Source organism: Candidatus Avelusimicrobium caledoniensis (assembly GCF_902756455.1).
Classification (GTDB): Bacteria; Elusimicrobiota; Elusimicrobia; order Elusimicrobiales; family Elusimicrobiaceae; genus Avelusimicrobium; species Avelusimicrobium caledoniense.
In genome coordinates this window covers 55,230-112,079 of the sequence record NZ_CACVRB010000004.1, presented here as the reverse complement: position 1 = coordinate 112,079, position 56,850 = coordinate 55,230, and the positions used below count along the sequence as shown (strand labels likewise).

Annotated in this window: 59 protein-coding genes and 2 tRNA genes (2 of these 61 running past the window's edge); 9 read left to right on the top strand and 52 right to left on the bottom strand. The window is 44.5% G+C overall.

The annotated features are described in order from the left end of the window. The 3 genes from ACQY2W_RS01920 to ACQY2W_RS01910 form a co-directional block, all read right to left on the bottom strand. A protein-coding gene (locus tag ACQY2W_RS01920) for a hypothetical protein (protein WP_428048893.1) crosses the window boundary here: on the bottom strand, positions 1-298 show its beginning. Its footprint begins 383 nt before the window's first position; 298 of the gene's 681 nt are visible here — the first part of the coding sequence; it begins with the start codon at positions 296-298; its stop codon lies beyond the left edge, outside the window. 28 nt (positions 299-326) lie between these two features. Then, positions 327-1,100: a hypothetical protein gene (locus tag ACQY2W_RS01915; protein ID WP_428048892.1), complete on the bottom strand. Its 774-nt coding sequence runs from the start codon at positions 1,098-1,100 to the stop codon at positions 327-329. A gap of 344 nt (positions 1,101-1,444) precedes the next feature. Next, a complete protein-coding gene (locus ACQY2W_RS01910; RefSeq protein WP_428048891.1) occupies positions 1,445-1,819 on the bottom strand; it encodes a cupin domain-containing protein in 375 nt (124 codons plus the stop codon). A 144-nt stretch (positions 1,820-1,963) separates the two neighbouring features. Here ACQY2W_RS01910 and ACQY2W_RS01905 point away from each other — a divergent pair, with 144 nt between their 5' ends. Beyond that, positions 1,964-2,272 (top strand): winged helix-turn-helix transcriptional regulator, encoded by a 309-nt coding sequence (locus ACQY2W_RS01905; protein ID WP_428048890.1) that lies wholly within the window; start codon positions 1,964-1,966, stop codon positions 2,270-2,272. A gap of 172 nt (positions 2,273-2,444) precedes the next feature. Here ACQY2W_RS01905 and ACQY2W_RS01900 read toward each other — a convergent pair whose 3' ends face one another. Further along, on the bottom strand, positions 2,445-3,353 hold the full coding sequence (locus tag ACQY2W_RS01900) for an SDH family Clp fold serine proteinase (RefSeq protein ID WP_428048889.1): 909 nt from the start codon (positions 3,351-3,353) through the stop codon (positions 2,445-2,447). Further along, complete coding sequence (locus ACQY2W_RS01895) at positions 3,340-3,501, bottom strand: hypothetical protein (RefSeq protein ID WP_428048888.1); 162 nt, start codon at positions 3,499-3,501, stop codon at positions 3,340-3,342. Before ACQY2W_RS01895 ends, ACQY2W_RS01900 begins: the two co-directional genes overlap by 14 nt. A gap of 518 nt (positions 3,502-4,019) precedes the next feature. Here ACQY2W_RS01895 and ACQY2W_RS01890 point away from each other — a divergent pair. Next, positions 4,020-4,622 (top strand): hypothetical protein, encoded by a 603-nt coding sequence (locus tag ACQY2W_RS01890; RefSeq protein WP_428048887.1) that lies wholly within the window; start codon positions 4,020-4,022, stop codon positions 4,620-4,622. 3 nt (positions 4,623-4,625) lie between these two features. Then, positions 4,626-4,964, top strand: coding sequence for a Bor/Iss family lipoprotein (locus ACQY2W_RS01885; RefSeq protein WP_428048886.1), 339 nt, complete (start codon positions 4,626-4,628; stop codon positions 4,962-4,964). 124 nt (positions 4,965-5,088) lie between these two features. On the opposite strand, the gene ACQY2W_RS01880 is transcribed toward ACQY2W_RS01885, so the two are convergent. The 20 genes from ACQY2W_RS01880 to ACQY2W_RS01785 all read right to left on the bottom strand — a co-directional run bounded on the left by ACQY2W_RS01880 (position 5,089) and on the right by ACQY2W_RS01785 (position 21,559). Further along, entirely contained in the window at positions 5,089-6,204 is a 1,116-nt protein-coding gene (locus ACQY2W_RS01880) for an ABC transporter permease (RefSeq protein ID WP_428048885.1), read from the bottom strand. Further along, complete coding sequence (locus tag ACQY2W_RS01875) at positions 6,201-7,316, bottom strand: ABC transporter permease (protein ID WP_428048884.1); 1,116 nt, start codon at positions 7,314-7,316, stop codon at positions 6,201-6,203. The genes ACQY2W_RS01880 and ACQY2W_RS01875 overlap by 4 nt, the downstream gene beginning before the upstream one ends. After that, positions 7,313-8,137, bottom strand: coding sequence for an ABC transporter ATP-binding protein (locus ACQY2W_RS01870; protein ID WP_428048883.1), 825 nt, complete (start codon positions 8,135-8,137; stop codon positions 7,313-7,315). The genes ACQY2W_RS01875 and ACQY2W_RS01870 overlap by 4 nt, the downstream gene beginning before the upstream one ends. Before the next feature lie 23 nt (positions 8,138-8,160). Next, positions 8,161-8,877 carry an ABC transporter ATP-binding protein gene (locus tag ACQY2W_RS01865; protein ID WP_428048882.1) on the bottom strand — a complete coding sequence of 239 codons (717 nt, stop codon included), beginning with the start codon at positions 8,875-8,877 and terminating at the stop codon, positions 8,161-8,163. Next, positions 8,877-9,602 carry an efflux RND transporter periplasmic adaptor subunit gene (locus ACQY2W_RS01860; protein WP_428048881.1) on the bottom strand — a complete coding sequence of 242 codons (726 nt, stop codon included), beginning with the start codon at positions 9,600-9,602 and terminating at the stop codon, positions 8,877-8,879. Before ACQY2W_RS01860 ends, ACQY2W_RS01865 begins: the two co-directional genes overlap by 1 nt. After that, positions 9,599-10,942 carry a TolC family protein gene (locus ACQY2W_RS01855; protein WP_428048880.1) on the bottom strand — a complete coding sequence of 448 codons (1,344 nt, stop codon included), beginning with the start codon at positions 10,940-10,942 and terminating at the stop codon, positions 9,599-9,601. The genes ACQY2W_RS01860 and ACQY2W_RS01855 overlap by 4 nt, the downstream gene beginning before the upstream one ends. 122 nt (positions 10,943-11,064) lie before the next feature. Continuing rightward, positions 11,065-11,472, bottom strand: a complete 408-nt coding sequence (locus ACQY2W_RS01850) for a hypothetical protein (protein ID WP_428048879.1) — start codon at positions 11,470-11,472, stop codon at positions 11,065-11,067. Between the two features lie 8 nt (positions 11,473-11,480). Continuing rightward, positions 11,481-11,996 carry a hypothetical protein gene (locus tag ACQY2W_RS01845; protein ID WP_428048878.1) on the bottom strand — a complete coding sequence of 172 codons (516 nt, stop codon included), beginning with the start codon at positions 11,994-11,996 and terminating at the stop codon, positions 11,481-11,483. A 3-nt stretch (positions 11,997-11,999) separates the two neighbouring features. Beyond that, entirely contained in the window at positions 12,000-12,407 is a 408-nt protein-coding gene (gene bamE, locus ACQY2W_RS01840; protein WP_428048877.1) for an outer membrane protein assembly factor BamE domain-containing protein, read from the bottom strand. 96 nt (positions 12,408-12,503) lie between these two features. Continuing rightward, positions 12,504-13,079 (bottom strand): NAD(P)H-dependent oxidoreductase, encoded by a 576-nt coding sequence (locus ACQY2W_RS01835; RefSeq protein ID WP_428048876.1) that lies wholly within the window; start codon positions 13,077-13,079, stop codon positions 12,504-12,506. A 15-nt stretch (positions 13,080-13,094) separates the two neighbouring features. Further along, entirely contained in the window at positions 13,095-14,552 is a 1,458-nt protein-coding gene (locus ACQY2W_RS01830) for a carbon starvation CstA family protein (RefSeq protein WP_428048875.1), read from the bottom strand. Between the two features lie 94 nt (positions 14,553-14,646). Further along, a complete protein-coding gene (locus tag ACQY2W_RS01825) occupies positions 14,647-15,783 on the bottom strand; it encodes a cation diffusion facilitator family transporter (protein ID WP_428048874.1) in 1,137 nt (378 codons plus the stop codon). Positions 15,784-15,858: 75 nt separating this feature from the next. After that, on the bottom strand, positions 15,859-16,428 hold the full coding sequence (locus ACQY2W_RS01820; RefSeq protein WP_428048873.1) for a PqiC family protein: 570 nt from the start codon (positions 16,426-16,428) through the stop codon (positions 15,859-15,861). A gap of 1 nt (position 16,429) precedes the next feature. Then, positions 16,430-17,233 (bottom strand): MlaD family protein, encoded by an 804-nt coding sequence (locus ACQY2W_RS01815; RefSeq protein WP_428048872.1) that lies wholly within the window; start codon positions 17,231-17,233, stop codon positions 16,430-16,432. Continuing rightward, a complete protein-coding gene (locus ACQY2W_RS01810; protein WP_428048871.1) occupies positions 17,214-17,987 on the bottom strand; it encodes an ABC transporter ATP-binding protein in 774 nt (257 codons plus the stop codon). The genes ACQY2W_RS01815 and ACQY2W_RS01810 overlap by 20 nt, the downstream gene beginning before the upstream one ends. Beyond that, the gene (locus ACQY2W_RS01805; RefSeq protein ID WP_428048870.1) at positions 17,984-19,069 is read right to left on the bottom strand and encodes an MlaE family ABC transporter permease; all 1,086 of its coding nucleotides are present in this window, start codon (positions 19,067-19,069) and stop codon (positions 17,984-17,986) included. Before ACQY2W_RS01805 ends, ACQY2W_RS01810 begins: the two co-directional genes overlap by 4 nt. Before the next feature lie 151 nt (positions 19,070-19,220). Continuing rightward, entirely contained in the window at positions 19,221-19,640 is a 420-nt protein-coding gene (locus tag ACQY2W_RS01800; RefSeq protein WP_428048869.1) for an acyl-CoA thioesterase, read from the bottom strand. A 6-nt stretch (positions 19,641-19,646) separates the two neighbouring features. Continuing rightward, a complete protein-coding gene (locus ACQY2W_RS01795) occupies positions 19,647-20,597 on the bottom strand; it encodes a DUF362 domain-containing protein (protein ID WP_428048868.1) in 951 nt (316 codons plus the stop codon). A gap of 23 nt (positions 20,598-20,620) precedes the next feature. Then, the gene (locus ACQY2W_RS01790) at positions 20,621-21,160 is read right to left on the bottom strand and encodes a flavodoxin family protein (protein WP_428048867.1); all 540 of its coding nucleotides are present in this window, start codon (positions 21,158-21,160) and stop codon (positions 20,621-20,623) included. Positions 21,161-21,181: 21 nt separating this feature from the next. After that, positions 21,182-21,559: a MerR family transcriptional regulator gene (locus ACQY2W_RS01785; RefSeq protein WP_428048866.1), complete on the bottom strand. Its 378-nt coding sequence runs from the start codon at positions 21,557-21,559 to the stop codon at positions 21,182-21,184. Between the two features lie 119 nt (positions 21,560-21,678). On the opposite strand from ACQY2W_RS01785, the gene ACQY2W_RS01780 reads away from it, so the two are divergent. Then, the gene (locus ACQY2W_RS01780; RefSeq protein WP_428048865.1) at positions 21,679-22,419 is read left to right on the top strand and encodes an acyl-[acyl-carrier-protein] thioesterase; all 741 of its coding nucleotides are present in this window, start codon (positions 21,679-21,681) and stop codon (positions 22,417-22,419) included. Between the two features lie 20 nt (positions 22,420-22,439). Next, positions 22,440-23,702 carry a permease gene (locus ACQY2W_RS01775; RefSeq protein WP_428048864.1) on the top strand — a complete coding sequence of 421 codons (1,263 nt, stop codon included), beginning with the start codon at positions 22,440-22,442 and terminating at the stop codon, positions 23,700-23,702. Positions 23,703-23,823: 121 nt separating this feature from the next. Here ACQY2W_RS01775 and ACQY2W_RS01770 read toward each other — a convergent pair whose 3' ends face one another. Then, positions 23,824-24,855 carry a haloacid dehalogenase-like hydrolase gene (locus ACQY2W_RS01770; RefSeq protein WP_428048863.1) on the bottom strand — a complete coding sequence of 344 codons (1,032 nt, stop codon included), beginning with the start codon at positions 24,853-24,855 and terminating at the stop codon, positions 23,824-23,826. 114 nt (positions 24,856-24,969) lie between these two features. Between ACQY2W_RS01770 and ACQY2W_RS01765 the strand changes: the two genes are divergently transcribed. Next, complete coding sequence (locus ACQY2W_RS01765; protein ID WP_428048862.1) at positions 24,970-25,647, top strand: M15 family metallopeptidase; 678 nt, start codon at positions 24,970-24,972, stop codon at positions 25,645-25,647. A 65-nt stretch (positions 25,648-25,712) separates the two neighbouring features. On the opposite strand, the gene preA is transcribed toward ACQY2W_RS01765, so the two are convergent. From preA to ACQY2W_RS01715, 10 genes are all read right to left on the bottom strand, one after another. Continuing rightward, positions 25,713-26,897, bottom strand: a complete 1,185-nt coding sequence (gene preA / locus ACQY2W_RS01760; protein WP_428048861.1) for an NAD-dependent dihydropyrimidine dehydrogenase subunit PreA — start codon at positions 26,895-26,897, stop codon at positions 25,713-25,715. Positions 26,898-26,937: 40 nt separating this feature from the next. Beyond that, a complete protein-coding gene (locus tag ACQY2W_RS01755) occupies positions 26,938-28,182 on the bottom strand; it encodes a methyltransferase RsmF C-terminal domain-like protein (protein WP_428048860.1) in 1,245 nt (414 codons plus the stop codon). A 17-nt stretch (positions 28,183-28,199) separates the two neighbouring features. Then, the gene (locus ACQY2W_RS01750) at positions 28,200-29,027 is read right to left on the bottom strand and encodes an alpha/beta hydrolase family protein (RefSeq protein WP_428048859.1); all 828 of its coding nucleotides are present in this window, start codon (positions 29,025-29,027) and stop codon (positions 28,200-28,202) included. Between the two features lie 9 nt (positions 29,028-29,036). Then, positions 29,037-30,812, bottom strand: coding sequence for a thiamine pyrophosphate-binding protein (locus ACQY2W_RS01745; protein ID WP_428048858.1), 1,776 nt, complete (start codon positions 30,810-30,812; stop codon positions 29,037-29,039). Position 30,813: 1 nt separating this feature from the next. After that, positions 30,814-31,896 carry an N-acetylneuraminate synthase family protein gene (locus ACQY2W_RS01740; RefSeq protein WP_428048857.1) on the bottom strand — a complete coding sequence of 361 codons (1,083 nt, stop codon included), beginning with the start codon at positions 31,894-31,896 and terminating at the stop codon, positions 30,814-30,816. An 11-nt stretch (positions 31,897-31,907) separates the two neighbouring features. Next, positions 31,908-32,795: an NAD-dependent epimerase/dehydratase family protein gene (locus ACQY2W_RS01735; protein WP_428048856.1), complete on the bottom strand. Its 888-nt coding sequence runs from the start codon at positions 32,793-32,795 to the stop codon at positions 31,908-31,910. Next, positions 32,788-34,146, bottom strand: coding sequence for a lipopolysaccharide biosynthesis protein RfbH (rfbH, locus tag ACQY2W_RS01730; RefSeq protein WP_428048855.1), 1,359 nt, complete (start codon positions 34,144-34,146; stop codon positions 32,788-32,790). Before rfbH ends, ACQY2W_RS01735 begins: the two co-directional genes overlap by 8 nt. After that, entirely contained in the window at positions 34,131-35,216 is a 1,086-nt protein-coding gene (gene rfbG, locus ACQY2W_RS01725) for a CDP-glucose 4,6-dehydratase (protein WP_428048895.1), read from the bottom strand. Before rfbG ends, rfbH begins: the two co-directional genes overlap by 16 nt. After that, entirely contained in the window at positions 35,204-35,977 is a 774-nt protein-coding gene (gene rfbF / locus ACQY2W_RS01720) for a glucose-1-phosphate cytidylyltransferase (RefSeq protein ID WP_428048854.1), read from the bottom strand. The genes rfbG and rfbF overlap by 13 nt, the downstream gene beginning before the upstream one ends. Positions 35,978-36,058: 81 nt before the next feature. Continuing rightward, complete coding sequence (locus tag ACQY2W_RS01715; RefSeq protein ID WP_428048853.1) at positions 36,059-36,541, bottom strand: type IV pilin protein; 483 nt, start codon at positions 36,539-36,541, stop codon at positions 36,059-36,061. 280 nt (positions 36,542-36,821) lie between these two features. On the opposite strand from ACQY2W_RS01715, the gene ACQY2W_RS01710 reads away from it, so the two are divergent. Further along, positions 36,822-38,141 carry a peptide MFS transporter gene (locus ACQY2W_RS01710; RefSeq protein WP_428048852.1) on the top strand — a complete coding sequence of 440 codons (1,320 nt, stop codon included), beginning with the start codon at positions 36,822-36,824 and terminating at the stop codon, positions 38,139-38,141. 61 nt (positions 38,142-38,202) lie between these two features. On the opposite strand, the gene ACQY2W_RS01705 is transcribed toward ACQY2W_RS01710, so the two are convergent. From ACQY2W_RS01705 to ACQY2W_RS01655, 11 genes are all read right to left on the bottom strand, one after another. Further along, on the bottom strand, positions 38,203-39,228 hold the full coding sequence (locus ACQY2W_RS01705; RefSeq protein ID WP_428048851.1) for a glycosyltransferase: 1,026 nt from the start codon (positions 39,226-39,228) through the stop codon (positions 38,203-38,205). Continuing rightward, positions 39,225-40,280 (bottom strand): hypothetical protein, encoded by a 1,056-nt coding sequence (locus ACQY2W_RS01700; protein ID WP_428048850.1) that lies wholly within the window; start codon positions 40,278-40,280, stop codon positions 39,225-39,227. The genes ACQY2W_RS01705 and ACQY2W_RS01700 overlap by 4 nt, the downstream gene beginning before the upstream one ends. Before the next feature lies 1 nt (position 40,281). Continuing rightward, positions 40,282-40,656, bottom strand: a complete 375-nt coding sequence (locus tag ACQY2W_RS01695) for a hypothetical protein (RefSeq protein WP_428048849.1) — start codon at positions 40,654-40,656, stop codon at positions 40,282-40,284. After that, on the bottom strand, positions 40,646-42,154 hold the full coding sequence (locus tag ACQY2W_RS01690) for an NTP transferase domain-containing protein (RefSeq protein ID WP_428048848.1): 1,509 nt from the start codon (positions 42,152-42,154) through the stop codon (positions 40,646-40,648). Before ACQY2W_RS01690 ends, ACQY2W_RS01695 begins: the two co-directional genes overlap by 11 nt. Then, positions 42,151-43,047: a glycosyltransferase gene (locus ACQY2W_RS01685; protein WP_428048847.1), complete on the bottom strand. Its 897-nt coding sequence runs from the start codon at positions 43,045-43,047 to the stop codon at positions 42,151-42,153. The genes ACQY2W_RS01690 and ACQY2W_RS01685 overlap by 4 nt, the downstream gene beginning before the upstream one ends. Positions 43,048-43,120: 73 nt before the next feature. Continuing rightward, on the bottom strand, positions 43,121-44,386 hold the full coding sequence (locus ACQY2W_RS01680; protein WP_428048846.1) for an ATP-grasp domain-containing protein: 1,266 nt from the start codon (positions 44,384-44,386) through the stop codon (positions 43,121-43,123). Then, complete coding sequence (locus ACQY2W_RS01675; RefSeq protein ID WP_428048845.1) at positions 44,379-45,326, bottom strand: hypothetical protein; 948 nt, start codon at positions 45,324-45,326, stop codon at positions 44,379-44,381. Before ACQY2W_RS01675 ends, ACQY2W_RS01680 begins: the two co-directional genes overlap by 8 nt. Then, the gene (locus ACQY2W_RS01670) at positions 45,313-46,011 is read right to left on the bottom strand and encodes a WbqC family protein (RefSeq protein ID WP_428048844.1); all 699 of its coding nucleotides are present in this window, start codon (positions 46,009-46,011) and stop codon (positions 45,313-45,315) included. The genes ACQY2W_RS01675 and ACQY2W_RS01670 overlap by 14 nt, the downstream gene beginning before the upstream one ends. Then, entirely contained in the window at positions 46,008-47,087 is a 1,080-nt protein-coding gene (locus ACQY2W_RS01665) for a DegT/DnrJ/EryC1/StrS family aminotransferase (protein WP_428048843.1), read from the bottom strand. Before ACQY2W_RS01665 ends, ACQY2W_RS01670 begins: the two co-directional genes overlap by 4 nt. A gap of 329 nt (positions 47,088-47,416) precedes the next feature. Further along, positions 47,417-48,991 (bottom strand): 4-alpha-glucanotransferase, encoded by a 1,575-nt coding sequence (gene malQ / locus ACQY2W_RS01660; protein ID WP_428048842.1) that lies wholly within the window; start codon positions 48,989-48,991, stop codon positions 47,417-47,419. 3 nt (positions 48,992-48,994) lie between these two features. Beyond that, a complete protein-coding gene (locus tag ACQY2W_RS01655; RefSeq protein WP_428048841.1) occupies positions 48,995-49,369 on the bottom strand; it encodes a RidA family protein in 375 nt (124 codons plus the stop codon). A gap of 248 nt (positions 49,370-49,617) precedes the next feature. Here ACQY2W_RS01655 and ACQY2W_RS01650 point away from each other — a divergent pair. Continuing rightward, a tRNA-Lys gene (locus ACQY2W_RS01650) sits at positions 49,618-49,692 on the top strand. Positions 49,693-49,698: 6 nt separating this feature from the next. Further along, positions 49,699-49,770, top strand: a tRNA-Glu gene (locus ACQY2W_RS01645). Between the two features lie 562 nt (positions 49,771-50,332). Here ACQY2W_RS01645 and ACQY2W_RS01640 read toward each other — a convergent pair. The 5 genes from ACQY2W_RS01640 to ACQY2W_RS01620 form a co-directional block, all read right to left on the bottom strand. Next, a complete protein-coding gene (locus tag ACQY2W_RS01640; protein ID WP_428048840.1) occupies positions 50,333-52,045 on the bottom strand; it encodes a type IV pilin protein in 1,713 nt (570 codons plus the stop codon). Between the two features lie 218 nt (positions 52,046-52,263). Then, positions 52,264-53,796 (bottom strand): GGDEF domain-containing protein, encoded by a 1,533-nt coding sequence (locus ACQY2W_RS01635; protein ID WP_428048839.1) that lies wholly within the window; start codon positions 53,794-53,796, stop codon positions 52,264-52,266. Between the two features lie 3 nt (positions 53,797-53,799). Beyond that, positions 53,800-54,999, bottom strand: a complete 1,200-nt coding sequence (locus ACQY2W_RS01630; protein ID WP_428048838.1) for an extracellular solute-binding protein — start codon at positions 54,997-54,999, stop codon at positions 53,800-53,802. Further along, positions 54,996-56,021, bottom strand: a complete 1,026-nt coding sequence (tsaD, locus tag ACQY2W_RS01625; protein WP_428048837.1) for a tRNA (adenosine(37)-N6)-threonylcarbamoyltransferase complex transferase subunit TsaD — start codon at positions 56,019-56,021, stop codon at positions 54,996-54,998. The genes ACQY2W_RS01630 and tsaD overlap by 4 nt, the downstream gene beginning before the upstream one ends. After that, positions 56,011-56,850, bottom strand: partial view of a S41 family peptidase gene (locus ACQY2W_RS01620; RefSeq protein ID WP_428048836.1) — the 3' portion only. 537 nt of this gene lie beyond the right edge of the window; only the last 840 of its 1,377 coding nucleotides appear in the window; its start codon lies beyond the right edge, outside the window; it ends in the stop codon at positions 56,011-56,013. Before ACQY2W_RS01620 ends, tsaD begins: the two co-directional genes overlap by 11 nt.

Sequence of the window (56,850 nt, the reverse complement as noted above, 5' to 3'; positions counted from 1 at the left end):
GTAAACTAGCCTCGGGTATTTCCACACCACTATTAGCAGAGACAGCATATCCCTCTAACAAGTTCTTTCTAGCACCTGTATCCTTTACTTTAATCTCTGTACGGAAATCTGCACGTTTAGGAGTATCTACCTTATCTAACTTTGCGGTTCCTTGTTTGGCAGGGGTGGCAGTAGGTTTAACTCCGGCAGGTAAAGTGGCTTCCGGTAATTGCACATCCGCACTAGGTTTATAACCTGCCAACTTATTCGTGGGCTTTGTTTCCGTCTTTTCTTCTTCACAAGTGGTCTTCCCAGGCAAGGGTACGCATTTGGTCTTAATCCCGTATTTAAGCGGTTCTGCAGGGATAAGTCGGCCCTGTGGGAGTAGAAACCTTTACGGAAGTACTACCTTTACCCGTTCGAGTAGGTTTGGTAGCTTTAGCAGGCTTTGGGGCTTTCTTGGCTTCTTGCTCTTTATTCCATTCCGCTTCCGTACACTTTACGGACTTCCCATTTCTATCGCAAAAGAATTCTACTTCATAATCTTTTAAATGCACCTTCTTTGGTCTAGCATATTTTCCCTCTTGAGTAGCAGGGGTTGTAGCTTTGGGCTCTTGTACGGGTGCTACTTTCTTTACCTCTTGTGGGGTTAATTTTTGCTCTTTGGGTTGCGTAGGAGTGACAACTTTTGGCTCTACGGGTTTTGGAGCGGGTTTTACGTCTTTGGTATCTTGGGTTTCCCCAATCATAGGCATCGGCTTACCTTTAGGCATAGCGACCTTCGGGGAAGAATTGTGCGGAGTAACCACTTTGGCCCCACCTTGTAATTGCACTTCCTTGGGGTTATTAGTAGGGGTTACATTGGTAGGGACTCTTTGTGCAGGGACAACGGCTTGGGTCTTGGGCTTATTTACTTTTGTGCCTTTCGTACCGCCACCCACGTCCACCGCATCGCTTGGATCCGCATCTACGGGGTCGCTTACTTTGGGGACTACAACGTCCTCTTTGTAATATCTCTCGTCTCCTGCTTGGAAGTATTGCACTTTATCTGCAGGATTATTTGCCGCCCACATACAAATAGGCAGGAGTAATAAAACGGATAGCCCTAGTATTTTACGCATATATGATTCTCCCTTTTGTTCCTACTTAAAGGTATTGTAGCACATATTGCGTATAGGCGACTAAAAAGCCGCCCCTATTGCTAAGATCGCTGTTCATGGCTTTTATTATGCCTACATACTTGTGGACACTATAATTTAAGCAACATAAGCAACATAAGCAACGTAAGCTATACAAACGCTCGGCAGAAAAATGGCAGAAAATGATTCTGCCATATTTCTGCCATATCTTTAAGACAAATAAGCAAGATTAAGCAAATAAGCTATACGGAGAATGGACAGAGTTTGGACACTAAAAAGCCCTCTGATTGGTGTAATCATCAGAGGGCCTATCCTGGATTAGAAAATTAACACAGCTCCGCATCACCCATTCCAAATTGAACTAAAGAACCTTCTTTGGCTTGGACACAAATGTACTGCATATCGGTTTTAGCTTCCATTGTGCGAACAACTGTCGGTGATACACGCACACATGATCCTTCTGTAACCGTTACCGCTTCTGTGTCTAGGGTCATTACCCCATTTCCTTTTAAGAAAATATATACTTCTTCATTTTGTTTGTGTTTGTGATTAAACGGAAGTTTTATCCCGGCAGGCATAGAACTAACAGAAATTTCACAACCTGTTAAACCCAATACATCGTGCAAAAAAGCTTTTCCATTTTCATATTTTGTTGCTACTTCCGATAAATTCCCTACTTCCGTCTTTTTATAATTCGCCATAAATAGCTCCTCTAAATTAAGATACTTTTATTAAAACACAAAATAGTTCTTTTTGTAAAGTAGGCACTATTTTGTAATATAGGTACTTATTAGAAACTATTGGACACAAAAAGATATAATAAAACTATGATAACACGCAAGAATATGTCCCCTTGTCCTGTGGGGCTTTTATTACAGGTAATTGGAAACAAATGGAAAGTGCTCATTATACGGGATTTACTGACAGGTACAAAACGTTTTGGTATGCTTAAAAAGAGTATGGGGTGCTCTCAAAAAGTGCTTACGGATAATCTGCGCATGCTAGAAGAAGACCGCCTAATTACACGCAAAGTATATGCCGAAGTACCGCCACGGGTGGAATATGCCCTAAGTAAGACAGGACAATCTCTCAAACCTGTACTAGATGCCATGGCTACTTGGGGCGAAAAGTATAGGAAAACCCTTACAAAATAAAAACCCTAGCAAGATTACTAGGGACATTTCCTTCCATATCGCCTGGATTTTGGGGATTTGATAGGGAAATAGAATTTTAATAGTGGACAAGAATCAAAAGTTTTTGAAAACGTGCAAAGTAAAAACCACGCGAGAATGCCCGTGGTAGTTTGGTTGTAAATAAATATTTTATTTATAAGTTAACCATCAAATACCTTCCTTTACCATTTTGATTCTCTAACATTTTGATGCAATTTGTCCGAGCAAAAGTAACCATTGTTGCATGAAAGAGCGACAATACCAGTTCTTGTAAGGTATTATCATCTTCTAAATTTTCTATCTTTAGACCTGCTTTGGTAGCTTCAATTGCAGAAATCGGATGTCCATGGGTTTTATGGTTTTGAAAACTTCCAAGCCATTCGGAAATTTCTTTAGCTTTTTTGGCTCCATCATTATCATTTCTAAGCATAAATGCTTGCAACCACGATTCCGCTTTCTCCTTTGACAGACGATTCGTTGCTTCACATAAAGTTAAAATTCCAAACGGCAAATTTTTTATTCTTTCCAACCAAATAGGTGCAGATTCTGGATGTATTGCAACATCTTCCTCGGCACGATTGAATTCTTTCAAAATGGCATGAGCAGGTATTCCATTAATTTGAGGATCAATTGGGCCGATAGCGGATTGTTTTCCCATAATAATTTTATCACAAGCACAACACAACAATGTGGCAGCTGACATTGCCGTTCTAGGGACAATAGCTATAATAGTTTTATATTTGGCTCTCAAGTAAGAGACTATTTGTTCGGTAGCCTCTAAAGACCCCCCATGACTGTGAATTATTAGAAATAATTTTCGAGATTCATCTTTTTGTGGATTTAACCCATTTACTCCAGTCATAAATGATGTGATATCCTCTTCATTAATTGATAACGAAGGGGTTAATTGTATCGGCAAGGGTTTATCAGTGGAAGCGGCATATAATAAAACATCGGCTTGTAGATAATTTGCGAGCTCTTTTAAATACTTTCTTCTAATAGTATCAGGAGCGCCTTTTTGAGCTTGTATAATTTCTCGCTCAATATCATTATAATTCGGCATGAAGCGTTCCCCCTTCTGAGTAGAAAACACGAAGGTTAGTAGTATCAGCCTTTTTCTTTTTGCAAGAGTTTAATATTTCTAATGTTTTAGGAGACATAGAGCTCTCCATAAGCGCTATCAAACTTTCTACTCTGGCTTCTCTTGGCATAGTTTTTCTCCTTTAAGGCTTCTTTTTGAGTTAATCTATCTACAAGCATCAACTTATAGTATAGCAATTTCAGAAATTAGTTCAAGAATTTTCTTAGATTAGATAATCATACGGAATGATTTTGTAGGTATCAGAACTTAGAAATCATCATAGAATTTGATAAATTAACTATTTTATATTGTATCAAAATTAATTATTTTTGTCAATGTTTTTCTAAATACAGACAATGTAGATTCTATCATTATAACGACCAAAAAATAATTACAATCTGTTTTTTATCAAAAAAACCTTAAATTTTAAGCATTTTCAGTAGTTTTTGTATAAGAAATATGGGATCGAATAAGGACTGGCTCGTCGTGGTATCGAGCAGAATTTGGCAGCACAGTGAACCGTAACCCCCTAAAAAGTAACCGCATTAAAATCCGCATCCGCAGTTCATAGTACATCCGGCCTTATGTTGACTCGTAGCACATATTTTATTACAATAAACCTCGTCGTGTAATCCAATAAGTTGCCCTATGCAAAATCTCTATTTAAGTATTCGTTATTTGCTTGTAGGATATATTTTCTGCGGAATTGGCTGGTTGGCGGAAGACGTAATTCAACCGATGTACCCTTACCTGTCAAATTATTTTGAGGCCTCTTATATCGCTTTTTACATATTAACAATGCATTTTGTTACGTTGGCTATTTTTTCCCTGGAAAAAAAATCAAAAACCTTGCGCTTGGCCGGATGGCTAATCGTCATAGCTATAATTTTGGCGATATGGAGCATGATGGCGCAAAAAGAAAATCAAAAAGAAATGCTTTACAACATCTCCGGACTTTTTTCATTTATGTCCGGCTATTATATCATCGTTGAATACAGCAAAATAATAGAAAAATCTCTCGTGTCAAAAGGTAAAAATTTGGCGCACATGATACGAAAAGCAGTTTCTTTTGCAGACCTCTTTTTCATTGTGTTACTGATTCCGATTGCTTTGTCGGCCTTCCCCAATTTAACAAATGCGCTGGTAAATGTAAATTTATATACCTACTACCTAATATGGATTTGTTTTATTGTTTTCTTAATATTGTGTATAATTGAAATGAAGAAAGAACTCAAACAAGAAAGGAAATAATCTATGAAAAAACAAAAATCATTTATTTTATTTGCCATTTTATGTGCCGGTATTTTGTGTGGTTGTACCAACTCACAATTTATCATAGATAAAAAAGCGAACAGCTACACAAATGTTCAGAAATACTCGGAAAGAGACCATTTTTTCTTCTGGGGTATGGGCCGGAAACACAACCACGATTTTTCCGAAATTTGCCCCAACGGAAAAATTGTTAAGATGACCACAAATAATAATTGGATTGATGAAACCCTGGTGGCCTTAACTATGGGCATTTACTATACAAGAACATTTACCGTGTATTGTGCAGTCAATCCGGGCACCAACCATAGAGTCCAACAATAACTCAACCCAACCAAACGCTATAACGTATATCCGCACGTTTCCCCAGGATCGGGGGAGCGTGCATTTTTATGTATCAACTTACTTATTTTTATCAAAGGGCACGCGCTCGGCAGAAAAAGAATTTCTAATTTAACTTGGCTTTGAAATTTTTATAAGCAGTGGCGGCCAAAACAAGTGCCATCCCCAGCAAAACACTGAAGTATTGCCAGAAGAACAAATAATCGCCGCCTTTTAAGATGATATTGCGGAAATTGGTACAGGCATACATCAGCGGATTTAAGTAACATAACCACCGGAACTCTTGCGGGATGTTTGCCACCGGGAAAAACACGCCGGACAGCAAAATAGCGGGTAGCAATATCAATACACCGCCCATCATGGCTTGTTGCTGGGTGTTGGCAATGGTGCTAATAAGCGTGGCTACGGACAGGGCGCAAGCAGCCAATGCAATACCATTAAGAAAAAATTGCCAAACAGTTCCCCGATAGGCAATACCAAATCCCAGAACTCCTATACATAGCATCAATGTCACTACCCCTATACCGATAAAAAAGTACGGTAGCACTTTGCCTAACAAAATATCTGCCGTAGAGGCCGGAGAGGAGATCAATTTTTCCATGGTTCCCATTTCTTTTTCTTTGGTAATGGCCATACTCCCTACAATCATTAAAATAATAAAACTGGTCATGACAAGAAGGGCCGGCACCATAAAAGCCGCTGTGCTCATTTGCGGGTTAAACAAAATGCGTGTATCTAATACAAGGCGCGTTTGTTCACCCAGCAAATACCCGTGGCTGGCTGCTACGCGCGCTAAAATTTGGCTAACATAAGCATTTACCTGTTGTGCACGTTGGGCGTTGGTAGCATTGATAAGTAGTTGAATAGGTTTATTTTGCCGCTCTAAGGCATATTCAAACCCTTGCTCGGGGGCCACCAATACCGCTTCTGCTTTATAAGTAGTAAGTAACGTGGCGGGATCAAATACATTGGTTCCGTCTACGTGGCGTACTTGCTTAAACCAACGGGAAGCCACCGCTCGCGCTTGAATTTCCCGCGCGATGGCAGATGGCTTGCTGACAACAACCATTTCTATATTTTTTACTTCACTGGTTAAGGCAAGCCCGAACATGGTTAATTGGACTATCGGAACAAAAAAGATAGCCACAATCATTTTGGGATCACGGAAGATTTGAACAAATTCTTTGCGAATTAGCCCTCTTACAATGCGTTTGTGTATCATGGCTCCACATCCGTTTTAAAGTTTCGTACGGCCAGCGTAATCATCCCTGTCATAAACAGGAATAATGCAATAAAAGGAATAATGAGTCCGCTTATTCCCGCTCCGCTTAAAAACAACGCACGGCTGATTTGTAAAAACCACCGTTGCGGGAATAACATAGTTACATATTGAAAGAAGGCGGGCATATTTTCAATAGGGAAAATAAATCCCGAAAACATAAAAGAAGGAAGTAACCCTATGGCAAAGCCAAACTGAATAGCAGATTGTTGTTGGCGCGTCATTACCGATATAAGCAGCCCCAGCGCCAGCGCTCCCATAATATAAAACAAACAAGCCGTTAAATAGAGTATAAAACTACCGCGGAACGGAATATGAAACACCAATAGTGCCAGTGCAAATACAAGCAGTACATCAAAGAAGGTAAGCAGAAAATACGGTAACAACTTTCCGACTACAATCTCCAGCGGACGTAGCGGCGTAGAAAGCAACAGTTCCATAGAGCCGTTTTCCCACTCCCGCGCTACGGTTAGGGCCGTTAAAATAATAGCCAGAAATCCAATGATAACGGTACTCAATGCCGGAACAATAAACCAACGGCTATTCAGTTCCGGGTTAAACAAATAACGCGTACGGATAGCCGCAGAAGGCGGCTCGTGCGAAGATAAAAGGGATTGTTGGGTGGCTTGCACAATACCTTGCATATAGGTAGTGGCTAAAGCGGCCATGGTATTGTCTGTACCGTCTATCAAAAGTTGCGCGCGAGCGATCTCTCCATTTGTAAAGGCGGTGTGAAATCCGGGCGGGATAATCAGCAGCCCGCGCATATGGTTTTGTTGGAGTTGCGAATCCGCTTCTGCCGGAGCATGTGCGGAAATAATGTCAAAATATCCGGCTGCGCTGGCTTGTGTTAAAAGTTCGCGCGAGGTATGGCTCTGGTCATTGTCTCGCACGGTAAGCGGAATATGGTGATAGTCCAAGTTAATCACAAACCCGAAAAATACCACAAACACCATCGGAAGCACCAACGCAACGGACAGTGTGAAAATATCCCGCTTGATATGTTTGGCTTCTTTACTGGCAATGGCCATAATGTGTTTAACTAAGGTGTTCATTTCGCTCCCGATATGGCTTTTAAAAACACGTCATCAAGCGTAGGGTCTACCGCGCGCGTGGTAAAATCGGCACGATGCTGTTGGCAATATTTTTCAAATGCCGTGTTATCTGTAACATTTACACGTAATTTACTACCGAAAACAGATACCTCTCCCAAAGATAAACTACGCATTTCTTGAGAGATAATTTGTTGATTACCTTGCGTAAAAGTAAGTTCTATGGGTTTTTGCGGAAAATAGGTCTTCTTTAAATTGTCGGGGGTATCTGTCGCCAAAATATGCCCCCGTTCCATAAGCACAATGCGGTGGCAGTACTCGGCCTCGTCCATATAGTGGGTGGTAACAAATATCGTTTTACCTTGCGAAGACAGACGGCGGATCAGTTCCCAAAATGCCCGACGCGTTTGCGGGGAAGTACCGGCTGTCGGCTCGTCTAAAAAGATAAGTTCCGGATCGTGCAAAATAGAGGCCGCCAACGCAATCATCTGTTTAGTACCGCCCGAAAGTTGCCGCACGGGCCCTTTGGGAATATCCGTAAGCCCGATAAATTGAAACAGTTCTTCCGTACGATTAAGAATTTGCGTACGCGTCAGTTCATACAAACTCCCCGCGATATCCATATTCTCCGGCACGGTCAAATCCGGATAGAGTGTGAATTTTTGGGACATATACCCGATATGCGGTTTGAGCACCGCGGTAGAAGCGGCCACATCTGTTCCGTTTACAAACACTTGCCCGGAAGTCGGATTTAAAATACCGCACAAAGTGCGGATGGTGGTTGTTTTGCCGGCCCCGTTAGCGCCTAAAAAGCCAAATGACAAGATTTTTTACTTGTATAATCGTATCATTCATGTTTCAAAAATAGTTCTGCAAAATTCGTAACGTGTAAATTTTCCATGACACTTTGCGGTTGCCCGTCAGCAAGCAGTTTTCCATCTTGCAATACATGCACTTTGGCGCACCGCTCGGCCTCATCCATATAAGACGTGCTTAAAATAACGGTCATTTCCGGGCCCGCCACATTATAAACAATATCCCATAACTCTTGGCGGGAAACGGGATCTACCCCGATAGTCGGTTCATCTAACAACAAAAGTGCGGGATGGTTTAACAGCACACACATAAGTCCTAATTTTTTATACATCCCCCCCGACAATTTTCCGGCCGGACGGTCCTTAAAAGGGGCCATTCCCGTAGCGGCTAATAACTCTTCTGCCCGTTTACGAAAATCAGATTCGTTCAAATCGTATAAATCGCGGAAAAATTCCAAATGTTCCCACACGCTTAAATCGGGATATAAACTTGGTTCTTGCGGGAAATATCCTATACGGCTTATGGCCTCTTGCGCCGGACATACCTTGCCATGATAGATAAATTCAAAGGTACCTTCGTCAGGTTTTAACAGCCCTTTAATCAATCGTAATAACGTGGTTTTTCCGGCTCCGTTCGGGCCCACAACGCCGTGCACGATACCGGCTTCAAAAACGGTGCTCACCCCTGTCAAAGCCACGGTCGTATTTAGCGTTTTGGATATATGTTCTGCCCGAACTTCAATAGACATTAGTTGATGAACTCCGTTTCCAATGTCATCCCGGGCTTGATGGTTAAATTTTCATCATTTTCAAAGCGGGTTTTTACGCCGTACACAAGCCGCGTACGTTCTTCACGTGTTTGTACGTTTTTGGGAGTAAATTCGGACTGGTCGTTAATCGCCAAAATGCGGCCCTTAAATGTTTTATCTGCTTCCGGCAAATAGCCGCTGACTTCCTGCCCGATAGATAAATTAGCCAGTTCATCATGCGGTACATATACCCATACATCCAGTTCTTTTAAATTGGCTACAGTAAGCATTTTCCGGCCGGCACTAATAAATTCATTGGGTTCATAGTATTTATAGAGCACCTGCCCGTTGAGCGGGCTGGTAAGCGTGCACCAACTTTGCTGCAAAGAGGCCTCGTCATATTGATGCTTTTTAAGATCATAATTTTCTTTAGAACCGGCCGTCGTTTTCAAAAGTTGGGCAGCCCGGTTAAATTCTTTTTGTGTAATTTCTTTTTTTAGGTTCGCCGCGTCACACGTCAAACGTGCTACTACTTGCCCTTGCGTTACCGGGGAGCCCTCTTCCACTAAAATTTCTTGAATAGTATCACTCAAACGTGCGGAAATATCTACGGACACGGCTTCGGCCACTCCGCTGTAATGAAAGGGCGTACTGCGAAAAAACGTCAATGCTACCGTTACTAAAATCAAAAGCACCACTACGGCTATGATAATTCTTTTTTTCATAAGGTCTCCTTACCTAAACTATTTAAAATGGCTAGTTGATTGAGTTGCTCCACTTGTACATCTGCCAGAGAAAGTTGGCTTTCCAACAAATCTAAATTGGCTCGGTCCACTTCAAAGAAAGTAACGGCCCCGGCCTTATACGCCTGATAAGTAAGGCGTGCTGTTTCGCCGGTTTGTTTAATCATATCTTTGAGTAAATTTTCTTGCACTTGCAAACCGTACAAACGGTCTTTTGCCGCTAAAAATAAGGCCGTCAAAGTTTCCCGTGCATCTTGTTTTTCATAAGTTTTGGCACGCGATAATTCCTTTTGTGCCTTGGCCTGCTGACGGTCCTTTCCTCCCTCAAAAAGCGGCATGGAAACGGCCGCGCCCGCACGCCCCAAAAACACATGCTCGCGGATGGCTCCGTTGGGATATTCAAAATACGCACCGCCTTGGAGTGCCACACGCGGATAGAGAGCATCTTTGTAACTGTCGGCCAAATAATTATAATACTGGGCCATTTCCTCTAAAGCCGCTAATTTGGGGGAGTTTTCATCAAACTCGCTTTGACTGTACGGGCGGAATAATTGGAGCGTGTTTTCTAACGGGTCCGTATCTAATACGGCGGATGTTTTATTTTCTTCTTTGGCATTAACAAGCCGTTTATCCGTCGGATACGAAGGAACAATGCCATAATCTGTACCGGTTAACTTAAACAACGCGCGTAATTGCCCGGCTAACGCACTGCGAGCCCCGCTCATAGCGGTTTGCGTTTTTAATACTTGTTTACGAGCGATAGAAACATCCAACTTGCTTTTAGAACCCGCCTTATAAGCCGATTGAACGTCGTCAAATTGTTTTTGCGCAACTTCCAACTGTCCGTTTAACAATACCAACCGTTGCAAAAGTTGTTGTACGGAAAAATAGGCCTGTTGCACTTGTAATAAAATTTGTTTGCGGGCAAATTCATAAGACTGCTCTTGCGCATTAACTACTTTAGAAGCACTTTTTTTAAGGGAACTGCGTGCCCCGTTATCAAAAAGCACCCAACTGGCAGTCGGACCGACGGAATATCCCCAGGTATCGCCAAATTTTAATTCTTGCCCGCCGAATTTGAGTGTAGGAACTTCCGATACCCACATACCTTTTGCATCCAACGATAAAGACGGGTAAAGAGAGGAAGATACACTTTTTTCTTGCGCGCGGGAAGCAAGCACCTGCGCTTGCAGGGCCTGTAATTGAGCCGACGAGTTTAACGCATCGCGCTCACACTGTGCCAAAGAAAGAAATGACACTTCCGCCCCATAGAGTCCGGTTGTTATGATAAATAGTACGAATAGCCCAAATAGTTTTTTCATAATTTCTCCCTATTATAATTTTAGCACATTGGGAGAGACGGCACTTCTAAGATCAAACCGTTGCTTTAGAGCATTATAAAAAAGCCCTCTACCAAAGTAGAGGGCTTTTTTAGTTAAGAAGATTACAATACTTCGTTTGCGGTTAAGAACAACGATTGGGAAAGCGCATTAAAGAAATTTTGATACGCTTGCGGCTCCGTAATAGCCCTTGTACCCTTGGAAGCATTTGCACGGACTAAAATACTATTGCCTTTAGGGCGGACACTTACCGTCATTGTAGTCTGGTTGGTAAAGGAAAAGCCGGAAATAGTACCTATTTCTTTGTCGGCTTTTTCAATGACGAACCCTAAATCTTGCATCGTGGCTACAATGTTGTTCATAACATTTAATTTGTCCGCAGTATCAAACGAACGGGTTTGATAGTTACGGGTGGCTACTTGAGAGGTTTTTGACTCTAAGGCCGCCTGATTCGTACTGACACAGGCCACTAACAACAGGGCCCCCAAACAAATTAAGATGTTCTTTTTCATACATTCTCCTAAATATTATTGGCGGTTAAAAATACCGATTGGGCCAATTTATCAAAAAACCCGGTATATAAAGCGGGGTCATCCAGCTTTTCAATTCTAACAACATTCCCCAAGTTGTCGTAAACCATGCGCGCAAAAGTGACTCTCGTTTTAGTTTGGTGAGCGTTCACTTTTGTATTCACAACGGATACGTAGAACTTTTGCTTATCTTCATATACAGCGCGTTGCCCGTTAAGAGCGGCCAAAACGGTTAACGCGGCTTTCCCGGCAGTAGAACCCGCTTCTTTATTTTTAGTAGCCGTAATTACACCAATATCGGTATCGGATTCCGTAATGGTATAATTCATGTCCTGCAACAACTGGGCCGAGGCCACTAACAATTCTTTTGTATTTGTGGTGTCAAATACCCGCGTTTCTATGTTTCTGCGTTTTAGGTAATTGGCGTCGGGTGCATACAAATTATTGTAAGAGGCACAAGCAGACGCCAAGCATCCCGCAATAAGGATACAAATGAGTTTTTTCATATACTAGAAACTAGAGGAACGATAAGCAAAATCACGCACTTTGCCTTGTTCATCAAACTTAACGATAATAGTTAATGTCCGCTGGGATGATTTTGTAGAGGCCTTGCTTCCACCCGCTCCGACAACAAGCAACCATACCCCTTTAGAAGAGGAACTTCCGTCTACTTGCGTGGACATACGATCATATACCCACGTTTCGCGGCGTTGTTCATCGGTGGTAACCATATTAGGGCTTCCCAACACTTCTACCACTTCGGCAGATGACATACCAACCTTAATTTCTTTTTGGGCTTTTGCAACGGTTAATTTTTCATCTTTTTCAATCGTGTTGCCCGCAGAGGAACAACCGATCAAACCGCCCAAGCACATAAGAGCAACCAATACTAAAGACAACTGGAATGTTTTTTTCATAATTTATCTCCTATTTGAACTACTTATCCCATTATAGTAAAAGTATGTTTGCAAAATCTATACCACTTGGAAGTCTGTTAACAGACGTAAGCGCATTTATTCATCTTGCGCCAGCAACGTATCAATACCGTGTTTTGTCCGATGTAAAATAGCGTCCACATTTGCCCCGTCAACGTCTAAATTCTCGGCTTTAATGCAGTCAGTTTTGGGGATCCCGTAAAAATTCTGTGCAAGTGCTTGCACATACCCATAGCCATACGAATCATTGAAAATAGGCCCCCCGGCCGTTGTTACGTAATACAGCTGCCTTGCTTTGCACAGACCGTAGGGTTTCCCGTCGGCCCGGTAGGTAAAAGTAACCCCCAGCGCATTGATGTTTTCAATATAAATCTTTAACAAGGCCGGGAACGATAAATCCCAAAACGGCGCGGCCACCACTATTTGATCCGCCGCGGCAAACTCTTTAGCCAGTGCAAATAACGGGTGGTCAAAATTGCCCCGGGCGGTCAGTTTGTCCCGCAGTTCAACCATATCTGCGCTAAGCGGTGAAATAGCGGTTTGGGCTAAATTCCGCTCGTGTATATTTCCTGTCAATTTGCCTAAAAGGTACTGCGCTAATAATTGTGTGCGGGAGTTTGGACGAGTGCACGCATTGATAAACAAAATATTCATAGTATAGTTCTTCTATTATTGTTTCAATTTCTCTTTCATTTTGACGATAAAGTAACCGGAAATGAGCCCCGTCAGCACAAGCCCCAACGGATAAGCAATTCTAGCGGGCAAGTGTAAACATTCCGGCGCAATTAAAAAGTATGTACTGCTTACAGCCGTCATAAAAACTGCCGGGATAAGTGCCAAAAAATAAGGTTGTTTCTTCCCGTATAAATAAACCGTGGCGGCCCATAACACGATCATGGCCAATGTCTGGTTGGACCAACTGAAATACCGCCATATCACGTCATAAGGAAGTTGGCTGATAATGACGCCGGCCAAGAGTAGCGGCATACTTAAACGCAAGCGTTTTAAAAAGGGCTTTTGGTCTATTTTAAACCAATCGGCCAACACCAACCGGGCCGCACGAAAGGCCGTATCTCCCGATGTAACCGGGCAGACAATCACGCCGATCATCACAAATAAAAGGCCAAAAGAAACCGTACCCCATTTCAAGGGTCCGATCGTTTTTAAGCAAATATCATATACAACGCCGGCTTGCCCGGTATGGGCGAGCATCTCTTGTAACCCCGTCATCAGCCCCCCGGTTTTTACATAAACAGCACAGCCGGCGGCGGCCCAGATAAGCGCAATAATACCTTCCATAATCATCGCCCCGGCAAAGACCGGGCGAGATTGGTGTTCGTTGGTAATGCACCGTGCCATCAGCGGGGATTGCGTAGCATGAAACCCGGATATAGCCCCGCACGCAACGGTTACAAACATCAGCGGCCAAATGGGCAAGTGTGCCGGGTGAAAATTGTGAAGCGTAATTTCCGGGATGTGATAGCCCTGGACGAATAATCCCCCCGATACGCCCAACGCCATCAGCAGTAAACAAATACCAAATAGGGGATATATCCTTCCGATAATTTTATCAATGGGGAGAAAAGTAGCTAAGAAATAATACAGGAAAATAAGTGTAAGCCAAAAGTAAGTATTTGCTAAAAAACTGCCCGGACTCACATTCCCTTTGAATAAAAACACAAGCAAATTAGCGGGCCCCACGGCAAAAACCGTGCCCACCATCACCAATAAAACCACGCTGAAAATATGCATACAGGTTTGCATACGCGGGCCCAAATAGATTCCGGTCACTTCCGCTACCGATTGCCCCTCGTGGCGCAAGGACAAAAACCCACAAGCAAAATCATGCACCGCCCCCGCAAAAATAGTACCTAGCGTAATCCACAAAAAAACGCTCGGTCCCCACAATGCCCCGGAGATGGCCCCAAACACCGGCCCAAGTCCGGCAATATTTAAAAGTTGTACAAGCACCATGCGCCAAAGGGGCATGGGCACATAATCTACTCCGTTGGAAAACCGGGTAGCCGGCGTTTGTCCGTCCGTCGGGCCGAAAACGCGCTCTACGTATTTAACGTATGTAAAATAAGACAGGATAAGTAATCCCAAGCAAACAAAAAAACTAATCATAAAATCTCCCTTTTATTCTATCCTTTTTAAGCATCGCCCATCGTAGCAATACAAAGCCGTTTAATACGGCCTCCCGTTTAACCAGAGGACCTTTTTAATCTGTAATGTCCACATCCGGCGTAATATGGATAGTATATTGCGGATATTCGGTTTGTATCTCACGCGTGAGAATATCTGCGGCGGCCTGGTGATCCACGTCAAAACTAAGCACAACGTCAAATTGTAAATCTTTTTTTTCCAAATCTATATAAAAACCGTGTAATTGCAAAGCCCAATTATGCGCCAGTACTATTTCCTGCACCCGGTTGCGGATGTGGGCGGACTGCCCGTCAGAAGTATTGCGGGCATACACTCCTACCCCAGTTAAAATAACGCCGGTTTTATGAAATACATTTGTTTCTATTTTACGGGTTAGTGTGTCTACTTGCGCCACGGTAAGCGTATCGTCCAGTTCCACATGCAAGGACGCATAATTTTTATTGGGGCCGTAATTGTTAATTAAAATGTCATACACGCCGTGTACTTGCGGCTCCTGCGAGACTACCTGCCGGATAGACTGTACAATGTGAGCATCGGCCCGGCGGCCTAAAATATCGCTCAACGTTCCTCGGAGCATTTCCACCCCGGCCTTAATAATTACAAGCGAGATGGCAATACCTACATAGGCCTCCAACGAAATATGCCATTTGAGAAAAATAAGGGCAGACACCAACACTGAGCCCGATAAAACAGCATCAAAAGACGCATCCGAACCGGAAGCAATCAGGGCCCCTGATTTTACTTGCTCGCCCTTGGTTTTAACGTATTTCCCCAACACTAATTTGGCTACAATCGCCACCGCCAACACCACAAGCGTAAGCACAGAATAAGAAACACTTTCGGGATAGAAAATCTTTTTGACGGACTCAATCAGCGCTGTAACACCCGCATAAAGCACGATTGCGCATACTACCATAGAACTTATATATTCTATGCGCCCGTGCCCCAAAGGATGTTCTTTATCCGGTTTCTGGCTGGCCAGTTTCGCCCCGATAATGGTAACGACAGAAGATAACGCGTCCGACAGGTTATTTACCCCGTCCAAAATAACCGCGATAGAATTAGCAAGCCATCCTACCAATACTTTGAAAACGGCCAGTATCACATTGGTAACAACACCGACCAGACTGGTTTTGACAATAATTTGTTCCCGTCCGACAGCATGACTGCGCATAGTAGCCGTGTTTTCCATAATTCGTTTCCGCAGGGCAGACCTTGGAAAAAGAGTCCACCCAAGGTCCTCTCCCTGACAAACATTTAGTACGTTTTATTTTTTAATTAAAACAGCCGCGATATCCCGGCTTAAATTAGCCAACAACTCGCCATATCCTTTGGCCAAATCGTCATATGTTTTTTCAATCAAAACGATCCCGGTAAATTTTTGATGCGTTACCACTTTGCCGGTATTGTCTTTCACCGTATACCAAGCCACCAATTCGGCTTTGTCGCCCAATACGGCATTGAGTTTAACAATTTCCACTGAAACCGTCCGGTCAAATCGTTCCCCTTTTAATTGGTTCATTTTAACTTGTGCCGACGGAAGATGTACGCTTAAATTTTCTGCTATTACGCGCGTGGCTAAAACAGAGGGCTGTTCCACCCACCGGTTATATTCGGACACATTGATTTGGGCAGAATTTTTCCGCTGTGTTACCATTTGCGGACGGTCCATATATTTGGGCAGTTGCACTCTGTTTACTCCGACAAAAGCCGTATAACTTGAAGAAACAACCCCCGCCGAAGCCGCCGATTGTGTATAGAACTTTGAACTTTGGCTCGTTCCGAAAATACACCCGCCCAGTAACAAACAAGGGATCAGTATTTTTATCAGTCGCATATTATTCTCCTTTTTTTCCTTGAATTAAAGATTCCGGATGTCTTTCCAAATAATCAGTCAGATTTTGCAGTGATTTTGCCGCATCCGACACGTCATGCAACGCTTCATTTAAATTAGAAATAGTTTCGTCGCTGCTGCCGGCTACCTTGGCTAGCGTTTTATCCAAACTCTGGGAACTTTTCCGCAACGCGGGCAACAAAACGGGCAATTCTTTCCCCAACACGTCCGTCACGTTGTTAATACGTGTGACCATTTCCTGCAGTTTAAGGCCGTCTAACCCGCGGGCTAATTCTTCCCTTGTTGATAAGACCGTCGGAATTTGCTGGATATTTTCCTTTTTGGGACTCTCAAACATCTTCACTTCCGTATCCGGCAACATCACCAAATCAATCCGCAGTTGTCCCGTTAAATAACTTTGGGAAGCCAACCGGGCGCGCAGGCCTTCTTTAATCATGAGATCTAGAAAATCAAGGTCCTTGTTTTTGTTAAATAATTTTTCCCAAAGAGAACCTTCACTGATAACCTCTGTATCTTTGAAACGGACATAGACAGCAACACGAAAGTTCAAATCATTTTTATTCGTCACCAGTACAATACGCGTGACTTTGCCTAATTCCACTCCCTGAAATACAACAGGAGCCCCTTCGGATAACCCCTGTAATGATTCGTTAAAATACATGACGGCCATGTCTTTTGTATCTGCATGTAGTTTGTGAAAGACAGACTGCCCGAGTAGCCCCACAAATAGTGTAAATCCAATCACTAAGAATAACCCGATGGCTTTTTTATTTGGTTCCTTTTTCATGTTGTTCTCCTCTTGTTAAAAATTCATATACTTGCCGGTTGGGTGGATTTTTCAACAGTTCATCCGGCCGCCCCCGGGCCGAAATTGTTTGCAGGGTTTTATCCAAGAAAATACTGTTCTTCCCAATAGCAAAGATGGACGGTAATTCATGGGTTACCACAATAATCGTCGTGCCCAAAGTTTTGTTAATTTCCAATATCAAATCATCTAAATTTTTGGAGCTGACCGGATCCAACCCGGCAGAGGGTTCGTCAAAATACACAATTTCGGGGTCCAATGCCAACGCACGCGCAAGCCCGGCACGTTTACGCATGCCGCCGCTGATTTCCGACGGGTAATACGCTTCATATCCCGCCAATCCCACCAACGCCAATTTAAACGATACAATCTGGTTGATAAAATCCGGCGTATGAGAGGTATATTGTTGCAAGGGAAGGGCCACGTTTTCCGCTAGCGTCATAGAACTGAACAAGGCCCCGCCTTGGTACAAAATACCGCTACGTTGCATAATTTCCAATTTTTCTTTCGGGCCGGCATGTATAAAATCTGTGTCACGTATCCAAATCCGTCCGCAATGCGCCGCAATAAGGCCGGTAAGCGTACGCAAGAGCGTGCTTTTTCCGCAACCGGACCCTCCCATGATGATAAAAATATCACCGCGGGGGATATCAAAGGATAAATCTTTCATAATAATTTTATCCTCGTAGCCGATGCTTAAATTTTCTACCCGGATAATGGGATCTTGTTTCGTCATATTCCCAATCCCTCACAAAGAGCGGTAAGCACACCCGTCATTACAATCATCCACACAATGGCATATACGACGGCCTTGGTAGTAGCTGCCCCAACGCTATCGGCGTTGCGCCCACAATTCACTCCGAAATAACACCCGCATAAAGCGATGATAAGTCCAAAAACAAGTCCGTGAAAAACCCCTACCAAAAAGTTGGTCAAATAAAACGAATTGGTGGCATATTTTATATATTCTGCCAAAGGGATCTCCCAAAACAACACACACACAAAACAACCGCCTAAAATTCCCATTACATCCGATAACAAAATCAAAATAGGCATTGCCAACAGCAGTGCGTTCATCCGCGGCAAGACCAAGAAATCAACGCGCGAAATTCCCATCGTTTGCAACGCATCCAATTCTTCATTCACCTGCATGGTACCGATGGTAGCGGCATAAGAGGCCCCCGTCCGGCCGGCCATAATAACCCCCGTCATGATAGCCCCCATAATACGCGTCATACCGATAGTTACCAAACTGGCCACATAAATTTGTGCGCCAAATGTTTTAAGCTGTATGGCTCCCACAAAAGCCAAAATGAGCCCCACCATAAAGCTGATGAGCGACACAATCAAAATAGATTGCGGGCCGCAATCTGCCAGAATCATCCAAAAATCTTTACTGCGGTAAACGGCTTTCCCGCGCAGTTGCCGCCCCCAAGCAAACAGACACCCGCACAAAAAAAGACACCCTTTTTTTACGCAGCGGCACACCTGTATACCTCTGTCTCCCAGCCATTCCAAGAAGGGTTGTTTTTCCCGGGTCATTTGTGTTTCTTTATAAGGAGCTTGAAAAGCAAGACGAAGCAACTGTTCCATTCCTTGCGGTAATTGGGAATAAGAAATATGTTCTTTGGGAATATGTTTGAAGGTGTTAAAAAGAATAGCTACAAAATCTGTGTTCCAAGACTCAATGCCGTCGCCCAGCAGTTGTAATTTTTTGTGACGTAGCCCACAGACAGACGCAGGAAAACGCGCCGTACCATCCAACACGCCTTTTAAAGTGCAGACTACACTTTCGCCTTTTGTCTGAATATCAATCATATCGGTAATATTATAGATTTTTTTGACTTAAACTTGTATGGATATTTTAGCAGTTCTGAGTCAAAAAAGAAGATCTTTCTATAATTACGTCTTTTCACCGGTCCGGGCCGTGCATCGTAAAACCGATGCACGCGCCCGTCCGGCACACAAATTATTTAGCACTACCGGGTGCTAACGCAAAAAGTTTGCCGTGCAAAGCGGGCATATCTTTTTTTAAAGAAATCACTTTCCCGTTTCGGATAAAACAATGTAGCGAGGATGCTTCCGCGCATACCGTTTGGGAAGTTTTATTGAAAAATTCGTAAGCAAGCTCTAACTTGACAGAAGTATACGCTTTTACGGTTACGCGAATTTCCACCTCGTCGGCAAAATGCACCGGAGATTTATACCGCACCGCGATACTTACAACCGGGGAAAAGATTTTTTCGTTTTCCACTTGTTGGTAACCTAACCCCAATGTCTCCAAGTAGGCCAAACGGGCCTCTTCCATCCATTTCACATAATTGGCATGATGGATGAAGCCCATTTGGTCTGTTTCGTGGTATTGCGCTTTTTTAATATAAGCGAACATGGTTTCCTATTTGTCCATATCTACCAATGTATATTCGCCCGTTCCCATACCGAGTTCTTTCATATAGGAAATTTGGCGTAACCCTTCGCGGGATTCAATACGTTCTTTTAAATCGTGCAGTTCCGCTTCCGGCAACGCGTACACTTTGTCTAACGACGCCTGGTCCACCGCTACGATATTTGTAGAGGCCAAAATACCAATGTCATGGGCTTTGGGTTCAGCCGCCGATGTACCCGCGCAATCGCAATCTACCGACATGCGGCGCAGTACGTTAATGTACACAATTTTTTTACCGAAATGGTCTACCGTGGCTTTGGCAGATTCCACCATATTTTCTTGGAAACGCGCCCCGGTATAGCCCCATTGGCTATCGCCTTTTTGGTGAATCATCTTTTTGCCAATCTTTCCGTCGGCCATGCCGATAGCAATATTTTTCATACTGCCGCCATAGCCACCCATGGTATGGCCTTTAAAATGTGTCAGCACAACGAGTGAATCATAATTGAGCACATGGCTACCCATAGACATTTCTTTGAAATGTTTACCGCCCTTTACAGGGAGCATCACCGCACCGTCTTCGTCTAAAATATCCACTCGGCTAAAGGTCCACCCGTTTGTTTTCAGCGTTTCGCGGTGGCCTTGGGTGGTTTGGCGCGGGGAATCGTAAAACACGTTCGTTTCTACAAGCGTGCTGCCCGGGATATGTTTCCACAACGCTTTTACCATCGGCACAGGTAAAATGTTCGGGCCGTGCGGCTCGCCGGTGTGAAACTTAATTGCCACTTTTCCGTCAATGTTTTGGGAAATCTTATCATAAATTTTGACAAGACCTTCCGGGCTGATATCCCGCGTAAAATAAACAACAGGTTTATCAGCAGAGGCCTCTTGTACTTTGGGGGCAGTTTGGCAAGCTGCCACCAGCACAGAACCCAGTAATACTGTTAGTAATTTTTTCATTTTCATTCTCCTGTTTAACTCTTTTAGCATTTTTTGCCCATTTCATAGGCCTTCTTGTAGGCAGGCAGATTTTTAATTTCGCCTATCTGCCAAGCACCCGTGCCGTAAATGATGCCTTTTTCATTTGCACCGTCCAAACAATCCCGCGTAAAACCGCGCAGGCCCTCTACGGTAGGGGCCAAATTGTTCTTATTGGTATCGGCAGCCGACACAATAAAATAGAAATCTTTATTGGAAATTTCCGTATATCTGGGCACACAGCGGTCAATAAAAGTTTTGAGTTGTCCGTCCATGGTGTAGAAATAAACCGGAGTAGATAGCACAATTACATCTGCATCCACCATTTTATCCAATAATGCTTTCATATCATCTTTTTGTACGCATTTGTGCGTATTATTACATACGCCGCAACCTAAGCAATAGTTAATTTTATGATCGCGCAAAAAGATTTTTTCCACGTTATGTCCGGCTTCTTTGGCACCTAACAGAAATTGGTCACACAAAGAATCGGAATTGCCGCCCTTGCGGGGCGAAGCAGATATAATTAACACTTTTTTACTCATAGTTTTCTCCTAATATACACCTTAAAATTTAAGTTCTTTTGATTTAGATTTGAGGGCTTTGTTATATACGGAAATTTTATAATCTAACCGTTTAAGCGTATCTTGCAGTTCCGCGAAACGTTCTTGCAACGCTTTACGTTCCGTGGCCAGCAAATCTCGTCTGGCTTTAAGTGTGCGTTTGCCCCGTTTAAATAACTCAAAATATTTTCTGAGCACTTCTATGGAAAGCCCCGCACTGCGCATGCACTTGACAAACTCTATTTGCCGGCAATCTTGTTCGGTATAATCCCGCACCCCGCCCGCCGTACGGTTCACTACCGAGATGAGCCCCTCTTTTTCATAATAACGTAACGTATCGGGCGAAATGTTACACCGCTTGCTTACTTGCGAAATGGTCATGATCCCTCCTTAATATATATTGTAGCAGTTGGAGTTTACTCTAAGTCAAGTGAAAATAGTGTGTTTCTTTAATGCGCTACTGCGGTTCCTTTTGCTATACTTTAATAACAGGGGGCCTTATGCAACATTTAATTTCAGAAGAAAATATTCCTATCCGCTACTCCGATACCGATTGTAACGGCTGTTTAAAACCTTTTTCACTACTTAACTTTTTTCAAGATTTAGCCGCCGACAGTGCCGAGCGGTTGGGTTTTGGGTACAGTACTATTTACCCGCAAAATTTAATGTGGGTACTGCTCAAGTACCGCATTGAATTTATCCACTATCCGGTACACGTCAAACAGCTGAGCATTAAAACACAACCGCGCGGATATAACCGGCTGTTTGCCTACCGCAATTTTGAAGTATATGCAGACGGAACATTATGTGCGCGGGCATCTAGCGTATGGGCCTTGGTACACAGCAAAACCTTGGACATTGCCCACGTGGGAGAAGTGCTGGCGGGCAACGAAAATATGATTAAATTTGTTCCCGGCGAAACAGATTTAAAATTTAGCAAAATTCCGCCGCTGACCCAAACCGATTACCAAGCCACCTTTACCGTACGCTACAACGATATAGACGTCAATATGCACGCCAACAACGGCAATTACATTGTTTGGGCCATAGAACCTTTACCGTACGAATGGAAACACGAAAAAAAATTGAAAAATATAGATATCATTTTCAAAAAAGAAATCAAATGCGGCGAACAACTTACCAGTAAAGTGCAAAAACAAGATGACCACCATACGTTACACACCCTCATCCATACCAAAACGCAAGAAGAATTATGCGCCGTTAAATGTGAATGGGTCTAACAAAACAGGGGATTATACCTATGGAATTTATTAAGGAAATAGCCGTAACGGTTTTTTCAATATTTAACGCCATGTCGTTTTACTTGTTGCTTGGCTTCTTGTTTGCCGGTATCTTACACGTGCTCGTGCCGCAGCATTTGTTTTCCAAGTATTTATCCAAAAACAATTGGACTTCCGTGGTATACGCCACCTTATTTGGCATCCCGTTGCCGCTGTGTTCCTGCGGGGTAATCCCTACCGCCATGGCCCTGTATAAAGAAGGGGCCTCCACCGGTGCCGTTATTTCCTTTTTAATAGCCACTCCGCAAACGGGGGTGGACTCTATCATTGCCACCTATTCATTATTGGGCTTGCCCTTTGCCATTATTCGCCCCATAGTGGCTTTATGCACCGCCTTGTTTGCGGGACTTGTAACAAATGTTTTTACTTCAGCAAATAAGCTCCCGTCAAACAACAAACAAGCCAACGTCCGGCAAGAAAAAAATCTTTCGTGGGGACAAAAAATCAAAGAAATCTTCCGCTACGGTTATGTGGAAATGATGGAAGACATCGGCAAAATGCTGATGTTTGGGTTACTGATAGCCGGCTTAATTACTTATTTCGTACCCGATAATTTCTTTATGATATTTGGGAACAATACTATTTTGACGATGTTGCTGGTGCTACTGGTTGCCGTACCGATGTATGTATGCGCTACCGGCTCTATCCCCATAGCGATTGCGCTGATGCTCAAAGGGATGAGCCCGGGCACGGCACTTGTGTTACTGATGGCCGGGCCGGCGGCCAATATTGCTTCCATGTTGGTCATAGGTAAGGTTTTAGGTAAAAAAACATTTGTTCTCTACTTAACAACGCTTATCATCGGGGCCATAGGTTCCGGCCTTATTATAGACAATTTTTTACCGGCAGCTTGGTTTGATATATCTAATTTTACCGTAACCGCCCACCACGTCGGCGGGAGTTTTTATTACTTTAAAATTATTTGTTCGTGTATCTTGCTTGCACTGTTTGCTAATGCGATGCTGTTTAAAAAAAACCGGGAAGAAACCTCCCTTACAAACGACTCTTGCTCCCGTGAAACGGTTGTGTTCCGCATTGGCGGGATGAATTGCAACCATTGTAAAAACAACGTCATAAACGCGATCGGTAAACTCCCGTCCGTCAAGCAAGTGACCGTTAATTTAAGTGAAGGCATTGCGCAGGTGGAAGGGCACCCTACTGACGAAGAAATAAAGTCCGCGGTAGAAGCCCTGGGATTTACGTTTAATGGTCGCCAAAGCTGAAAACACCACCTGCCCCCCCAAAATTACAGTACATAAAAAGTCCCGCAGTTGCGGGACTTTTTAATGAGTTATTTCACGCTGTACCGGTCCAAAATATCCGCCGGCGACATGTTTTTTAAAATTAACGCCGTTTGATATTTTCCCCGTAAATTGTTTTCCAATCGTTACGCATGGAAACCGGGATCCAACCGTACGTATTACAATCTTGGCGCATTTTTTCGGCTTTTTTCATATTGCCGTACTCGCGCTCCAAATCGTCGCACATGAGCATAAAGCCCAGTGCTTTATATTTGTTGCCGTTAATCGTGTAGTTGACCATGCTGGCGTCACTAAACGTATTACCGAACGCAAGCACCGGCTGTACGCCGATTTCTTGGGCAATAAGAGCCACTTTGTTCATTTGCAAATTTTTAACAAGGTTTTTGCCACCTAACACCAATTTGTCGCCTTTTTTAAACAAATAGGAAAGCCCGTCGGTATCGGCTTGTTTATTAGCCACAATGGTACTATCGGAACCGAGAATTTGGCGGTTGGGGATATAGGGCATATTTTGCTCAATAAGCGGGCGCACGGTCAGGCGGTCCGTACCGCTACAAATATATACCGTAAATTTATTTTTGACGAGGTATTTTACTACTTCTAACATAGGTTTGTAGAAGATATCGCCGCGTTTCATGCCTACAAAACCGGGTTGGTCTTCTTGCATAAACGAACGGATAAAATCGTAAAATTCATCAAGTGTCATACCTTGGTAGGCCTCGGAAACCATTTTTTCGCGGTTAGCATCTAAGGACGGGAAAACACCTTTTTCACGCGAGGCCCGCGCCGCGGCCAGTTGTTCTTCAGTCGGCTCATAATTCGGGTCATCTAATACGCGGTGTTCAAATAAGGCCCAGTCAAAATAAGTAGGGTCTGTTTCCAAAATAAGCGTGCCGTCCAAATCAAACACGGCCACGCGGTTTTCCACGGGAATAAAGTCCGGTGAGGAAGGGTCAGTAACTGTTTTTACATAACCGGCCAATGCTTGTTTAGCAGGGGCGGTATCGGTCCAAAGAGACAACTGGTCTTTTTGGAAGTGGGCACACCCGGTAGTCAGCCAGCTTACCATGACCAAACAGGCGAGCATAGCAATAATATGTTTTGTCGGTTTCATAAAATCTCCTTAGCAAAATACATAGAGATTGTATCATTTTTCTTTAGCTAAATTAAAAATTTGTACCCCCTATTATTTTTTGATATAGTTACTATATACTTAGCAGGAGAATTTATGAAAAAACTTACTATTGCTATTGTGTTGCTAGCCGGTTGTTTGTTCCCCGTTTGGGCAGATACTATTTCCACCGATAAGAGTGATTTTGCCCAAATCAGCACCGTTATTGACGATGCCGTATATGACATCCGCTATTATTCGTCCTACAATTTTACGGGAAAACGGATCAACGGTTATAAAGCTCCCCGGGCCTATATGACTAAAAAAGCATTAGCTGCCCTGGCAAAAGCCGCCGAAGATTTACGCGCGCAAGGATACCGCTTGCTTATTTGGGACGCATACCGCCCGCAAAAAGCCGTGGATAATTTTGTGGCGTGGATCAACAACCCAAGCGACCCCGGCGATAAATCTTTTTATCCCACGTTGGAAAAATCGGACTTGCTCGCCGGGAATTATATTATGGCCAAATCGGGCCACAGCCGCGGCAGCACCGTTGATTTGACGATTATTAAAAAGGACGGCGGCTTTGTAGATATGGGCGGCACGTTTGATCTATTCTCGGAAATTTCACACCCGGATTATAAAAAAATTTCCAAGAAACAAAAGAAAAACCGAAAAATTTTGCATGATGCCATGGTAAAAGCGGGCTTTGTGGGGCTTGATTCCGAATGGTGGCACTTTACGTTAAAAGACGAGCCGTATAAAGACACCTATTTTAACTTTGATGTAGAATAACATGGGTTGCTTATAGAAAAGGCCCCGTCGTTTGACGGGGCCTTTTTCAAATAAAACTTCTTAATTTATCTTTCAGCACTAATGGCTCCCACCGGGCAAACAAACCGGCACAAACCGCACCCCACGCAACGGGTTTTATCCAACGTAATATATCCGTCTTCTAAGCGCAAGGCCTGATGTTCGGACTCGCCGCAAATCGTTACACACTTGCCGCAACGGCCGCATTTATCATGCGCAATTTGCGGGTATGTGAGCGGCGTTTTGGGTAAATCTTTATGTGAACTGATACGCTCAATGGCTTTATTTTTAAGGGCCGATAAATCCGCAAATCCTTTTTCTTCCAAATAAGATTGTAACCCTTTTACCATCTGGCCGATAACTTTATAACCGTTTAGCATAACTTCCGTACAAACTTGCACGGCGTCCGCGCCGACGGCTATATATTGCGCCGCATCTTCCCAAGAGGAAATGCCCCCTTGTCCCAAAATAGGCAGTTTGCTGGCTTGACGCATTTGTGCCACGCAACGAAGTCCTATCGGTTTAATCATTGTTCCGGAACACCCGCCGTACGCGGTTTTCCCGTTGACGTTAAGCAGCGGCTCAAATGTATTTAGGTCTATCCCCATAAATCCCTGTACCGTATTGATAGCGGCCAGGCCGTCGGCATGAGCGTTTTCCACAACCCGGACGATAGCGGCGATATTGGACACGTTCGGAGAAAGTTTTACAAACACGGGTTTTTGGGCTACCTCTTTGACCCAGCGGGTAATTTGGGCCGATATTTCCGGGTCCGTACCGATTGCCATACCGATCCCTTTTTCCGGCATACCGTGCGGACACGAAAAATTGAGTTCAAAAGCATCTGCCGGCGTATTATTGATGGTTTTTACTAAATCTTGCCACGCCTCTTTTTGGACAGGTGCCATAATACTGGCAATGACCACTTTATGCGGGTATTTTTGTTTTAAGAATTTAATACCGTCGCACCAATACTTAACAGTTTGGTGGCTTAATAATTCAATGTTTTGAAACCCGATAATGCGCTTTTTATCTTGCAAAACGGCATAACGCGGGCTGGCCTCGTTCATTTCCAAATCGTCGGGAGTAATCGTTTTAAGAACGGCCCCTCCCCACCCCATTTCAAAAGCGACATCAATGCTTTCCACCAAAGCGGTTGGCGGGGCAGACGCAAGCAAAAACGGGTTTTCAAAATCAATTCCCAAAAAAGAAGTTCGTAGAATATGGGACATAAATACTCCTATTAAGTAATTTTATTTCATTGTAGCAATTTTACAATTTGCGTATGGCCCAATTTTTGGGATACAAATTATTGGCTCTGTCGCCCAGATTTTTCATAAACCCGAGCGGATGATTTTTGTACGTTACCACAATAAACCCTTTGGGCGTAGCGGCAGGCAAGGCAAAACTTTCACGGTGCAAATAACGGCGCGCTTGTTCTAAAGACAGTTCCACGCGCGGATGTTCAGCCGGTGAAAGATTGATAGAAAGCGCTTGCGCCGCAGAAGGAATAAGGTCTTTCCCTTTTTGTTCGGGTTGCGGTATACCGTCGGAAAGCAAATGGATCAGCGCGTGCGCCTGGGCGTGTTTTCGGGCAGAAGAAGGCAACAGCGCGCGCACGGAACTTTCCCCTTTTTTGCGAAGTATCGCCATAAAAAGCCCTTCACTTTTCGTCGTACCGGGGATAAAGCGATACACCGGGCCGTTCCACCCGTCAAGTAACGAGCCGGTAATCTGCCACGACGGATCAACCGGGACAGATAAAATTTCCGCGCCCAATTCTTCCGCTATAAAGCGCACGTTTTCTTCGTTTTCGCAAGTATTAAACGTACACGTACTGTAAATTAAAAGACCGCCGGGGCGCAAACACGGCCAAATGTCTTGCAAAATTTGGCGTTGGCGGTTGCGGCAAAACTGCACGTTATTTATGCTCCACTCCCGCACGGCACTTTCGTCGCGGCGGAAGAGCCCTTCGCCCGAGCAAGGCACGTCGGTCAAAATCACGTCAAACATCCAATCCGTTTTGGCAAAATCGTGCGCGTAATTGTGCGTTACAAGTACGTCCGGGTGGCCTTGTTTAAGCATATTTTCAAGCAAAATACTCGCGCGGCGGCGGTCGGGCTCGTTGCTAACTAACACAGAGCCCTGCGGCAAGGCCGCGCGCATTAAAGTAGATTTTCCCCCCGGAGCAGCACACAAATCTAACGCCAACACCGGAGCCGTTACATGCGCGTGCACCACATGATCTAAAAAAAGAGACCCCGCCTCTTGCACGTAATAAACACCTGCGTGAAAAAGCGGATCCAACGTAAAATTAGGCCGTTCTTGCAACCAATACCCGTACTTGCACCACGGCACGGGGGTCATGGACGGGAAAATCGGTTTTTCCGGCTGTTTAAACGGATTCAAACGGACGCTGGTAACGGGTTCTTCGTCAAACGCCTGTACAAACCGTTGCCAACGCTCCGGCCCGAACAAGTTTTCCGTATTGGCAATAAATTCTTGCGGTAGAGACATAGCCCCATTACAAATTTTTATTTCTTTAATGCTTGCTCAAAATAATCGGCAACCATTTTGCTCACAGCTGTTTGGTCTTGGGTAAAGCTGTGGTCGTAATCGTGCAGCGTAGTCATTTGCACGTTTTTATAGATTTGACGGAAACGCTCCCCATACTCGTAAGGCACTAATTCATCATCTACGCTGTGTATGATGAACACCGGCCCCGTATATCCGGCAGAGGTTTCATAAATAGGTTGGTGCGGGGTCGTCTCCAAGAAAGCGCGTCCTACTTTAAGCCCCGTATATAACGTGATATATTCCGGCACATTTTTGGGGTCGTATTTTGTGCCGAACAAATCGCCCTTCGCCGTATCGTCTTTTAATTCTCCCGCCGGAGCCATTAGGGCAATCGTTTTCACTTTGTCGGCTCCTAACTCTCCTGCCAGCATAGCCGTCACTACACCGCCTTGCGAGTGACCCACCATGGAAACCGATTCCACTTGCGGCAATTGGCTGACATATTCATAAATGCGGCGGGCGTCTTCTATTTCATTGGGGATCGTCATATCCAAAAAGCTCCCTTCACTTTCCCCGTGTCCGTTAAAATCAAATATCACGGTAGCAATACCGCGCGCTTGAATTTGTTTGTTTACTTCCACCATAAGCGGCAGATTTTTACTGCCGTTGAAACCGTGCACAATCATCACAAGCGGATACGTCTTTTTGCCTTTAGGCGTACTTAATACCGCCGAAAGTTTCCCATGATCCCCCTGAACGGTAAACGGTTGGGTCACTTGAGCAGTGGCACACCCGGAAAGGACAAAAACCAATCCGATAAGTAAAACATATATTCTTTTTTTCATAAATACCTCTTATTTTTTAGGATAGTTACTGCTTTGAAATTCTTGCCTGTCCAAAAACGGGAACATATCTTCTAACGTCGGGCTAATCAAGGTGCCGTCGGGCAATTTGCGCGCGGATAACTTAGGCGCAAACGTATAATCGGAGGTGCAATCTACCTCACACACCACCGGACCGGACATGGCCAACACTTTTTTAATACCTTTGGCTACGCCGCTGTTTTTGGTAAGCCGCACCGCAGGCAAGCCAAACGATTGAGCCACTTTCACAAAATCGGGTACTTCCACCCCGCTTTTAGCGTTGCAACCTGTGAGCCGCCCTTTAAAAAAATTGCGTTGGGTTTGGATGATAGAGCTATATTCGCCGTTTTTAATAATAAAAATTTTAATAGGCAGACGGTTTGTTTTGACGGTTTGCAATTCTTGTAAGTTCATCATGATACTGCCGTCGCCTTCCAAGCAAACAACCTCTTTACCCAATGCCGCACACGCGCCGATCGCCGCCGGCAAGCCGTACCCCATAGAGGCCGAGCCGGAATTGGAAAATGCCCGTTGCCCCGGGTGGATAGTAGCCGTTTGAAAAAACGCCACAAAGGCCGTTGCGTTAGCCATCACCACCGGACCTTTATATTGGGCGGACAACTGCTCCATAAAATAATACGGGTGCACTTTCCCGGCGGGGTTAATTACAAACTCGCGCAAGGGCGGGTACTTTTTGCGTAATGTTTGGCAATAGATGCGCCACGGGTTTTCACCAAGCGGTTTACGCAACGCGCGCACCAGAGCGGGCAGTACGTCTTTTAAATCGGCGCAGACGGATAAATCGGGTTTTACCGTTGGTTTTTTAAGTTCGGACGGGTCAATATCTATCACAATTTTTTTAGCGTTCTTAGCAAAATTTTCCCAGTTATAACTGACTTGGCGAATGTTGTTGCGCGTACCTAAAAAGAGTATTACGTCCGCATTTTGCAACGCAAAATTACCGGCCCGCTGGCCCACCGTACCGATACGTCCCACCCACCGGGGGTATGCGGACGGAATTAAATCAAACCCGTTAAACGTAGTAACAACGGGAATTTGCGTTTGGGCAAGCAATTTTCCCAATGCTTTTTGTTGGTGGCCAAGCCGCACCCCGTGCCCGGCTACAATTAGGGGACATTTGGCTCTTTGTAGTAACGGCACCGCTTTTTTTAGGACAGTTCCTACCGCGTTCTTTTTAGGTTTGGGTAGCTGAAATTTTTTAAGTTTTTTAGGATCAATTAGCGCGGCTTGTACGTCTAGCGGGATATCCACCCACACCGGCCCCGGGCGTCCCGTAGTGGCTTGATAAACGGCCTCCTCCAACACCGCTTCCACTTCGTCGGCTTGTGTGAGTGATTTGGCGTACTTGGTAAGTGGAGCTACCACACGCGTAATGGGGGCCTCTTGGTCGCCCAGTTGGCGCAGCGGCAAACCGGGACAACGGGCCAAAGTGGTAGCCGATTTAACTTGCCCGGAAATAAACAGTACAGGCGCGCTGTCCGTCCACGCGCCGAAAACACCGTTTAAACAGTTAAGCCCGCCCGGCCCCGTGGTCACACACACCACAGCCAGTTCCCCCCGCGCGCGGGCATATCCTTCGGCACACAGGGCGGTGGCTTGTTCGTTATGGTTAAAAATACAGTTAATTTTTTTACTTTTGCCGAAACTGTCGTCTAAATGCATAGCCCCGCCGCCCGTAATCATAAACACGTGGCGAACGCCTTTTTTTTCTAATTTTTTTACGAGGTAATCGGACAATTTCATCATATTACAGGCCGCGGTTTTCAATGAGTTTCTTTAATTTTTCGTCGTGCGCGTACGGACAGTCAATTTGCGAGATTTTAATCGGTTCGTCCTTTTTAATATCCGTCAGCAACGCTTCGCCGCGCATCAGTTCACGGCAAGAAATTTGGCCTTTTTGCAACGGAATAGCCAAATAGACATCCTCGTCGGTCAGTTTATGGCCTTTGGGCAAATCCCACCGGGCATATACACCGCGCACGAGCGCGTCCAAATACGTAATTTCTTTACGCGGCGGAATAGTTTTTGCCGTTGCACTGTGCCCGCAAAGCAAGACCGCCTTGTGATACGCTTTTATCCAACGGTCCACATCGCCGGGCAACGAACAGTAAGGAGACACAGCAATACCGTCCGCCTCAATGTCAATGTGCCGCTCAAACGTGCGCGCGCCTTTGGCGTAGGCAACCAGCATAGAGCTTTCAATATCCTCGTTATACTCGTGCGTGGAAAACCCGATCACGTGGCCCGGATAGCGGTTTTTTAAAAAATCAATTTGATTCAGTTCCAATTCTTCTTTTTCCGACGGATAAACACTAACACAATGGTTGATAGCCAAGGGAATTTCGCGGTGTTCAAAAAACGTGACTAAATCGTCAATGTCTTTAAGCGAAGAGCCGCCCGTGGACACAATGACGGGTTTGCGGGTGGTGGCAATTTTTTCAATCAAAATCCAATCGTTCAAATCGGACGACGCAATTTTGATGATATCTACACCCAATTTCACGCACGTATCTACCGATTTTTCATCAAAAGGCGTAGCCATGGTAATACATCCGTTTTTACGTACGGTATCTACCAAGATTTGGTAGTCTTTTATATCCATTTTGGTCGCCATGGTTTTGCTAATATAGCGGATGTCTTGGCGGGTTTTAAAATCGCGGTGGATGAAAGTGTCCACGTCGCGAAATTGCAGTTTAATGGCGGCGCGGACATTATTAAAACGGACAATTTTGGCAAAATCTTCAATAATTTTAATGCCGCGTTCGCGCTTGCCCCAATGGTTATTGGCAAGTTCCAACACAAATAAGTCCTCAAAAATTTTATTTTTCATAGTGTGCTCCTTTATTTGTCCGTTAGCAATAATTTTTTATCTATCCGTTCCCGGTTCCTTTGATAATACAAAAATAATTCCTCCACGGCTTGTTTAAATGGGGTAAACGCAACAGCGGGCATTTCATTTTTAAGACGTTTATTACTGCCGGAGTAATTAAGCCCATACCCCGGTTTACCTACCCGAATATCCACCGGCTTGCCCGATACTTCCCGCACCACTTGAGCCGCTTGCAACAGTTCCGTTTCCTCGTCCGGCGTGATATTATAGCTTTTGTATTTTACTTCGTGCGAAATAAAATAGTCCAACACCGGCATTAAATCGTTGACGTATAAATAGCTAAAACGGCGGTTTTGCCGCAAGGTAATGGGCAAGTCAAATAATGTCTTGCAAATGGCATTAGAAATAAAACGTATTTCCCAATCTTCGTACTTGCCAAAGATACCAAAAATATTTAAATCTACCGCGTTTGGTATAGTTTCTATACGCTTATACATCACATATTTGCAAAAGCTGTGTTCGTCTTTGCCAACGCGCAAGCCGATTTGATCTTCGCCAACCAGCCGGTTATCGGCGGCCACATCATATACGGCCCCGCTACCTATATTGATTAGCTTGCCGAATTTATCCGTATGGCGCGCTAGATTTTCAAACATACGCATATTGGTATAAAACAAGTTTGTTTTATCTTTAGCGTTTCGGTGGCCGGGCTTCGCAGCGGCGTGAATAACTGCGTCAAAGGAGTGCGTGCGGAAAAATTCGTCTACGGCAGAAGTATCCGTCAAATCTAACTCAAAACTGCGTGGGGCAGTAATATCGTACTTTTCGGCCAAAAAACTCTCTTGAATATTTTTGCCGATAAAGCCGTTTCCGCCGGTGAGTAAGATTTTTTTACGCATGTATTTTCTCTTTTATAAAATCGTGTATTACTTGTACGGTACGGGCCAGTTCCTTTTCGCCAAGTGCCGGGAACGTGCCCACCCAAAACGTGTTATTCATCACAAAATCGGTGTTTGGTAAAAGTGCATATTCTTTTTCGCCCAATTCACACGAGGTAAACCGACCCGACGGGCCGATACGCAAGCTGATTTCATTTTCCGTCATCATTGGTTGGCGCAGTAAATTGCCGCCAAACAGTTGGCGCGTGCCGATGCCGTGATTTTCCAAATATTCAACTAATTGTTGTTTGGTAAACGGCGCACCGGGCCGCACGGAAATCAAATACCCAAACCACGATGGTTTGACGTTTTCACGCACCGTGGGCAAAATTAAATAGTCTTTCAAATCAGCTAAGTGTTGGGTTAAATAGGCGGCGTTTTCAGCCCGTTTTTTTAGATACGCGGGTAATTTTTTCAGTTGACTAATACCCAACGCGGCTTGCCAATCGGTAATTTTTAAATTATATCCTACGTGGGAATAAGTATATTTATGGTCGTATCCGGCGGGCAGATTGCCCAGTTGCATGGAAAAGCGGCACTTGCACGTATTATCCGTGCCGGGCTTACACCAACAATCGCGTCCCCAATCACGTAACGAACGCAAAATACGGTGCAGTTGCGGATCACTTGTTACCACCGCGCCCCCCTCACCCATGGTAATATGGTGCGCCGGATAAAAACTGTACGTACCGATATGCCCAATCGTGCCGGCCTTGCGTCCGTTCCACTCGGCCCCTAACGCATCGCACGAATCTTCAATCAGCCACAAGTGGTATTTTTGGCAAAGTGCTAAAATACGCTCCATATCAAACAGGTGGCCAAGCGTATGGGCAAGAAAAATAGCTTTCGTTTTCGGGGAAATAGCCGTTTCAATTTGTGTAGCGTCAATGTTGTAAGTGGCAATTTCACAATCTATAAACACGGGAACGAGTCCGTTTTGGATAATGGGGTTGACGGTGGTAGGAAATCCCGCCGCCACGGTAATGACTTCGTCGCCTTTTTGAAGGCGTTTATCGCCCAATTTGTGAGAGGAAAGAGCCGTCAGCGCAAGCAAATTAGCCGACGAGCCGGAGTTGGTGGTCAGCGCAAACGGAACGCCTAAAAATTGGGCAAATTCTTTTTCAAATTGGTCGTTAAAGCGGCCCGCCGTAAGCCACATATCTAAACTGGCGTCTATGAGTTGCAATAAATCTTCTTCGTCCAAGAGTTTGCCGGACGGCGGGATATAGTTAAATTCTTTTTTCGTGCCGTGTACGCTTTGGTAATAACGGCGGGCCGCGTCTTTGACGGCTTGTCTTAATTCTTTTTCCATGAGATTTTCTCTTGATACGCGTGAATTTGCGCTACGGACAGCGCGTGCATGTCTTCTTTTCCCGTATAAAACGCCTGATACCAACGCACGGTTTGTGTAATGGCCTCATTTACGTCATAGGTGGGTGTCCAACCCAACCGGTTTTTGGCTTTATCAATAGATAACGATAACAAATTGGCCTCATGCACGCCGTTTTCTTCGTGCACGTGCACCGTGCCTTGTCCGTAAGCTTGCACTATTTTTTCGGCCAATTCAGCTACGTTAATAGTCGCGCCCGGCTCGGGCCCGAAGTTAAACCCCTCACCGTATGTGCGCCCTTGCGTATAGAGTAATTGCCCGAGCAGCAAATAGCCCGACAGCGGCTCTAGCACATATTGCCACGGACGCACCGCCGACGGGCGGCGAATTTCAACCGGTTTTCCGGCTACAATACTGCGGATACAATCGGGCACTAAACGGTCGGCGGCCCAGTCCCCCCCGCCGATGACGTTTCCGGCACGAGCGGTGGCGAGTGCATAGCCGCTACTTTGCAAAAATGAACGACGGTAAGACGAGCTTAAAATTTCCGAGCACCCCTTGGAAGACGAGTACATATCATATCCGCCCATCGGGTCTTGTTCGGTATAGTTATGGACGGTCTCCCGGTTTTCATAACATTTATCGGAAGTTACATTGACCACGGCTTTTACGCTAGGCGTTTGGCGGGCCGCTTCCAACACGTACAGCGTGCCGAGCACGTTGGTTTCATACGTAAGCACCGGCTCGTCATACGACGTACGCACCAGCGGTTGGGCCGCCAAGTGAAAAACAATTTCCGGTTTAAATTCTTGAAAGGTTTTAAGTAATAGTGCACGGTCACGCACGTCGCCAAATACAGACGTAATACCCTGCGCTACGTGCGCGGCTTCAAATAAACTGGGCGTAGTATTGGGGGCGAGTGCATAGCCGCAAACCTCGGCACCGAGTGCTTTAAGCCACAACACAAGCCAGCCGCCCTTAAACCCGGTATGCCCGGTGACTAACACCCGTTTGCCCCGGTAAATATCTTGGAACACGGTTAATTCTCCCATTTCTTCCACGGCGCTTGGCCGCTGTACCACAAATCGGTCAGTAATTTTTTATCTTTAAGCGTGTCCATCGGTTGCCAAAAACCGCTGTGTTTGTAAGCGTGTAATTGCCCGTCCTTGGCCAGTTTTTCCAGTGGGGCTTGTTCAAAATAGACATCGCCTTTAATGTAATCTAACACCTGCGGTTCGCAGACGAAAAATCCGCCGTTGACCCACGCGCCGTCGCCTTGCGGTTTTTCTTGGAAAGAGGTAATCGTGTTGTTCTCGTCAATACTAAGCGCGCCGAAACGGCCGGAAGGTTTTACGGCCGTCATGGTGATCAGCTTGCCGGACGCTTTGTGTGCGGCAATTGTGGCGGGAATATCCACATCGCTTACGCCGTCGCCATACGTGAGTAAAAAGGGCTCGTTACCGATATAAGCAGCCGCTTTTTTAATGCGTCCGCCCGTTAGGGTATCTTGCCCCGTATAGAGCATGGTGACCGTCCACGGCTCTTGGCGGGTTTGGTGGACGGTTACTTCGTTAGTAACCATATTGACGGTAATATCGGAATAGCGTTGGTAATAATTGACAAAATACTCTTTGATAACGTGTGATTTGTACCCGGTTAAAATAACAAAATCGTTAAACCCGTAATGGGAGTACATCTTCATAATGTGCCACAGGATAGGATGCCCGCCGATTTCCACCATCGGTTTGGGTTTCAAAACGGTTTCTTCGCTCAGGCGCGAGCCCACACCACCAGCTAAAATAAGGACTTTCATATTCCCTCCTGTTGCGGCCGGATAATCTCTTTTTTCATTGTAGTAAATCTACCCCGGTCACACAAGAGGAAAACCGGACAGCTATAACGTGCCGTTTGCGTTTAATTGCTCACATAGTTTGCGTTGAACGGCAGGCGGATTGTATTGGGAATTGTCCACATAACAATGTATCCGCTCCGGTTCAGTGTAATTGACATAGATGAAATACGTTATAGCAAAGGGCTTGCGTTGGGCCACGGCAATAATGTTGCCGTCTGCCGAATTGCCCGGTGAATAGACAAAATATTTCGTTTCAATACGGCCCGAATAAGTTGTATTTTCATAAATGGCTCCCGGAATTTCTACGTCTAATAATTCAATTTCATTTTGCGCGGCATAGCGTCCGTTAGCCAGATAGAAAACTTGGTTGGCGTTAGCAATCGCACGCACGAGTGTAACAGCTTCACTCATGCGGGCTTTCTCCACCGCTTTTTGATATTGCGGAAGTGCCACCGCCGCGAGTATGCCAATAATGAGAACGACAACCAACAATTCAATCAGCGTAAACGCTTGATTTTTTTTCATACAACCTCCTTTTTTATCATTAAATAAAAAAACGATGTCAAGTTTTATTTTTTCTCTCGCTATATCCCGCATAGAAACTCTGCGGGATGACGAGCGAGAGAAAAATATATACAGAAAAGCCCCTTGCCGGGCCCAGGCAAATGGAGATCCAACTTCTACTTACTTGTAGCCACACTCTATTTACACTGTCGCTTTTCAATGTAACAACCCCCTTGCGTGCTCATATAGAAATAATGTTATAATGGGGAAGTAAGTACCCATTTTACCGGAAGGAGCTTTTATGTCAGACATAGCAACCCCTCAAATCAAACAGAAACAACCCGCGGGACTTTACCTTTTGTTCGCCACGGAAATGTGGGAACGGTTTAGTTTCTATTCGTTAAAGGCCTTATTTATTTTGTACCTTACCAAAGAATTGTTACTCTCTACCGAAACCGCCAGCGGATATTTCGGCAATTTGATGAGCTTAATTTTTCTCTCGCCCCTGTTCGGCGGCTATATTGCCGACCGGTGGTTGGGCAAACGCGCGTGCATTATCATCGGCGGTATTTGTATCGCACTGGGGCAGCTGTGCATGGGCCAAGGATCGCTACCCGCCGTGTGGGTGGCGATGGGCTTAATTATCATCGGTAACGGTTTTTTCAAACCGAACATTTCCAGTATCGTCGGCGATTTGTACGAAAAAAATGATCCTCGCCGCGACGGCGGTTTTACCATTTTTTACATGGGTATTAACTTGGGCTCGTTCTTGGCCGGCATCATCGCCGGGACGTTGGCGCATAAATTCGGTTGGGCGTACGGTTTCGGCTCGGCGGCGGTAGGTATGATTTTCGGGCTCGCGTTATTTATCTGGGGGAAAGATAAATACTTGCAAGGCAAAGGCAAAGCCCCCAAAGAATACGTAAAGGAAAGCGTAAAAAAAGAAGTAAATAACGCGCCACTTACCCGGGAAGAATGGCAACGTATCGCCGTAATTTGTATTATGGCGTTTTTTACCATTTTCTTCTGGGCAATCTTTGAACAGAAAGGCGCGGCCTTAAACTTAATTGCCGACCAACACGTGGACCGCATTATCCATTTCTTCGGCAAATCGTTTGAAATTCCGACGGCGTGGTTCCAATCTATTAACCCGTTGTTTATTATGTTGTTCGCTCCGGTGCTCTCCAAATTGTGGGTAAACTTGGGCAAAAAAGGCAAAGATTTAAGCGTGCCCGCTAAATTTATGGTGGCGTTTTGGTTGATTGCCTCCGGGTATATTATTTTGTTACTCTCCACGATCGTCTGCGGCGATAACAAAATGGGTATTATGTGGATCGTGGGCGCGTACTTTATGTTTACCATGGGCGAGCTGTGCCTCTCCCCAGTGGGGCTTTCTATGGTAACAAAACTTTCGCCTACAAAGTTTATCTCGCTATTTATGGGAATTTGGTTTTTGGCGACGTCCGTGGCCGGGAAACTGGCCGGGCTCTATTCGGGCCAACTCAGCAAGATGACGTTGCAACAGTTCTTCACGTGGCCGGTGATCGTGCCGATCTGCGCGTCGCTGGTCCTCTTGGTGCTGATTAAACCGATTAAGAAGTGGATGAACGGCGTGCAATAAGTGTTTAAACGCCAAAACAGAATTGATGAAACACCCCCGCAAAATCTTTGCGGGGGTGATTTTATGGTAGTTTACGCAAGAGTCGGGCCAGTTTAAAAGCATGACGCCGGGCACAATAGGTCTCTTTATGCGTTTTTCGTTTAGTGCCCCACGAAAGCTTATACAGCAAATAGTCCTGCCATGGAAATATACGTTGCTGTTTGGCCGCATTTAAACATCCTTGCCATAAATCAGGAAATTCTTGTATTGCCCGATTAAACAAAGTCCAATCCTGTTGTTGCGCAGACAGTTTTAACAGTTGCGTAAAAAGTGAAAGGATCTCGTTGGTAAACTCATACGAAAATGTTTGTTTTACCGCACGAAAAAACCGGAGATTGGACAAAAAGCACCGGTTAAACCACGCAAAAGTTTGACCGGAATTTTCCCACAAACTTCCCCCGTGCCTTCTATACACCGCCATTACATCCGGTAAAAATCCAATTTTTCCACGTTGGGCATGCAGCAAATGCAAAAACCAATCACACGGCAAAATATTATCCGGCATGGCCGCAAAATCTCCGTCAGTAAAACGCCACCGGTACATCACAGAATTTGTTTGAATAAAATTATGTTTAAGTAAATCCGACACCTCTAACGTGGTTTTATTAAAACGGAACGCCCCCGAAGGGAACAAGGACTCCGGGTGCGATTTATCTTCCCATATTACCTTTACGGGGTGGAAACAGACGGCATAGTCGGGGTGGGCATCCAAAAAATCAACCTGTTTTTGCAATTTGTCCGGGTCGCTCCAATAATCGTCGCCTTCGCAAAGGGCCACGTATTTCCCCTGTACCCGCGGCCAATTAAATGCTTTATCTACATAAACGCCCTTGGAAAATTGGTTGTTTGTCTGCAATACAGGTTTGATAAGTTGGGGATATTGTTTTGCATACCGGCGGATAATATCCGCCGTACCGTCTGTGGACGCATCGTCGTAAACAAGCACCTCAAACGGAAACTTAGTACGTTGGGATACAAACCCGTCCAATGCTTGTGCAATATACCGCACGTGATTATAAGTGAGGACTAAAACAGAAACCGTTGTCATCTTGTATTTTCCTTAATGCTAAAAATAGGGATACCTAAAATATACATCTTTGTCTTGTGAGTCCGTTTCTTTATCTTAAAAACCGGGATACCACATATATGGTAAATGCGCTTATTGTCTTGTTCCGTTACTTCCAGCAATGTAATGAACGAAAAAAGCATATATCTACGCCTATACACAACCGGTAACGGTTTAGGGCCCCGTATCAAACGTTCAGGCAAATTATACTCCACTTCTTCATGTATATCGTTACCGAACATAGATTTTAAACTGTATAAGTATAAATCGTCCCGGTTGGCATAATAGACATGGAGTTTATCGCCCAACTGATAACATAAATCGCAAAATCCGCTACGCACCGAATAAACCGCGTGACATCGGTAAGCCAATGCAATGGAATCTTGTAAATTCAAAGGAACATACTGTGAGCCCAAAACGGTATTATTTTTATCCTTCACATTAGAAATAACCGTATAACCCTGAGCGGATAAGTTTTGAACCAACTGTTGCCAAAACCGAGCCGGAACAGACTCCGTAGAGGTTGCCTCAGGAGAAATCAAAACGACTTTATCAAATTGCGCCAAATCTAAAACAGCTTTTTCGGTTTCTTCTGATAACTTCGGCAAAATTGTAAAATCTTCAAAAGGAGTATCTAACGGAAGATGCAAAAATTGCTTATACCAATCTAAAAATTTTATCTTAGACTTGCGATAATATACGGGGGCAAAGAACGCACTAAGTTCGTTATGAAATGCCGGATGAGCTAAATAAATATGTCCTTTTTGAGGATGTGGATGCGCATCGCTAAGCATAGTGCATTTATCAATTACTTTAAAGATGTTCGTACACCCCAAATCTACCGCTTTGTAATCTTTAATACCGAACATTTCAGGGATAAAAGATTGTTTTTCAGGAACAACAATGACAATATCGGCATTGTATTTCTTTTTTAGTGCGTTATAAAAACCGCACACAATCATCGTATCTCCGATTCCGGCCGCACATAAAAAATAATATTTATTCTTATCAAGTCCCAATTCTTCTACTAACATATTATAAACTCTTATCAATACTCACCTGTATATCTAATGCCGCATCTCTTTTTTTAGAAATGCCGTACGTCATCTTTAGTCCGCTGGGTTTATCATCATTTATCAAAATACGCTCCCCCATCGGAGCCCCAAAAATAATATGATTAAAACGCAAACCGTTTTCAAGCAAAAAATGCTCTAAATTTTCTTTTTCCTCTGCTTGGCGTGAAGTCAAAATGACAATCATATCTTCCGGCGGAATTGATGCAAAAAGGGCCTTTACTCCGTCCAATATTTTATCCCCTCCGTTTTTATAACCGTTGTGTACGCACAAGGTTCCGTCCACATCAAAAATCCATGTATGCGGCAAAGCAGATAAAACTAAATTATTGCTCATCTAAATACTCCTGTAACGCCAGTAGCCCCTTGTAAAAAGCACCGCAAATGGCATCATAATCTTCCCATGCGTACGTGGTAAGAGAAAGCCAAATAATAGCGTGCAACAATTTAATCTTTTTCTTATCGGCCCCGGTAAGGTGGAAGAAATCTTCTTCCAAATCTTGCCAATTATTAGATACTATTTCCAACTCTATTTCTTTTTCCTTAATTTCCAGTGAGAAATTTTTCCGGTTAAACTGATCGTAATTTCCAACTACGCTGTAATAAAGTTTGGCCCAATCATAATCTACATCGCCAAAGAATTTAGTTTTACCGAAATAACCGCGCGGATCAATTAACACCGGACGCACACCACTGGTTTCTATCATCATGTTATGAAACGTACAATCCCCATGAATTAACTGAAATTCCGACGGATACATCGCTCTCATTTCTTGTTCTATTTTTTCTTTTATCGTGTAGATATTGGTACATTTTTTGCCGTTAATAATCACAAACTCATCTTTGGCAAACGGAACTAAATCATACACTTTTTTGAGTCGGTCAAAAGTTTTAGTTAAATAATTATTTTCACAATCTTCTTTATTTGCTTTAATCGGCGGGACCAAATGGTGAAGTTTTTTCAAGGCCTCTGTAATACGCCCCAATAAAGCACGCTTAAATCCTTTGGTTAAAAAGGCATACTCAAAAATATTCTGCCCCTTTATCTTTTCCATCACCAGCGGATCAAATCCGTAGATTTTAGGAATATTTGTATAACCGAGCGCAGAGACCTTTTTATACCAAGCAATTTCATCTTGGGCCAGTTTGACACCCTGCTCGTTGGTGGGATATTTCAAAACGATGTCCCCCTTAAACTCCATTTTATTAAAAGGCCTGCATTTAGGTTTATTAAGTTCATTTTGGAAATAAGATAACATAGTTCCGATTTCCAATCCGCCGTACATATTCAACCGCTCAAACTTTATGTTTTGAGAAGCCAACCAACGGACGAACTCTCCCTCATCAGGTACCGTGGCAATCTCCGATTTGTCTTTAAAAATAAACAACCCGGCCACTCCGTTTTCTGAAGAAGGTTCCTCTTTAAACTCTTCATTATTATACGACCAACGGCAAGAAAAATCTTTTGATATACCGATGTAATTTGTATCTGCCGAAACCGAATTATTAACGGCAGATAATACTAAATCACACCAAATTAACATAAACTGTTCTTTAGGCGGGATGGTTTGCAAAGCAGCCGGCAGCCCCGAGCATGTTCCCTTCTTATCCGCATCAATGACTTCATAATCAACTTCGGCAAATGCTTTTAGATAGCGTTTCAGTGTCTCTTTTTGATAGTCGGCAATAATTTTAAACTTGGCAGTAGGATATTTCTTAAACAAATGAAATATCATCGGCAAATTATCAACGGGTACAAGTGCTTTTGGTTTATTTGCCGTTAAGGTTTCCAATCTGGATCCACGACCACCTGCCTGAACGATTATGTATTTCATTTTGCAACTCCTCTACATGCTGCTTTTTGTAATTTCCATTTTTCTTTGTATTTTTTTCTGAGTCTTCCGAAGGTACACATAGATAACAAATGGTATTTAAATCTTTTATACTTAGATGGCCTGATGACAAATTTACCTTTTTGTTTTTCCGATAGATATAATCTAAATGTTGACTGTAAAATAACCTCAGAACAAATTTTATCTGCAATTTTAAAATTAGTTTGCTTATTGAACTCCACGGTCCGTTCTATAAAATCACTTAAAAACAGCATTGGACTTTTTCCGGAACAAACTCCGTTATCCAGACGGCGATAAACCGTTGTGGGGCGATCAATATAATAATACTTGCCTTGTATTAAAAACCAATAGAACTGGTTAAAATCAAAAAGTACTACTTCTTTATATTTAATTTCAGCCAGATGCAAAAATTCCGTTCTTAACATCCGTGCTGACTGATAAGGAATATAGCCACCGTTATTGATTGGAAAAAAATCGTCGTAAGAAAATATTTTTTTGGTTTTTAAGATCGGATTATTTAAAACTAAGATATTATTTTCATATTCGGTGTTTTTAATTGAAGCATTGACAATCCACGTATTTGTTCCGCAAAAACTGCACTCCGGATGTTTTTCCATGGCGTCAATTTGCAATTGTAATTTTTCATCATCACACCAATAGTCGTCGGTTTCCGTAAGTATGCAATACTTTGTATCAACCGATTTATAAGCACGCCAAATATTGGCTTGCGCGCCCGTGTTTTTTTCAGCAATATGCGCTTCAATCAATTTCGGATATTTTTTAGCATATTCGCGGATAATGTCCGAGCTACCGTCGGTAGAAGCATCGTCAAAGATCTTAATAATAAACGGATATTTCGTTTTTTGGGATAACACACTATCTATGCACTTTCGGACATACGGTGCATGATTATAAGTTATTAGTAAGACGGTGCAAATGGGTTTCACTTTAGCTTCTCCAATCCATCAGAACGTCTAATCCGTCCACATCAAATACCGGGATATGATGCGCACTAGCCACTTTACGCCGTTCCTGATAGGCGTTGTCAATAAAGATGGCCTCGTCAGCTTGAATATAATCGGCCTTATTATCGTCCGGCTTGATATGAATAATTTGGCTAAACAGCGATTTATCAATATGATAGTGTTTCATACTTTCATAAATTTCTTTTTCGTGTTTAGTCAGTAAAATCACTTTTTTGCCTTGATTTTGGCATTGGTACAAAAACCAAATAGCTTTTAAATTTATTTTGCCGCGCAACGTGAGGGTATCGTCAAAATCAAAATAGACTGTGTCATACACATAATCTATTTTGTAACGACGAATCAGCGAACTATCCATTTGCACTTGATACGAATTTGGCTCCACGGAGATATCATATCCCATTACCGTGTAAACAGAAAGCAACGGCAAATTGATACCACGCGCACGGGTAAGTGCCATCGTGCCTGCACACCGGACGGAAACTTCCAACAATTTCCATTTGCCCTGTGCGTCTTTTTTGATTTGAAACCACCACAACCCTAAGAAAGAAAGCTTTGAATTGATCGTTTCGGCAATATGTTGGATTTCCGGTGTTAATTCTTCGGTTTTTCCCGCCACAGACACGCCAGCCATTAACCGTTGGCGCGAACGTGGGGAAACCACCCGCAATTTTCCGTCCTTGTCCGTTAAACAATCTACGGTATATTCTTCACCGGGCAAATATTCGCAAATAACATAATCACTTAACGCAATATCCGCCGCGTCTGCCCGCGATTTGACGAGTTGGGCCCCCACACTACCTTGCCCCTCTTTGGGTTTGATAAAAACAGGAAAATGCGTAAGTGCTGGGTATATTTCCGGCAAGAAAGTTGCCCCGGCCAATGCCCGGTATGTTTTTTCTTTATCCCTACAAATCTCGGCCGTTTTTAAACCCGAACAAATAACTTTCGCTTTTATCTGATGTAAATTTTCTGCCAAGAACTTGGCCACCGTATCATGCGTAGGGAAAACAACATCAATTTGTTTTTCTGTTAGCAATTCATTAAATTTCTCAAGAAAATTTGGCGCAGTGATAAGCGGCAAACCGGACACGTAATTTTCAAAAACATAACTCCCGTGTCGTTCAATACTGGAAGCCCCCCAAACAGCAATATTGACGCACGTTGCCAACGCATCGTGCAACTCAACCGAATTGATTTCCCCCGCCGGAAAGACAAGCACGTTAATCATAAAGCACCTCCAGCATCCGTTTCATCTCCGGCTCGCCATATCGTTGGTCAATAGGCAAAGGCAAAAGATATTGTTGTAATATAAGTTCAAATGAATTTTTGGGACAAATTTTTTCAAGTCCGGGCCAATACAGTGCTACATAAATTTTATGTTGTATAAGTTTTTGACGAAGCCCCGGCTTATCTATCAGCAACGGATACACCATGGGCACGTCGTGCGAAGATAGATCTAAGTTAAGTTGGTTCACGCCGGCAAGGGCTTGGTGTAAAATTTGAAAATTAGCTAACCGTCTGTTTCGCACAAGGTTATAATCAATATTACCCATGAGTGCTCGGGTTAGTTTTGACATTTTGCAAACGGGTTGGCCGATTAACATTTTTTCGTTTTCTTGAAAATCTGCATACCCGGCAGAAGCACTCAAGTCATATCTTTTTAACAAATGTGCACAAACATTGTAAGAGACGGCGGATTCTTCCGCAAGAGCGATTTGCTTATCACATATGGCTAGTCCCCCGTCAGGCAAACCGAAAAATTTGCGCGGGCAATAAAACGCAGCCAACCCCTGTTTAGGAGCAAAGAAAGCCTGCGCATTGTCCACAATGATGTTAGGATACTGACGGGTCAATACGTCTATATATTTCCCTTTTATCCCAAAATAATTATTTACCAAGACAAAGGCCTCTTGCGGAATATTTTTTAAATCAATTTCCAACTTGGAATTTACCGGATAATACGAGAGTTGGACGTTCTCTTCGCCCAATGCTTGCCACACCACCGGGCATGTGTAATACGGAACAAACAAGTGTGTAATATGATTGGCCCGGATGATATAGCGTAGTGCATTTCGGGCAGAATTAAGCAAAACCGCTCCCGTATGATAAGGAGCTGTATGCCCGCATTCCAAACCGAAATAACCGCCAATCTCATTAGATAAGCTCATAATTATCCAACATTTTGTTAATTTCTTCCGGAGAATTAAACATCATTACGTCAATAATAGACAAACCCGGCACAAAAGGATTTTTAAATTGACAATAAGGCACAAAATGAGTTTTTACAAAATGCAAGACAACCCCGACCTGCTGAAAAGAGGATACACTATATAATGTTTGCCCGCCAATAGCATTGACATATTCTGTTCCACCTAACCTTAAACAAATATCAATGACTTTTTCCTGTCCTTTTAAAGAGTTATCTTTCTCTATTTGTGATGACACCACAATTTGTGTTTTTATATTTAGATACTGTACTATGAGCCTAAATTGTTTCTCTAATGCCTTGGAAATAAGCAAAGAATCATCTAGAACAACACTCTGAATCATTGGAAATACCTGATTAAAAAAAGGGGCCTTTTTATAAGCTTGTTCAATGGTTTTTAGTAGTTTGTCTTTAATTCTCATATCGGACACGATGTTAACTTGATTTATTGGTTTAAAAGCCGACGCGCCCTCTAAAGGCAAGGTAATTAAGTGCGCCTTCCCATTCAACAGAATATTATTCCTGTTTATCCATCCGTTTTTAATATAATTTACATCGTCGTAAATAACATATTTATCTACCAACTTTACTAACTGCCAGTATCCCAAATATGGGAAAAAATAAGGTTGCATGATACCAATCTTCATATATTTTCTCTCACAATAGAACAAATGCGTTCCACCTGTTCTAATGGCAATTTCGGGTACAACGGCAAACAGGCAATACGCGAGCAAATATCTTCCGATACCGGACAAGCTTGTTTATCTTCCAAATAAGGCAACGTATTTAAGGACGGATAAAAATACCGCCGCGGATAAATTTGCTCCTTATTTAACGCTTGGAACACACGCAACAATGTTTGTTCATCTTTAAACAGCACAGGATAATAGGCATAATTATATTGCAGGTCCGGTTGCGGTTTTGGACGTGAAACATAGCCGGACAATTCTTTATCATACATTTCGCAAATTGCTTTGCGTTTGGAAATAATTTCTGCCAAATGCGGCAGGATAGCTAACCCCATAGCCGCATGAAATTCCGACTGTTTCCCGTTGATACCTAATTGGTAATGCGTATCTCCCAAATGTCCGAAACGCTTGGCCAAATCTAATTTGTGATTTGTTTTTTCGTCGTGCACAATACAGGCGCCGCCTTCTACCGTGTGGAACAATTTGGTGGCGTGAAAAGAAAGAGTGGACACATCTCCGTAAGAAACTAACGCTTTATTTTTATACACCGATCCAAATGCATGGGCAGCATCATAAATAACTTTCAAACCATGCTTTTGGGCAATTTGTTCAATTTTTTCCACATCACACGCATAGCCAAATACGTGTACCGGCATGATCGCCCGCGTTTTAGGAGTAATGGCGACTTCTATTTTCGCCGGATCTATCGTAAAATTATCCGGTTCTATATCCACAAACACCGGTTTGCAACGTTGCCACAAAATACTGGACGTAGTAGCTACATAAGAAAAAGGAGTGGTAATAATTTCGCCGTCGCGGATATCAAGGGCCTCTAAGGCCAATTGGAGCGCAATTGTTCCGTTAGTAACATACTGCAAACGCGCCACATCAAGCAACTCCTGTAATTGTTTTTCCAGTTCACACACTAACGGGCCCTGATTGGTCAGTTGTTCATTGTGATAAATTTGCGTAAGCCACTTTGTGTACTCGGCTTGTGGCGGTAAAAAAGGCTTAGTAACAAAGATTTTCTCCATAATAAAACAGGACTCCCAGTGAATTAGGAATCCTGTTATATCACAAAAAGTGCAAGAAAAACATTGTGCCGCGCACAGCTATGCCAACCCCTACGGATAACAAACAGCCGCGGCCACATAACAAAGCATTACCTTATATAAAGCAATACCTTATATATGCACCCGGCCCTCTCTTAGCAAGGGATCAGCTTGCCAAGAAAGGACCTTGAACAGCTATCTTGGGACGGGATTAGCACGTTTTTCAACGACTTCCTATTCTACAATAGGATTCCCAAAACAGAATAAAATTTATCTTTCCCTATTCTAACATATTTAGGGAACACTGCAAATCAACCTAAACGGTTATTTTGAACTAGTAGTTCACGCAGCATTGCCAACTCGCCGGCATACATTTCAGCCGCCTGCGCGGGTGTATAGGCACTGCGATACGTCCAATTTTCCTCGCCCACCGTACCGGGCGTATTCACGCGGTCGGTCGTGCCGATAACATCTTGCCACGAGAACATCACCAAGGCCGAGGCACTCCCTAATACCCGGTTCAAAATAGCGCGTTGTGTATTTAAATTCCACGGCACGTTGCCATCGGTCTTTTGGGCGGAAATCATTTCCCAGATATTGGCCCGTTCCTGTTGGTCCATTGTTTCCCACCAACCGCGCACGGTTTCGGTATCGTGCGTGGACGTGGTGGCAAGAGATACCGCCGGGTAATTGCGCGGCTCGCGGTAATAGCCGTTGTCCTCGCGCTCCCAACGTAGCACCTTATATCCGGGGATACGCATATCTACGAGCATCCGCCGCACATAATTAGGGATAACCCCTAAATCTTCGCCCACGGCCAATTTACCGTGCGCTTCTTCTTGCACCATGTGCAAAAACGCATACCCGCGGTCAATTTGGTTTTGTTCGCCTTCTATATCAAAAGCGCCCACCGTATCGTCAGGTGCAAAAACGTAGGTACGGAAAAACCCCACCAAATGGTCTAAGCGGAACACGTCGTAAAGTTCCGTTACGCGGCGGATTTTGCGCCGCCATAAATCTAAATTGTGTTGGTGTTGGTATACCCAATCGTAAGCGGGCAGGCCCCACTTTTGGCCTCCCTCGGAAAATTGGTCTGCCGGCGCACCGATTTCGTAACCCAGCCGGTAATTTTCTTTTTCGGACCACACTTCGGCACTATCCAAATTGGTACCAAACGGGATATCGCCAAAAATCAGCATACCGCGTTGGGCCGCAAAATTTTTCGCTTCGCGCAGTTGTCCGTCCAATATCCACTGGACGTAGGCAAAGAATTGCACATATTCGCGGTGGTGCGCTTCAAACGCATCCACGGCGGAGCTATTAAATTGGCGCAATTCTTCCGGCCACTCTAACCACGTTTGCCAGCGGTAAAATTCTTTGAGTGCACGAAACAATTTATACCCGCGCAACCATCCGGCCTGTGCGCTTTGGTAGGCCTCAAACGCCAAAAAACGCGGCGAACGCACGCTTTGTTCTTGTGCTAAAAAAGTTTGATATCCCAACCACAATGCTTTTAATTTAGCTTGTTTAACTTCACCAAACGGAGCTTTGGGCGCATTGTGCCATTGTTCAATTTGCGGTTTTAACTTAGCAATAAATTCTTGTGCTTGCGGGCTGTGGCAGATATCTTCCACCGCGCCAATATCGGTGTACACCGGGTCGGTAGCAAAAGCAGTCATGGCCGAGTAGGGGCACGTGATACCGGGGGCGGTTTCCTGCAACGGCAAGATTTGTAAAATTTTAATTCCTTGCGTAGCCAAAAAGTCGGTCCATTCCCGCAAGGAGGCAAAATCACCCACGCCCCAATCGTTTGGGGTTTTCATGGCGGACAGCGGCAATAAAATACCGCACGAACGTGAAGAAAGCAATTGCTCTTGAATCGTCATATTTTATTTTTTAGCGATCGCTTCAATTTCCACCGAACTGCCTTTAGCCAAAGCCGCTACTTGCACGGTAGTACGGGCGGGCGGATTCTCTTTAAAAAAGGTGCTGTACACATCGTTCATTTCGGCAAATTGGGTTAAATCGGTCATATAGACGGTCGTTTTGAGCACATTTTTAAGCGAGCTACCTGCTTTTTTAAGTACGGTTTCCAAATTGGTTAAAATAAGTTCGGTTTGTACGCGCACGTCACCGTTGAAAATTTCGCCGGTGACAGGATCTATCGGCACAATGCCGGTAGTAAAAATAAAACCGCCGTCTTCCACGGCTTGTGAATAACACGCAATGGGTTTAATGGTGCTGATGTTGATTACTTTTTTCATAATTCCTCACTAAACAAAAATACATAAAATCTCTTTTTATATAGTAGCAAGGCCAAAGGCGTATGTCAAACGATTTTTCCGGCGGGGAAACAAAAAAATTTTGACGGAAGTTTTTAAAAAGTGCTATAATAAATTATCGCTTAAAAAGCGATGCAACGAAACAGTTGCACGTTGGTTGTAGTTTTTGATATAATAATTAGGTCGGGTTTAACCGATGCTTGATTAAACCGCCTAAAGTTGATTTTTTTGCGCTCGTAGCTCAGTGGTAGAGCATCCGCCTTTTAAGCGGGGGGCCGTGAGTTCAAGTCTCACCGGGCGCACCATTTAATGCCTTCTTCGTCTATCGGTTAGGACGTCGGATTTTCAATCCGAAAAGAGGAGTTCGATTCTCCTAGAAGGCGTTTTTTAATGCCCTGCGAAAGCGGGGCATTTTGCCTTCTAGGTTTGAATTGAACTCCCGCCCCTTTAGGGGCGCCGGAGCGTCAGCACAGGCGGGGATAAAATAGGAGCAAAATCTATGTTGTTAGCACGCAGTGCTTTAGATTTTGCGTGTTTTGCCGGGAGGCAAAAAACGATTCTCCTAGAAGGCGTTTTTTTATGCCCCGCGCGAGCGGGGCATTTTGCCTTCTAGGTTTGAATCGGACTCCCACCCCTTTAGGGGCGCCGGAGAAATGCAAGACGTGCTTGTAGTGAGAGTGCTCTTTCGTGTGTTCCCTCGCCCCTTGCGGGAGAGGGTGGCCGAAGGCCGGGTGAGGGGTACAACAGAACAAAGAAATAACTTTATTGATTACCCCTCATCGGTTTATTCGGACTTCGTCCGCTAAACCACTTCCCCCGCAAGGGGGGAAGACATTTTAAAACACATTTTTATGTCAGGGTAAACCCTGACCTACAAAAGCTAATAATGGCACAGAAAAAGGCCGGGGCTTCTGCCCCGGCCTAAGAACATCTTCACACGTTAGTTTAGTGGGAACACGTACAATCCCACGTACCCGTCACACAAGAACAATTCTTCCAGGTGCCCCAACTGCTACACCCGCAGGACCAAACCGTTCCCGACGGGCAATTGTGATTTATTTCCGCATAGTAGAAAGAGAACATCCGTCCTTCTGCGTTATACGTACCCCAATTAGGGTTCCACGTATCATCAAAGTCCTTTTTGATTGCTGCGGGTATAACATACCCGTTTCCGCCGATGTCCGTAGAAGGATAGCACCCGCAGTTACCCGAGGATATACAGCATGAACCGCTCGGTTTGTTACTTTCCGAACAGCCGTTGTAGATGGGCGTACAAGCACCGCAACCGTCATAGTGATATTTCCAACCATAAGTCGCCGTACAAGACCACTGTTGCGTTCCGGGATAACCGTTCGTACAAGTACAAGAGTTCGCACTCGGAGCCGTGCCACAGCAAGATGAGGTCGGGCTACAAGCAGAGTATGCTTCACTGCCCGTTTTCCATTTCTTGGTGGCAGTATTACAATAGTGGGTTTTCTTACCGCAGTTAGACGGATACGAACTATCCGGCGTACAAGCCACGTTAGGATCGTTGGCTGTACATTCTATGGCAGAACAGTTAGACGTGTTCCAGGAAGTTTCACAGGTCTCAGTACCGTCGGAATTACATGTACACGTGCGAGTCTTTTGACCCGTATACCCCGAGCCGCACGAAGCGGTTTCTGTGCGGGTTTCTCCGGCGTTACAACGGCAGGTTTGGGAAGAATTCCAGTAACCGTTATTGCCGCAAGTTCTGATATACGTACCGGCATAACCGTTGGTAGTACAACTGCCGCCCGTCTGTGTCTGAGATGTAGCCGTACAGTTACCGTACGTCCAAAAGCCGTTAGCATCACACGTTTTCGTTTTTTCACCACACTCGTTACAAGCTACGGAATCGCCGGTTTGGCCGGGCACACACTCTAAGGTTTGGCATGCACTTTCATCCGATGCGGTAATTTGGGCACCGGTCCACGTCCATGCATGGTTAGAACATACTTGCTGTTCCGTACGGGTAGCACAATTGGCAGGGCCTTTTCCGTTGGGGGTATAGTTTACCTCACGCAAAGAAGCGGCACTTCCGCCGACACATTCGCCCCATTCCCACATACCCGTTACGTTATTGCAAGAATGTGTACGGGTACCCGTACAATCACAAGCTACGGAAGTATCACCTGTTCCGTCGTCATCACACGTATCGGTCGGCCCACACTCTAAAGAGGAAGTCATATAGTCCGCTTTGGCCATAAGTTCCGTACGTGTCGGATAGTCTTTATTTAATTTACTGCAATAATCTCCGTCACAGCTGATACGGCCGTCGGCAATAGACGGCATCTGCAACGTGTATCCTTTGTCTTTACTCGTCGCTTTGATGCGCCGTCCCGTCAACGTATACGTAAAATTATTAGATTCTGCTTTGGACGTATCGCCCGGCACAGAAGCCAATTTGATATCCCCGTTCTCTATAAACGGTGTAAAATCTTTCGTATATATCTTGTTTAGTGAACAGCGTTGCTCTTGTTCCGTGCGAATCGCCGCCATCACTTCTTCCGCTTCCGTCGTTTTGCGGGTTTCCATTACTTTGTTGAATTTCGGTAACACCACCGCCGACAGAACACCAATTACAATTACCACAATCAGCAGTTCTGTTAGCGTAAATGCTTTCTTTTTACTATTCATGATTCCTCCTCTAATTTCCCCGGCACGACGCCGGGCCCCATAGTGGGAGGCAACGGCAGACGCGCCCAAAGGCCGTGCCTTTAAGCGCAAAACGCTCCTCCCTCACGACAGGGCTGACACTAACAATGTATCAAAAGCTATCTTTTCTGTCAAGGTATTTAGAAGAAAACCGCCCCATAAATAAACAGAGCGGTTTTACATAAGATGAGTAATTAGTTTTAGGGCAAAGGCCGCTGCGAAGGATCTTTTTCTTCGGTCGGATGAATTTGGTCGGCCACTTCGCGGTAAACGGCAAAATCGCCGCGCCCGTGTTGCTTAACCACATACAATGCTTGGTCGGCTTTTTCCAACAACTCATTGGCCGTGGCTCCGTCTGCCGGGAAAGAAGATATCCCTTGGCTGATACTCAAATGCTCCGGTTCCACCGCATTGCGGTCCGGCAACACCACTTCACTAATGCGTTCTTTTAAGCGGCGCGCGATGACTTTGGCCTCTTCGCTATTGGTACGCGGAAGCATAATCATCATTTCGTCTCCGCCAAAGCGGCAAGGCACATCCGTCTGGCGCAGAGAAGAGCGGATAATTTTGCTGACGGCTTTTAACGCCCAATCGCCAATTTGGTGACCGTGCTTATCGTTAATTTGTTTAAACCAATCAATGTCCATAATAATTAACGAGAGCGACAAACCAAAACGTTTAGCGCGGTAGATTTCTTCGGCAAATTTTTCGTTGAAATAGCGGCGCACGGGAAGTTTAGTCAGTTCGTCGTAGTTAGACAATTCCTGTACCCGCTCAAACAAGCGCGCGTTATCAATAGTAAGCGCCATTTGGGTAGCAAACTGTTGGAGTGAAATAAAGTCCAAATAGCCAATTTTCCGGCGGGACAAGATATTATCAAACGTCAAAAAACCTACTTTGGTGCGCTGTACTTTAAGCGGCAAATAAATCACACTGCGTTTGGCACGGTACGTGGCGGAAGAATCAAACACTTCTTTTAAAATTTGTTTTTCTTCTTCACGCAAACTATCGCCGGATTCGTGCGTAACCTGACCGGAAATATCCACCCCCAGCACCGATTTGATACGGGTACCGTCGGAGTTAGTAAGATACAAGTGTACGCGGTCAAAATGGAAATAGCGTTGCACCCCTTTTAAAATCAGCTCCAGTCCGTCGTTTAACCGCAAAGACGACGCAAAAATAGTAGACAAATCGTTCAGGGCCGTAGATACACTTAAGCGTTGGTTTTTAGCTTGATCAATTTCCGTGTTATGTAAGTTGTGCGAAATTTCCGCACCTAAATCTTTAATTAAATCAATTTCCGCGTCGGTAAACACACGGTTTTTGCGGAAACGTTCTAAGCGAAGCACCCCCACTTTTTCGCGCATGAACGAGTGGACTTCCCCCGCTTTAAGCTCCATAGACGGGCGCAACCACCGAATAAGCACATAAAGAGCGGGGTAGCTTAAATCGGTCGTTTCCGCCACACCTTGTTGTAATAACTGGCGCAAGAAAGCCGGCTCGTTAGCCACGGAAATATCTTCCTGCATATCCATACAATATTCTTTCTTGCACATCATTTTAAGCGACAAAATCGCCCGTTCCTGTTGCCAGTCAAAAAAGTAGACACGGTCCAACTTAAATAAATCGCGCAAGGCCGGCAAAGCGCACTCCAACAATTCCCGTTTATCTTGGAACGATTGGTTAATTTGTTTATGGAATTTATAAAGCGTGTAAGATTTTTTATCAAACATATCTTATCCCTTATAGATAGAAAGCAATAATTCAATTTCCTTAGCGGTCATATCCAGCTCGCGGTCCAGCGATGCCTGCGTAAACCGATGCTCCACAATTTGGGCCGCACACATGGCCAGTACGCGTTTTAAAATCTCCATAACTGTTCCCATAATGACCATATTAGGGAGTATATGGGAGGATGCCAAAATTTCCCGGTATACCTGCAAACGCGGCGCGGAAGAAATTAACGATTCAAACGCTTCTTCAAACGCCGGAAACGCCTCAATCATGCGGCTGTAGCGAAGTTGGATATCGGGCCGGGCGCAGAACTTAATAAATTTAAGCGCGTCTTTTTTATGTTGGGAAAATGTACTGATAAAGAAATTCATACCGGATAAATACGCCGCCGATTGTTCCCCGGCTGCCGGCACAGGTAGCGTGCGCACGCGCATACCGCGTTGGGCACTAAACATACTGATACCTTGTTTGCGGGAAATCATCATACTGGCCTTGCCGGACATGATCGTCCCGAGCGAGCCGCGCTCGCGCAAGATAGGCATATACTCTTTTAACGCCAGCGTCACATAATCGTGCAAGGCCTCTTTAAATTCTTTGGAACCGACCAATGTAGCGGCCCGGTCCTCGGTAAAGAAGTTAAGTCCGCGGCTCCACATACACGGCAAGGCATTACGCATAGAAAGCGAGCCGCGCCAATCGCTATTTTGCATGGGGTAATAGCCGGGCACTTCGCTAAACTCTTTACGCAGTGCCTCGCAAGTAGTAAGCAGGCCCGACCAGGTTTTTAAATCTTCCTCGGGGTGAGAAGACACCCGTTTGAGATGGTCGGCCCGGTAGTGCAAAGCACTCAGATCAAACCACCACGGGTACGAATACATATCTTTGGTACCGGGTTGGTAGCAATTTTCTTTAAGCGGCACTAAACAATCGGTCAGCGAAAGTCCGGGATCTAATTGCGATAGATTTTCAGCAATACCGGCTTTAACAATCAAGGCCGTCCAGTAATGCGGAATTTGGATTAAGTCCGGCATTTCTTCATGGGTGGGGTCTTTAAGCGTAAAAATACGCCGCCACAGCACGTTGCGCGTAAATACGCGCACCGACACCTCAACAGACGGATTCTCTTTTTTAAAGAGTGCTACTAACGTAGCATAATCTTCCATCGTTTTCGCGCCCGAATCAGGCATAACCCATAAAATCATATCTTACCCCAATTACGTACTTTCCGGTTTGGGTCAATGTTAATATCCGCGCGCAGCGGCTGACCCGTTTTCTCTGCGTATTGTAACTTTTTATAAGCACAAAGTGCAATCATAGCGGCATTATCGGAGGATAATTTACGCTCTACAAAATGCACGTGCACCCCTTGCTTACCGCCGCGGGCCTGCATCTCTTGGCGCAGTAGCGTATTAGCCGCCACCCCCCCGCCTACGGCAATATGTTTAACTTTATATTTTTTAGCGGCTAATAATGTTTTAGTTACAAGCGTATCTATCATGGCTTGTTCAAAACTGGCACACACATCGGGCACGCTGACTGTTTTATGATCCCGCAGGTAATAACTAACCGCCGTTTTGATACCGCTAAACGAAAACTCCCACGTACCGGGCAACAACGGGCGCGGAAACGCAATCGCATCGCGCCGACCTAACAGGGCTTGTTTAGACACTTGCGGCCCACCCGGATAGGCAAGCCCCAAGAGTTTGGCTACTTTATCAAAGGCCTCGCCCGCCGCGTCGTCACGCGTGCGGCCCAACACTTTATATTCGCCATATCCTTTGACATACCACAACTCCGTATGTCCGCCGGACACAATCAAAGCAATCAGCGGAAATTCAAGCCGCTCTTTAGCTTGCGTTCCTTCAAAATCACACGCAAATAAATGACCTTCCAAATGGTTTACGCCGATAAGCGGCACTCGTTTAAATTGGGCCAATGTTTCGGCGGCTACCCGTCCAACCATAAGCCCGCCGGGAAGTCCCGGCCCGCTGGCAAACGCCACATAATCAAGCGGCCGATCGCCCAACGCTTCGGAAATGACCGTGGCAATTTTGGCCGCGTGCGCGCGGCTGGCCAGCTCCGGCACGACGCCGTGGTACTTTTTGTGCTCGTCAATTTGGGAATAAATCACGTTGGTAATTAGTTCGCTGCCGCCTTTTAATAAGGCCGCAGACGTTTCATCACACGTAGATTCTATCCCTAAAATCGTAAAATTATTTTTCATCTTCTTCTGTTTTTTCTTCTTCCGGTGTTTCGGTTTTTTTAGTTTTGTCGGCTTTACGTTTAGCCGCTTCTTCTTTGCTTTTGGCTTTGGCGTCTTCTAATTTTTCTTTACCTGTTAAAATAGAAACCGCTTTATCTAACACCGGGTCCTTGGCTTTAAATTCCAATACCGGATCTTTTTTCCCGGGCACGTATACCACATCGCGGTACGGCTCAAATACTTTAATTTCATCTTTGGGTTTGACCGGTACTTCAATATCCGGCCAAATACCGCCTTCGTCGGCTTTTTCTTTGTTGCGGTAGTCGCGGTGAATCAGTTTGCCAGACGGCGTATAATAGTGAGCAATCGTTAAGCGTAACCCGGCCCCGCCGGCAAGCGGCATCACTTGTTGGACACTGGCTTTGCCGAAACTGCGTGTTCCCACCACAAAGGCCCTTTCGTGATCCTGCAAAGCCCCGGACACAATTTCGCTCGCGCTGGCTGAACCCTGATTAACGAGCACCGCCATCGGCAAATTAGCATACGTCCCATCGGAAACGGTTTTAAATTCCTGGTAATACTCCGGTTTGCGGCCCTGCGTGTAAACAATCATCTTATCGCCCGGTAAAAACAGTTTGGCAATATCTACTGCCCCGGTTAACAAACCACCGGGATTAAAACGCAAATCTAATACGAGCGACTTCATCCCTTGTTTTTTCAAAGACGTTAACGCCTTTTGCACTTCCTCTAAACTGTGTCCCGAAAAATCTACCATATATAAGTATCCGACATGCTCCGGCAACATACGGTAGTAAACCACTTCGGGTACGATTTTTTCGCGTTTCAAACG

Bases quoted from the DNA above. Each gene is read 5' to 3' on its own strand.
- ACQY2W_RS01640 (WP_428048840.1), bottom strand. From the start codon at position 52,045: ATGAATAGTAAAAAGAAAGCATTTACGCTAACAGAACTGCTGATTGTG.
- ACQY2W_RS01860 (WP_428048881.1), bottom strand. From the start codon at position 9,602: ATGAAAAAAAGAATTATCATAGCCGTAGTGGTGCTTTTGATTTTAGTA.
- ACQY2W_RS01805 (WP_428048870.1), bottom strand. From the start codon at position 19,069: ATGATTGATATTCAGACAAAAGGCGAAAGTGTAGTCTGCACTTTAAAA.
- ACQY2W_RS01820 (WP_428048873.1), bottom strand. From the start codon at position 16,428: ATGCGACTGATAAAAATACTGATCCCTTGTTTGTTACTGGGCGGGTGT.
- ACQY2W_RS01745 (WP_428048858.1), bottom strand. From the start codon at position 30,812: ATGATGAAATTGTCCGATTACCTCGTAAAAAAATTAGAAAAAAAAGGC.
- ACQY2W_RS01715 (WP_428048853.1), bottom strand. From the start codon at position 36,541: ATGAAAAAAAATCAAGCGTTTACGCTGATTGAATTGTTGGTTGTCGTT.
- ACQY2W_RS01630 (WP_428048838.1), bottom strand. From the start codon at position 54,999: ATGATTTTATGGGTTATGCCTGATTCGGGCGCGAAAACGATGGAAGAT.
- ACQY2W_RS01910 (WP_428048891.1), bottom strand. From the start codon at position 1,819: ATGGCGAATTATAAAAAGACGGAAGTAGGGAATTTATCGGAAGTAGCA.
- ACQY2W_RS01915 (WP_428048892.1), bottom strand. From the start codon at position 1,100: ATGCGTAAAATACTAGGGCTATCCGTTTTATTACTCCTGCCTATTTGT.
- ACQY2W_RS01680 (WP_428048846.1), bottom strand. From the start codon at position 44,386: ATGATTAACGTGCTTGTCTTTCCGGCGGGGGAAATCAATTCGGTTGAG.
- ACQY2W_RS01875 (WP_428048884.1), bottom strand. From the start codon at position 7,316: ATGAACACCTTAGTTAAACACATTATGGCCATTGCCAGTAAAGAAGCC.
- ACQY2W_RS01735 (WP_428048856.1), bottom strand. From the start codon at position 32,795: ATGCGTAAAAAAATCTTACTCACCGGCGGAAACGGCTTTATCGGCAAA.
- ACQY2W_RS01690 (WP_428048848.1), bottom strand. From the start codon at position 42,154: ATGAAATACATAATCGTTCAGGCAGGTGGTCGTGGATCCAGATTGGAA.
- ACQY2W_RS01710 (WP_428048852.1), top strand. From the start codon at position 36,822: ATGTCAGACATAGCAACCCCTCAAATCAAACAGAAACAACCCGCGGGA.
- ACQY2W_RS01905 (WP_428048890.1), top strand. From the start codon at position 1,964: ATGTCCCCTTGTCCTGTGGGGCTTTTATTACAGGTAATTGGAAACAAA.
- ACQY2W_RS01785 (WP_428048866.1), bottom strand. From the start codon at position 21,559: ATGACCATTTCGCAAGTAAGCAAGCGGTGTAACATTTCGCCCGATACG.
- ACQY2W_RS01770 (WP_428048863.1), bottom strand. From the start codon at position 24,855: ATGAAACCGACAAAACATATTATTGCTATGCTCGCCTGTTTGGTCATG.
- ACQY2W_RS01700 (WP_428048850.1), bottom strand. From the start codon at position 40,280: ATGTTAGTAGAAGAATTGGGACTTGATAAGAATAAATATTATTTTTTA.
- ACQY2W_RS01670 (WP_428048844.1), bottom strand. From the start codon at position 46,011: ATGAAGATTGGTATCATGCAACCTTATTTTTTCCCATATTTGGGATAC.
- preA (WP_428048861.1), bottom strand. From the start codon at position 26,897: ATGTCCCATATTCTACGAACTTCTTTTTTGGGAATTGATTTTGAAAAC.
- ACQY2W_RS01835 (WP_428048876.1), bottom strand. From the start codon at position 13,079: ATGAATATTTTGTTTATCAATGCGTGCACTCGTCCAAACTCCCGCACA.
- ACQY2W_RS01655 (WP_428048841.1), bottom strand. From the start codon at position 49,369: ATGAAAAAAGTAATCAACATCAGCACCATTAAACCCATTGCGTGTTAT.
- ACQY2W_RS01695 (WP_428048849.1), bottom strand. From the start codon at position 40,656: ATGAGCAATAATTTAGTTTTATCTGCTTTGCCGCATACATGGATTTTT.
- ACQY2W_RS01895 (WP_428048888.1), bottom strand. From the start codon at position 3,501: ATGCCAAGAGAAGCCAGAGTAGAAAGTTTGATAGCGCTTATGGAGAGC.
- tsaD (WP_428048837.1), bottom strand. From the start codon at position 56,021: ATGAAAAATAATTTTACGATTTTAGGGATAGAATCTACGTGTGATGAA.
- rfbG (WP_428048895.1), bottom strand. From the start codon at position 35,216: ATGGGAGAATTAACCGTGTTCCAAGATATTTACCGGGGCAAACGGGTG.
- ACQY2W_RS01850 (WP_428048879.1), bottom strand. From the start codon at position 11,472: ATGAAAAAGAACATCTTAATTTGTTTGGGGGCCCTGTTGTTAGTGGCC.
- ACQY2W_RS01740 (WP_428048857.1), bottom strand. From the start codon at position 31,896: ATGAAAAATAAAATTTTTGAGGACTTATTTGTGTTGGAACTTGCCAAT.
- ACQY2W_RS01765 (WP_428048862.1), top strand. From the start codon at position 24,970: ATGAAAAAACTTACTATTGCTATTGTGTTGCTAGCCGGTTGTTTGTTC.
- malQ (WP_428048842.1), bottom strand. From the start codon at position 48,991: ATGACGATTCAAGAGCAATTGCTTTCTTCACGTTCGTGCGGTATTTTA.
- rfbH (WP_428048855.1), bottom strand. From the start codon at position 34,146: ATGGAAAAAGAATTAAGACAAGCCGTCAAAGACGCGGCCCGCCGTTAT.
- ACQY2W_RS01810 (WP_428048871.1), bottom strand. From the start codon at position 17,987: ATGACGAAACAAGATCCCATTATCCGGGTAGAAAATTTAAGCATCGGC.
- ACQY2W_RS01780 (WP_428048865.1), top strand. From the start codon at position 21,679: ATGCAACATTTAATTTCAGAAGAAAATATTCCTATCCGCTACTCCGAT.
- ACQY2W_RS01800 (WP_428048869.1), bottom strand. From the start codon at position 19,640: ATGTTCGCTTATATTAAAAAAGCGCAATACCACGAAACAGACCAAATG.
- ACQY2W_RS01705 (WP_428048851.1), bottom strand. From the start codon at position 39,228: ATGACAACGGTTTCTGTTTTAGTCCTCACTTATAATCACGTGCGGTAT.
- rfbF (WP_428048854.1), bottom strand. From the start codon at position 35,977: ATGAAAGTCCTTATTTTAGCTGGTGGTGTGGGCTCGCGCCTGAGCGAA.
- ACQY2W_RS01845 (WP_428048878.1), bottom strand. From the start codon at position 11,996: ATGAAAAAACTCATTTGTATCCTTATTGCGGGATGCTTGGCGTCTGCT.
- ACQY2W_RS01675 (WP_428048845.1), bottom strand. From the start codon at position 45,326: ATGAGCTTATCTAATGAGATTGGCGGTTATTTCGGTTTGGAATGCGGG.
- ACQY2W_RS01815 (WP_428048872.1), bottom strand. From the start codon at position 17,233: ATGAAAAAGGAACCAAATAAAAAAGCCATCGGGTTATTCTTAGTGATT.
- ACQY2W_RS01885 (WP_428048886.1), top strand. From the start codon at position 4,626: ATGAAAAAACAAAAATCATTTATTTTATTTGCCATTTTATGTGCCGGT.
- ACQY2W_RS01755 (WP_428048860.1), bottom strand. From the start codon at position 28,182: ATGTCTCTACCGCAAGAATTTATTGCCAATACGGAAAACTTGTTCGGG.
- ACQY2W_RS01775 (WP_428048864.1), top strand. From the start codon at position 22,440: ATGGAATTTATTAAGGAAATAGCCGTAACGGTTTTTTCAATATTTAAC.
- ACQY2W_RS01665 (WP_428048843.1), bottom strand. From the start codon at position 47,087: ATGGAGAAAATCTTTGTTACTAAGCCTTTTTTACCGCCACAAGCCGAG.
- ACQY2W_RS01790 (WP_428048867.1), bottom strand. From the start codon at position 21,160: ATGAGTAAAAAAGTGTTAATTATATCTGCTTCGCCCCGCAAGGGCGGC.
- ACQY2W_RS01830 (WP_428048875.1), bottom strand. From the start codon at position 14,552: ATGATTAGTTTTTTTGTTTGCTTGGGATTACTTATCCTGTCTTATTTT.
- ACQY2W_RS01880 (WP_428048885.1), bottom strand. From the start codon at position 6,204: ATGATACACAAACGCATTGTAAGAGGGCTAATTCGCAAAGAATTTGTT.
- ACQY2W_RS01795 (WP_428048868.1), bottom strand. From the start codon at position 20,597: ATGAAAAAATTACTAACAGTATTACTGGGTTCTGTGCTGGTGGCAGCT.
- ACQY2W_RS01890 (WP_428048887.1), top strand. From the start codon at position 4,020: ATGCAAAATCTCTATTTAAGTATTCGTTATTTGCTTGTAGGATATATT.
- bamE (WP_428048877.1), bottom strand. From the start codon at position 12,407: ATGAAAAAAACATTCCAGTTGTCTTTAGTATTGGTTGCTCTTATGTGC.
- ACQY2W_RS01900 (WP_428048889.1), bottom strand. From the start codon at position 3,353: ATGCCGAATTATAATGATATTGAGCGAGAAATTATACAAGCTCAAAAA.
- ACQY2W_RS01855 (WP_428048880.1), bottom strand. From the start codon at position 10,942: ATGAAAAAACTATTTGGGCTATTCGTACTATTTATCATAACAACCGGA.
- ACQY2W_RS01750 (WP_428048859.1), bottom strand. From the start codon at position 29,027: ATGAAAAAAAGAATATATGTTTTACTTATCGGATTGGTTTTTGTCCTT.
- ACQY2W_RS01825 (WP_428048874.1), bottom strand. From the start codon at position 15,783: ATGGAAAACACGGCTACTATGCGCAGTCATGCTGTCGGACGGGAACAA.
- ACQY2W_RS01865 (WP_428048882.1), bottom strand. From the start codon at position 8,877: ATGTCTATTGAAGTTCGGGCAGAACATATATCCAAAACGCTAAATACG.
- ACQY2W_RS01635 (WP_428048839.1), bottom strand. From the start codon at position 53,796: ATGTTTGATAAAAAATCTTACACGCTTTATAAATTCCATAAACAAATT.